At 63.8% G+C, this 57,191-nt stretch carries 55 protein-coding genes (2 of these 55 running past the window's edge); 22 read left to right on the top strand and 33 right to left on the bottom strand.

Annotated features, from left to right (window positions below):
• From ald to radC, 8 genes are all read right to left on the bottom strand, one after another.
• Window positions 1-135, bottom strand: partial view of an alanine dehydrogenase gene (gene ald, locus CCD76_RS00535; RefSeq protein ID WP_087717824.1) — the 5' portion only. The gene continues 984 nt to the left of window position 1, outside the view; the window shows 135 of its 1,119 coding nt (coding positions 1-135); the start codon lies at window positions 133-135; the stop codon falls past the left edge of the window.
• A gap of 161 nt (window positions 136-296) precedes the next feature.
• The gene (locus CCD76_RS00530) at window positions 297-731 is read right to left on the bottom strand and encodes an acyl-CoA thioesterase (RefSeq protein WP_087717618.1); all 435 of its coding nucleotides are present in this window, start codon (window positions 729-731) and stop codon (window positions 297-299) included.
• 95 nt (window positions 732-826) lie between these two features.
• Entirely contained in the window at window positions 827-1,162 is a 336-nt protein-coding gene (locus CCD76_RS00525; RefSeq protein ID WP_087717617.1) for a putative signal transducing protein, read from the bottom strand.
• A 27-nt stretch (window positions 1,163-1,189) separates the two neighbouring features.
• Entirely contained in the window at window positions 1,190-2,380 is a 1,191-nt protein-coding gene (locus CCD76_RS00520) for a class I SAM-dependent rRNA methyltransferase (RefSeq protein ID WP_087717823.1), read from the bottom strand.
• 191 nt (window positions 2,381-2,571) lie between these two features.
• Window positions 2,572-3,387 carry a bifunctional DNA-formamidopyrimidine glycosylase/DNA-(apurinic or apyrimidinic site) lyase gene (mutM, locus tag CCD76_RS00515; RefSeq protein WP_087717616.1) on the bottom strand — a complete coding sequence of 272 codons (816 nt, stop codon included), beginning with the start codon at window positions 3,385-3,387 and terminating at the stop codon, window positions 2,572-2,574.
• A 110-nt stretch (window positions 3,388-3,497) separates the two neighbouring features.
• Window positions 3,498-3,653, bottom strand: a complete 156-nt coding sequence (gene rpmG / locus CCD76_RS00510; protein WP_031384643.1) for a 50S ribosomal protein L33 — start codon at window positions 3,651-3,653, stop codon at window positions 3,498-3,500.
• 11 nt (window positions 3,654-3,664) lie between these two features.
• Window positions 3,665-3,901, bottom strand: a complete 237-nt coding sequence (rpmB, locus tag CCD76_RS00505; RefSeq protein ID WP_071231789.1) for a 50S ribosomal protein L28 — start codon at window positions 3,899-3,901, stop codon at window positions 3,665-3,667.
• Window positions 3,902-4,316: 415 nt separating this feature from the next.
• Entirely contained in the window at window positions 4,317-4,991 is a 675-nt protein-coding gene (gene radC / locus CCD76_RS00500) for a RadC family protein (protein ID WP_071231788.1), read from the bottom strand.
• Window positions 4,992-5,148: 157 nt separating this feature from the next.
• On the opposite strand from radC, the gene CCD76_RS20270 reads away from it, so the two are divergent.
• The 7 genes from CCD76_RS20270 to slmA all read left to right on the top strand — a co-directional run bounded on the left by CCD76_RS20270 (window position 5,149) and on the right by slmA (window position 11,074).
• Complete coding sequence (locus CCD76_RS20270; RefSeq protein WP_256960991.1) at window positions 5,149-5,271, top strand: hypothetical protein; 123 nt, start codon at window positions 5,149-5,151, stop codon at window positions 5,269-5,271.
• A gap of 59 nt (window positions 5,272-5,330) precedes the next feature.
• Window positions 5,331-6,590 carry a bifunctional phosphopantothenoylcysteine decarboxylase/phosphopantothenate--cysteine ligase CoaBC gene (coaBC, locus tag CCD76_RS00495; RefSeq protein ID WP_087717615.1) on the top strand — a complete coding sequence of 420 codons (1,260 nt, stop codon included), beginning with the start codon at window positions 5,331-5,333 and terminating at the stop codon, window positions 6,588-6,590.
• 90 nt (window positions 6,591-6,680) lie between these two features.
• Entirely contained in the window at window positions 6,681-7,181 is a 501-nt protein-coding gene (dut, locus tag CCD76_RS00490; RefSeq protein ID WP_087717614.1) for a dUTP diphosphatase, read from the top strand.
• Window positions 7,182-7,290: 109 nt separating this feature from the next.
• A complete protein-coding gene (locus tag CCD76_RS00485) occupies window positions 7,291-7,842 on the top strand; it encodes a YaeQ family protein (protein WP_087717613.1) in 552 nt (183 codons plus the stop codon).
• Between the two features lie 36 nt (window positions 7,843-7,878).
• Window positions 7,879-9,291 (top strand): phosphomannomutase/phosphoglucomutase, encoded by a 1,413-nt coding sequence (locus tag CCD76_RS00480; RefSeq protein ID WP_087717612.1) that lies wholly within the window; start codon window positions 7,879-7,881, stop codon window positions 9,289-9,291.
• 139 nt (window positions 9,292-9,430) lie between these two features.
• Window positions 9,431-10,333 (top strand): acetylglutamate kinase, encoded by a 903-nt coding sequence (gene argB / locus CCD76_RS00475; protein ID WP_087717611.1) that lies wholly within the window; start codon window positions 9,431-9,433, stop codon window positions 10,331-10,333.
• A 123-nt stretch (window positions 10,334-10,456) separates the two neighbouring features.
• Window positions 10,457-11,074, top strand: coding sequence for a nucleoid occlusion factor SlmA (gene slmA / locus CCD76_RS00470; RefSeq protein ID WP_071231782.1), 618 nt, complete (start codon window positions 10,457-10,459; stop codon window positions 11,072-11,074).
• Between the two features lie 139 nt (window positions 11,075-11,213).
• Here the strand turns inward: slmA and rpoH are convergent, their stop codons facing one another.
• From rpoH to ftsY, 4 genes are all read right to left on the bottom strand, one after another.
• The gene (gene rpoH, locus CCD76_RS00465; RefSeq protein WP_087717610.1) at window positions 11,214-12,080 is read right to left on the bottom strand and encodes an RNA polymerase sigma factor RpoH; all 867 of its coding nucleotides are present in this window, start codon (window positions 12,078-12,080) and stop codon (window positions 11,214-11,216) included.
• A gap of 270 nt (window positions 12,081-12,350) precedes the next feature.
• Complete coding sequence (gene ftsX / locus CCD76_RS00460; RefSeq protein WP_071231780.1) at window positions 12,351-13,343, bottom strand: permease-like cell division protein FtsX; 993 nt, start codon at window positions 13,341-13,343, stop codon at window positions 12,351-12,353.
• Window positions 13,340-14,008: a cell division ATP-binding protein FtsE gene (gene ftsE / locus CCD76_RS00455; RefSeq protein WP_071231779.1), complete on the bottom strand. Its 669-nt coding sequence runs from the start codon at window positions 14,006-14,008 to the stop codon at window positions 13,340-13,342. The genes ftsX and ftsE overlap by 4 nt, the downstream gene beginning before the upstream one ends.
• A complete protein-coding gene (ftsY, locus tag CCD76_RS00450) occupies window positions 14,005-15,513 on the bottom strand; it encodes a signal recognition particle-docking protein FtsY (RefSeq protein WP_087717609.1) in 1,509 nt (502 codons plus the stop codon). The genes ftsE and ftsY overlap by 4 nt, the downstream gene beginning before the upstream one ends.
• A 396-nt stretch (window positions 15,514-15,909) precedes the next feature.
• Between ftsY and rsmD the strand changes: the two genes are divergently transcribed.
• Window positions 15,910-16,584, top strand: coding sequence for a 16S rRNA (guanine(966)-N(2))-methyltransferase RsmD (rsmD, locus tag CCD76_RS00445; RefSeq protein WP_087717608.1), 675 nt, complete (start codon window positions 15,910-15,912; stop codon window positions 16,582-16,584).
• 144 nt (window positions 16,585-16,728) lie between these two features.
• Entirely contained in the window at window positions 16,729-16,944 is a 216-nt protein-coding gene (locus CCD76_RS00440; protein WP_087717607.1) for a cell division protein ZapB, read from the top strand.
• A gap of 144 nt (window positions 16,945-17,088) precedes the next feature.
• On the opposite strand, the gene CCD76_RS00435 is transcribed toward CCD76_RS00440, so the two are convergent.
• The 7 genes from CCD76_RS00435 to prfB form a co-directional block, all read right to left on the bottom strand.
• On the bottom strand, window positions 17,089-17,583 hold the full coding sequence (locus tag CCD76_RS00435) for a GNAT family N-acetyltransferase (protein WP_087717606.1): 495 nt from the start codon (window positions 17,581-17,583) through the stop codon (window positions 17,089-17,091).
• Window positions 17,584-17,643: 60 nt separating this feature from the next.
• Window positions 17,644-18,516 carry a hypothetical protein gene (locus tag CCD76_RS00430; protein WP_087717605.1) on the bottom strand — a complete coding sequence of 291 codons (873 nt, stop codon included), beginning with the start codon at window positions 18,514-18,516 and terminating at the stop codon, window positions 17,644-17,646.
• A complete protein-coding gene (locus tag CCD76_RS00425; protein WP_087717604.1) occupies window positions 18,513-18,824 on the bottom strand; it encodes a BolA family protein in 312 nt (103 codons plus the stop codon). Before CCD76_RS00425 ends, CCD76_RS00430 begins: the two co-directional genes overlap by 4 nt.
• A 93-nt stretch (window positions 18,825-18,917) precedes the next feature.
• On the bottom strand, window positions 18,918-20,306 hold the full coding sequence (locus CCD76_RS00420; RefSeq protein WP_087717603.1) for an MFS transporter: 1,389 nt from the start codon (window positions 20,304-20,306) through the stop codon (window positions 18,918-18,920).
• A 46-nt stretch (window positions 20,307-20,352) separates the two neighbouring features.
• The gene (locus CCD76_RS00415) at window positions 20,353-20,739 is read right to left on the bottom strand and encodes a hypothetical protein (RefSeq protein ID WP_087717602.1); all 387 of its coding nucleotides are present in this window, start codon (window positions 20,737-20,739) and stop codon (window positions 20,353-20,355) included.
• A gap of 247 nt (window positions 20,740-20,986) precedes the next feature.
• Window positions 20,987-22,531, bottom strand: coding sequence for a lysine--tRNA ligase (gene lysS, locus CCD76_RS00410; RefSeq protein WP_087717601.1), 1,545 nt, complete (start codon window positions 22,529-22,531; stop codon window positions 20,987-20,989).
• 138 nt (window positions 22,532-22,669) lie between these two features.
• Window positions 22,670-23,768, bottom strand: a protein-coding gene (prfB, locus tag CCD76_RS00405; RefSeq protein WP_143543238.1) for a peptide chain release factor 2 whose coding sequence is annotated in 2 segments (ribosomal slippage) — window positions 22,670-23,692 and window positions 23,694-23,768 — 1,098 coding nt in all. Because the reading frame shifts where the segments join, the coding sequence is not laid out codon by codon here.
• Between the two features lie 246 nt (window positions 23,769-24,014).
• Here prfB and CCD76_RS00400 point away from each other — a divergent pair.
• From CCD76_RS00400 to CCD76_RS00365, 8 genes are all read left to right on the top strand, one after another.
• Window positions 24,015-25,622, top strand: coding sequence for a peptide ABC transporter substrate-binding protein (locus tag CCD76_RS00400; protein ID WP_087717600.1), 1,608 nt, complete (start codon window positions 24,015-24,017; stop codon window positions 25,620-25,622).
• A 247-nt stretch (window positions 25,623-25,869) separates the two neighbouring features.
• Window positions 25,870-27,468 (top strand): peptide ABC transporter substrate-binding protein, encoded by a 1,599-nt coding sequence (locus tag CCD76_RS00395; protein ID WP_087717599.1) that lies wholly within the window; start codon window positions 25,870-25,872, stop codon window positions 27,466-27,468.
• Window positions 27,469-27,521: 53 nt separating this feature from the next.
• Window positions 27,522-28,463, top strand: coding sequence for a C40 family peptidase (locus CCD76_RS00390; protein WP_087717598.1), 942 nt, complete (start codon window positions 27,522-27,524; stop codon window positions 28,461-28,463).
• A gap of 175 nt (window positions 28,464-28,638) precedes the next feature.
• Entirely contained in the window at window positions 28,639-30,243 is a 1,605-nt protein-coding gene (locus CCD76_RS00385) for a peptide ABC transporter substrate-binding protein (RefSeq protein WP_087717597.1), read from the top strand.
• A gap of 75 nt (window positions 30,244-30,318) precedes the next feature.
• Window positions 30,319-31,923 carry a peptide ABC transporter substrate-binding protein gene (locus CCD76_RS00380; RefSeq protein ID WP_256960987.1) on the top strand — a complete coding sequence of 535 codons (1,605 nt, stop codon included), beginning with the start codon at window positions 30,319-30,321 and terminating at the stop codon, window positions 31,921-31,923.
• Window positions 31,924-31,966: 43 nt separating this feature from the next.
• Window positions 31,967-32,893 (top strand): oligopeptide ABC transporter permease OppB, encoded by a 927-nt coding sequence (oppB, locus tag CCD76_RS00375; RefSeq protein WP_087717596.1) that lies wholly within the window; start codon window positions 31,967-31,969, stop codon window positions 32,891-32,893.
• A 122-nt stretch (window positions 32,894-33,015) separates the two neighbouring features.
• Window positions 33,016-33,987, top strand: a complete 972-nt coding sequence (locus CCD76_RS00370; protein ID WP_087717595.1) for an ABC transporter permease — start codon at window positions 33,016-33,018, stop codon at window positions 33,985-33,987.
• A gap of 11 nt (window positions 33,988-33,998) precedes the next feature.
• Entirely contained in the window at window positions 33,999-35,597 is a 1,599-nt protein-coding gene (locus tag CCD76_RS00365; protein ID WP_087717594.1) for an ABC transporter ATP-binding protein, read from the top strand.
• A gap of 15 nt (window positions 35,598-35,612) precedes the next feature.
• Here the strand turns inward: CCD76_RS00365 and CCD76_RS00360 are convergent, their stop codons facing one another.
• Window positions 35,613-36,953: an OmpP1/FadL family transporter gene (locus CCD76_RS00360; protein ID WP_087717593.1), complete on the bottom strand. Its 1,341-nt coding sequence runs from the start codon at window positions 36,951-36,953 to the stop codon at window positions 35,613-35,615.
• Between the two features lie 309 nt (window positions 36,954-37,262).
• On the opposite strand from CCD76_RS00360, the gene CCD76_RS00355 reads away from it, so the two are divergent.
• The 3 genes from CCD76_RS00355 to CCD76_RS00345 all read left to right on the top strand — a co-directional run bounded on the left by CCD76_RS00355 (window position 37,263) and on the right by CCD76_RS00345 (window position 41,471).
• Window positions 37,263-37,706 (top strand): MerR family transcriptional regulator, encoded by a 444-nt coding sequence (locus CCD76_RS00355; protein WP_087717592.1) that lies wholly within the window; start codon window positions 37,263-37,265, stop codon window positions 37,704-37,706.
• The gene (locus CCD76_RS00350) at window positions 37,703-40,909 is read left to right on the top strand and encodes a heavy metal translocating P-type ATPase (RefSeq protein ID WP_373419387.1); all 3,207 of its coding nucleotides are present in this window, start codon (window positions 37,703-37,705) and stop codon (window positions 40,907-40,909) included. The genes CCD76_RS00355 and CCD76_RS00350 overlap by 4 nt, the downstream gene beginning before the upstream one ends.
• Window positions 40,910-41,036: 127 nt before the next feature.
• The gene (locus CCD76_RS00345) at window positions 41,037-41,471 is read left to right on the top strand and encodes a VOC family protein (RefSeq protein ID WP_087717591.1); all 435 of its coding nucleotides are present in this window, start codon (window positions 41,037-41,039) and stop codon (window positions 41,469-41,471) included.
• A 45-nt stretch (window positions 41,472-41,516) separates the two neighbouring features.
• Here CCD76_RS00345 and CCD76_RS00340 read toward each other — a convergent pair whose 3' ends face one another.
• The 12 genes from CCD76_RS00340 to ffh all read right to left on the bottom strand — a co-directional run bounded on the left by CCD76_RS00340 (window position 41,517) and on the right by ffh (window position 53,427).
• A complete protein-coding gene (locus CCD76_RS00340) occupies window positions 41,517-42,128 on the bottom strand; it encodes a YitT family protein (protein WP_087717590.1) in 612 nt (203 codons plus the stop codon).
• 250 nt (window positions 42,129-42,378) lie between these two features.
• Window positions 42,379-44,199: a single-stranded-DNA-specific exonuclease RecJ gene (locus CCD76_RS00335; protein ID WP_087717589.1), complete on the bottom strand. Its 1,821-nt coding sequence runs from the start codon at window positions 44,197-44,199 to the stop codon at window positions 42,379-42,381.
• Window positions 44,200-44,206: 7 nt separating this feature from the next.
• The gene (locus tag CCD76_RS00330; RefSeq protein WP_087717588.1) at window positions 44,207-44,827 is read right to left on the bottom strand and encodes a glutathione S-transferase family protein; all 621 of its coding nucleotides are present in this window, start codon (window positions 44,825-44,827) and stop codon (window positions 44,207-44,209) included.
• A gap of 39 nt (window positions 44,828-44,866) precedes the next feature.
• A complete protein-coding gene (gene thrC, locus CCD76_RS00325) occupies window positions 44,867-46,255 on the bottom strand; it encodes a threonine synthase (RefSeq protein WP_087717587.1) in 1,389 nt (462 codons plus the stop codon).
• A gap of 89 nt (window positions 46,256-46,344) precedes the next feature.
• Window positions 46,345-47,658 (bottom strand): homoserine dehydrogenase, encoded by a 1,314-nt coding sequence (locus CCD76_RS00320; RefSeq protein ID WP_071231757.1) that lies wholly within the window; start codon window positions 47,656-47,658, stop codon window positions 46,345-46,347.
• A 177-nt stretch (window positions 47,659-47,835) separates the two neighbouring features.
• Window positions 47,836-48,585: a DsbC family protein gene (locus CCD76_RS00315; protein ID WP_071231756.1), complete on the bottom strand. Its 750-nt coding sequence runs from the start codon at window positions 48,583-48,585 to the stop codon at window positions 47,836-47,838.
• Between the two features lie 2 nt (window positions 48,586-48,587).
• Window positions 48,588-49,475, bottom strand: coding sequence for a site-specific tyrosine recombinase XerD (gene xerD / locus CCD76_RS00310; RefSeq protein WP_087717586.1), 888 nt, complete (start codon window positions 49,473-49,475; stop codon window positions 48,588-48,590).
• A 152-nt stretch (window positions 49,476-49,627) separates the two neighbouring features.
• Window positions 49,628-49,984, bottom strand: coding sequence for a 50S ribosomal protein L19 (gene rplS, locus CCD76_RS00305; protein ID WP_071231754.1), 357 nt, complete (start codon window positions 49,982-49,984; stop codon window positions 49,628-49,630).
• Between the two features lie 162 nt (window positions 49,985-50,146).
• Window positions 50,147-50,926: a tRNA (guanosine(37)-N1)-methyltransferase TrmD gene (trmD, locus tag CCD76_RS00300; RefSeq protein ID WP_087717585.1), complete on the bottom strand. Its 780-nt coding sequence runs from the start codon at window positions 50,924-50,926 to the stop codon at window positions 50,147-50,149.
• Window positions 50,927-51,007: 81 nt separating this feature from the next.
• On the bottom strand, window positions 51,008-51,538 hold the full coding sequence (rimM, locus tag CCD76_RS00295; protein WP_087717820.1) for a ribosome maturation factor RimM: 531 nt from the start codon (window positions 51,536-51,538) through the stop codon (window positions 51,008-51,010).
• 77 nt (window positions 51,539-51,615) lie between these two features.
• Entirely contained in the window at window positions 51,616-51,867 is a 252-nt protein-coding gene (gene rpsP, locus CCD76_RS00290; protein WP_071231752.1) for a 30S ribosomal protein S16, read from the bottom strand.
• Between the two features lie 138 nt (window positions 51,868-52,005).
• Window positions 52,006-53,427, bottom strand: a complete 1,422-nt coding sequence (ffh, locus tag CCD76_RS00285; RefSeq protein WP_087717584.1) for a signal recognition particle protein — start codon at window positions 53,425-53,427, stop codon at window positions 52,006-52,008.
• A gap of 281 nt (window positions 53,428-53,708) precedes the next feature.
• On the opposite strand from ffh, the gene CCD76_RS00280 reads away from it, so the two are divergent.
• Both CCD76_RS00280 and CCD76_RS00275 read left to right on the top strand, forming a co-directional pair.
• A complete protein-coding gene (locus CCD76_RS00280) occupies window positions 53,709-54,512 on the top strand; it encodes a cytochrome C assembly family protein (RefSeq protein ID WP_087717583.1) in 804 nt (267 codons plus the stop codon).
• Between the two features lie 106 nt (window positions 54,513-54,618).
• Window positions 54,619-55,902, top strand: a complete 1,284-nt coding sequence (locus CCD76_RS00275) for an HlyC/CorC family transporter (protein WP_087717582.1) — start codon at window positions 54,619-54,621, stop codon at window positions 55,900-55,902.
• Window positions 55,903-55,996: 94 nt separating this feature from the next.
• Here CCD76_RS00275 and CCD76_RS00270 read toward each other — a convergent pair whose 3' ends face one another.
• Window positions 55,997-57,191 carry the 3' portion of an MFS transporter gene (locus tag CCD76_RS00270; RefSeq protein WP_256960985.1) on the bottom strand. It continues 692 nt past the right edge of the window, so only the last 1,195 of its 1,887 coding nucleotides appear in the window; its start codon lies beyond the right edge, outside the window — the gene reads right to left on this strand; its stop codon occupies window positions 55,997-55,999.

Raw genomic sequence — 57,191 nt, 5'->3', positions numbered from 1 at the left:
ATAACCGGCCCCGATGCCCGCCTCCTTCTGAACCGAGACACGGTGCCCTCGTGCCACCAGTTCGCGTACGCCGCCCGGAGTCAGGGCGACGCGATATTCATGGTTCTTGATTTCCTTGGGAACGCCGATGTGCATGGTCATCTCCTCGATCGCTGGTTGTCATTGAAGGGATCGAGCGAATTACAGCACAACAGCAATAAAGGCGGGATAGGGGCAGAAAAAAGACGAACAAGACCTGAATGACGAACTCGTTTTGAAAGAAAATCTGGATTCACACCGATAGGCAGGAATATTTTCTACTCCGGCGCCACAGCCCCGCCATAGACCTCGACGAATCGCGGCGGCATCCGCTTGGGCCGCCCGCTGGAGAGTTGAATGCAGGCGAAACGCGTCTGTGCGCGAAGCAGCGTCCGTGCGCTGGCGACATGACATAGCTGAAACCGTCGCGTCAGCGTCAAGCGGCCGTCGCAAGCGACGAGCCAGGTGGCGAGCTGGAGCGGGTCGCCTTCGAAGGCAGGCGCCAGATAATCCAGTTCGTGACGATGGACGACCATGCCGCGATCGAGCGCTCGATAGTCGTCGAGACTCAGCCCGAGCTGGCGGGAGTGGGTCCAGCTGGCGCGCTCGATCCAGCGCAGATATTCGGCGTTGTTGACGTGACCGTAATGATCGATGCTCGATGCCTCGACCTGGATGTCGATCACGAACGGGCCGGGCAGATCCCATGTCATATGGACCTCCGAATTGTCAGCGGTAATTTCGACAATGCCTGGCGAGACGGCCACGGCCGACCGGGAGTGACCCTGAACGTCTCATCCTCTGAACGTCATGCCTGGCCTTCGGCCGGGCGAGCCCGACCACACTGCCAGCAGCGATCGAAAACCCCTTCCAGCCGCTCACCGCAGCCAGGGCAATGCCACGGCGGCGCGACCACGGCCGGTCCGTCGAGTGCTTCCCTGACCAGTCGGCTCGCCTGCGCTTCGGCCTCGGCGGCCACCCAGACCTCCGCCTCGCACTGATCGGGCGGCAACTCTCCCGCCCCGCCAGCCAGGGTCATGTTGCGCAACGTGGCAGAGATACCGGCGCTCTCGATCACGTTACGAACATGACTGACCAACAAGACATTGGGATGACGGAATATACGGATCCAGTCGGCAGACATGTCAGCGGTATCGCTCCATTGCGATCCTCAATTGCGGAAGACCCGCACGCCTAGCGCTTTCAGGTAAGCCGTCTCGGGAATGGACGGGTGGATCGGGTGATCGCCCGCCTGACCGCCACGGTAGATGATCTGGCCGTGACGATCCTGATGACGCACCGCGCCACGCACGCACTCCACCAGGCGCTCCTCGTACAGATGCATGGAGCAGGACGCCGACATCAACAGTCCGTCACGCCCCAGCAGGCGCATAGCCTCGCGATTGAGGCGCGCGTAGGCGCGTTCGCCATTGGCCAGATCCTTGCGCTTCTTGATGAATGCCGGCGGATCGAGCACCACGACATCGAACTTCTCGCCCTCGGCACGCAGCGCGGTCATGGCTTCGAACACATCGCCGTGGCCGACCGCCACCTGTTCGTGCAGTCCGTTGAGCGCGGCGTTCTCGGCAACCCGGTCCAGCGCGACCTCGGAAGCGTCCACGCACAGTACCTCGCTGGCGCCATGCGCCGCGGCCTGCACGCCCCAACCGCCGATATAGCTGAACAGATCCAGCACTCGCTTGCCGGCGACCAGGCCGTTGAGCCAGGCGCGATTGGCGCGGTGATCGTAGAACCAGCCGGTCTTCTGGCCATCCAGCACCGGGGCGACGAAGCGCACGCCGTTCTCTTCCAGCAGCACCTCGTCGGGCAGTTCGCCGTGGACCACCGCGACTTCGGATTCGAGCTGCTCCAGACGCCGCCCGCTGGAATCGTTCTTGAACACGATGGCGCGGGGCGACAGCACCTTGTCCAGCGCCGCGATCACCTCGTCGCGTACCGTTTCCATGCCGAGCGTATTGAGCTGAACCACGAGCACGTCATCGAACCGATCGACGATCAGCCCCGGCAGCAGATCGCCCTCGCCATGGATCAGCCGGTAGAACGGCTTGGCGAACAGGCGATCGCGCAGCGCCAGCGCCTGATTGAAGCGGTGCACCAGCAGCGAACGGTCCAGCCGGACATCGGCATCGCGGGAGACGACGCGGGCACAGATCAGCGAATGCGGATTGACGTAGGCGACACCCAGCGCCTTGCCATTGGCGGCCTCGATGGTCACCTGCGCGCCTGGCTCGAGCCCCTTGAGCGGCGTCGCCTGGATATCGATCTCGTTGGAGTAGAGCCACAGATGGCCCGCCTTCAGACGTCGATCAGCGTTCTTCTTGAGGCGCAGGGTCTGGGTCACGGTTGACTCCATGTGCAAGGCTCCATCGGCAAGGGAAATCAGGAAAAGCGTATTGAAGAAACGTTTCGAACGAGCGTCGCCGAACAGCAATCTCGGCGCATTCTAACCCGCATGCAGCCATCCATTGACCCGTCGGGACAAAATCGTGCCTCGCCCCGGCCGGATCTCGCGTCCGATCGGGCAACGACCGTTCAGGTCTGGCAAAAGGTGCAGTAAACCGTGGCGCGCTGGCCGAGCACGATATGGCGCAACGCTATGCCGCAGTGACGACAGGGCTCGCCGGCTCGACCATAGACGTTGAGCCGCTGGGCAAAGTACCCCGGCTCGCCAGTGCCGCTGACGAAGTCCCGCAGTGTGGTGCCGCCCTGGGTAATCGCCGCCGCCAGCACCGTCTTGATCGCTTCGGCGAGACGCTCGAAACGCTCGAGCGAGACACGACCCGCCGCGCGACGCGGATCGATGCCGGCCATGAACAGCGCCTCCGTGGCGTAGATATTGCCCACCCCCACGACCACGGCATTGTCCATGATGAAGGTCTTCATCGCCGCACGGCGGCCGCGAGACAGCCGGTAGAGTCGCTGACCATCGAAATCCGGCGACAGCGGCTCCGGGCCCAGGCGGGAAAGCCGGGTGTCCGTCGCGGCATCCCCTTTCAGCCAATCGACGAACCCGAAGCGGCGCGGATCGTGATAGCGCAGGATCTGGCCGCTCTCGAAGACGAGATCGACATGATCGTGCTTCTTGGGCGGATCGCCGATACGCGCGATGCGCAGACTGCCGGACATCCCCAGATGCCACAGCAAGGTACGCTCGCCCAATGGCAGCAGCAGATACTTGGCGCGACGGGAGAGCTCACCGAACCTTGCACCGATCAACGTGGACTCCAGGTCGTCGGGCACCGGCACGCGCATGCGGCGCTGACGCACGATGACCTCGACGATCTCTCGGCCTTCGACGTGAGGCGCGATACCGCGGCGGGTCGTTTCGACTTCGGGAAGCTCGGGCATGCGTCGGACTCTCGCGATTCTTCCATCACAAACGAGAAAACCCGGTCGAGGACCGGGTTTTCCGTACTGTCATTCCAGCGCTGGCATTTCAGCACTATCAGAAAGCTAGATCACTTGATCTTGGCTTCTTTGTACATGACGTGCTTGCGAACGACCGGATCGTACTTCTTGAATTCGAGCTTGTCCGGAGTGTTACGCTTGTTCTTTGCCGTGGTGTAGAAGTGGCCGGTACCGGCGCTGGACACCAACTTGATCTTGTCACGCATCTCTCGACTCCTTAAAGGCTAACGCCGCGCTTGCGAATGTCGCTGAGCACCGCTTCGATGCCCTTCTTGTCAATGATGCGCATACCCTTGGAGGACAGGCGCAGCTTGACGAAACGCTTCTCGGACTCGACCCAGAAACGATGCGTATGCAGGTTCGGGACGAAACGACGACGTGTCTTGCGCTGTGAGTGCGAGACGTTATTACCAGTCACCGGACGCTTACCGGTAACCTGACAAACTTGGGACATGGAAGCCTCCGACCACTGGCGGGTTGGGTTGTTCGGTTTATCTCGGACACGCAGTTAGGGAAGAGCCCGTCCATTTCGATCCCATCATGGAAATGGCGGGTATTCATTCGCTCGACTGCCATGGTCCAACGCTTTGATTCACTGGATCAATGCGCCGACTCAAAGGTGCCCCGATTCAAAGGGCGTACTTTATACCAGACACCTCCGTTCTTCGCAACAATCGACGACAACTGCCGCCGTGCCAGCGAAGCGTTGGCCAATCGTTTCCGACAGGCCATCGAAGGGCGTCACCCCAGAACATGGCGCGGTATGTTACCCGAATCCGACACGCATTCCCATCCGAATCTCGAAACACTGTCCATTTACTACTGCCCATTCACTGCCCATTCCGCCAATCTGGCGCCGCGTCGCCTGCTCATAACCAGCCGCGCTCGGCGAACGAGATTACCTCCCCGTCGCCGATCACGAAATGATCCAGCACCCGAATATCGAACAGCCCCAGCGCCTCGCGCAGGCGTTCGGTGATCCGACGATCGGCATCGCTCGGCTCGGCCACGCCGGAAGGGTGATTGTGCGCAAAGATGACGGCACCGGCATTGTGCGCCAGCGCGCGCCGCGCGACTTCACGCGGGTAGACGGAGGCGCTATCCAGCGTGCCTTCGGACAGAATCTCGAAGCGGATCACGCGATGCTGCGTGTCCAGAAACAGGGCCGCGAACGCTTCATGATCGAGATGGCGCAGCTGTGCGCTCAGGAATCGACGCACCAGTGTCGGGGAAGTCAACGCCGCATCGCGCTCGAGCAGGCTGCCGAGATGACGACGCGACAGCTCCAGCGTCGCCTGAAGCTGCACGAACGTAGCCTCGCCCAGGCCATGCTCGGCACAGAATCGCTGGCGATCCGCTTCCAGCAGCTGACGCAGCCCGCCGAAGCTGCTCAACAGGTCACGCGCCAGATCCACCGCCGAGCGCCCCTTGACCCCGACCCGCAGGAAGATTGCCAGCAGCTCGGCATCGGAAAGTGCTGCGGACCCTAGCGTTAGAAGTTTCTCCCGTGGCCGCTCCCCTTCCGGCCAGTCGCGTATTGCCATGCCCCTTCCCGTCCATTCGCCGTGAATTATCAGAACCTCTGAATCAGGACATCGGCCAGCTCCGCCAAAACCTGACCGATTTTAACCAGCGATGAAACTCTACTCCCAAAGTCGAATCGTCAATTTCGGCAACTTGCTGCCCACATGAGTAGAACGTTTGACGCAGAACCCGGGCTATCCGCTGATCGGTCGGCTCAAGGGGCTGGCCGAGCTGCGCGGCGTGGAGCTCGCCGTCCAGCGTCTGTTGCCGCTGGATCCCGCCCACACCGGCAAGTCGTAAGCTACGCAATCTCTGGCGCCGGTGGTAAGGTGAGTACCTGCTTTTTCAGGACGTCGACCATGGCTTTACCACTCGGGCCGGGACTGGCCGGAACCCGCATTCTGCTCGGCATCAGCGCCGGTATCGCCGCCTACAAGAGCGCGCATCTCGCCCGTCTGTTGAAGAAAACGGGAGCCGAGGTGCGCGTGGTGATGACCGAAGGCGCCCAGGCCTTCATCACGCCGTTGACCCTGCAGGCGCTCACTGGTGAGCCGGTGCGGACCTCGCTGCTGGATCCGGAAGCGGAGGCCGGCATGGGCCACATCGAGCTGGCGAAATGGGCGGACATCATCCTGATCGCGCCGGCCACCGCCGACCTGATGGCGCGCCTGGCCCACGGTCACGCCGACGACCTGCTGACGACGCTGTGCCTCGCCACCGAAGCCCGCTGCCTGATGGCGCCCGCCATGAACCAGGCGATGTGGCGCCACCCGGCGACGCTGGCCAATGCCGATCGACTTGGCGAGCTGGGCTGGACGCTGCTGGGTCCGGATGCCGGCGATCAGGCCTGCGGCGATGTCGGCCTGGGTCGCATGCTGGAGCCGGAAGCCATTCTCGCCCAGTTGCTGAGCGAGTTCGAACCCACCCGCGACGAGTCGCCCGAGGCGATGCCCCTGCATCGGGATCTGGCCGGCAAGCGCGTTGTGATCACCGCCGGCCCCACTCGCGAGGCGCTGGACCCGGTGCGTTATCTCTCCAACCACAGCTCCGGCAAGATGGGCTATGCGCTGGCCGCGGCCTGCGCCGAGCGCGGCGCCAGCGTCAGCCTGGTCAGCGGCCCGGTGACGCTCACGACGCCTCCCGGCGTCGAGCGGATCGATGTGACCTCGGCCACGGAGATGCTCGCCGCCGTCGAGTCCCGGCTGCCTTGCGACCTGTTCATCGGCTGTGCTGCCGTGGCGGACTATCGCGCTGCGTCCATCAGCGAACACAAGTTGAAGAAAGCGAACGACGACAGTGGCCTGACCCTCGAACTGGTGCGCAACCCGGACATCGTCGCCACGGTCGCCGGCCGTGACGACCGCCCGTTCACGGTCGGTTTCGCCGCCGAGACGCAGACGCTGGAGACCCACGCCGGCAGCAAGCTCGAGCGCAAGCGGCTGGATCTGATCGTCGCTAACGATGTCTCCCAAGAGGGCATCGGCTTCGGCAGCGACGACAACGCCGTCACACTGCTCTGGAAGGCGCAGGACCAGACGCAGCGTCATTCGCTGCCGGTTCAGCCCAAGGCCGCGCTGGCAGGCGCGATCATCGACCATATCGTCTCCCGACTGCCCTGACGGGCGTCGGCATCCGGTTCGCGCTCGAGCAATGGTAAGCTAGGCCGCTCTCTGGCCTTTCATTTCATGCTCTTTCAGGAAGTCACTTTCATGTCATCCAGCACTCCGTCCGCGGCGCCCTCATCGACAACGACAATCAGGCCGAAGCTTTCGGTCAAGGTTCTCGATGAACGCGTGCACGACTATCCGCTGCCGCACTACGCCACCACCGGCAGTGCCGGCATGGATCTGCGCGCGCTGCTCGACGAAGCGCTGACCCTCGCGCCCGGCGACAGCGCGCTGGTACGCACCGGCCTGGCCATCCACATCGGCGATCCGGGGCTGGCCGGCGTAGTGCTGCCTCGCTCCGGGCTCGGTCACAAGCACGGCATCGTGCTGGGTAACCTGGTCGGACTGATCGATTCCGACTATCAGGGCGAACTGATGATCTCGGTGTGGAATCGTGGCCAGGATACCTTCGTGCTCGAGCCGGGCGAACGACTGGCGCAGTACGTGCTGGTGCCGGTGGTCCAGGCCGAGCTCGAGATCGTCGAAGATTTCGTCGCTACCGAACGGGCGGGCGGCGGATTCGGCCACTCTGGTCGAAAATGAAGGGCCGAAATGCAGGATCGAGAATAAAGAGTCGACAACAACGCGCCGGCAATGATCGCCGAACGCCCACTGGTCTCGGTCAATCGAGCTCTCTTCAAGGAAATGTCGCGTGGCGCTAAGCGCAACCATCTATAAAGCGAAACTCAACGTCAGCGATCTGGATCGCCATTACTATGGCGATCACGCGTTGACCGTGGCCTGCCACCCTTCCGAGACGGCGACGCGACTGATGGTGCGGCTGCTGGCGTTCATCGCCAATGCACATGCCACCAGCGCCGACAACGATCTCGCCATGACTCGCGGACTGAGTACCGACGACGAGCCGGATCTGTGGCTCAAGGCGCCGGACGGCCGCATCCTTTCGTGGATAGAATTGGGTGAACCGTCGCTGAAGCGCATCAAGCAGGGGCTCTCCCGAGCCGAACGCGTGCTGGTCTATCCCTACGCCCCACGCAGCGCGACACAGTGGTGGAAAAAGCTGGAGAGCGATATCCGGGCACAGCCGCGGGTCGAGGTCTGGAATCTGCCGGCAGAGCCGCTGGCGGCGCTGACCGCCCTCGTCGACCGCAACCTGAGCCTGGGCGCCACGCTGATGGAAGGCCAGTGGCTGATCACCGACGGACAGGCGTCGGTGGAACTCGAATTCGAACGGTGGGCGTGACGCCGACCGGATGTGAGCAATGACAAGGACATGCCGATGAACGACCAATCCGGTGCCAACGTACCCGCCTCGATCTTTCGGGCCTACGATATTCGCGGCGTCGTCGACGACACGCTGACCGAGGAAACGGTCGAGTGGATCGGCCGTGCGGTAGGCAGCGAAGCCGCTGCCCGCGGCCAGCAGTGCGTGATCGTTGCCCGTGACGGCCGCCATTCCGGCCCCCGCCTGCAAGCGGCGCTGATCCGCGGCCTGCGCGCGTCCGGTCGCGACGTGATCGATATCGGCCGCGTACCGACGCCGGTGCTCTACTTCGCCACCGCCACGCTCGATGAAAGCCGCAGCGGCGTGATGGTGACCGGCAGTCACAATCCGCCGGACTACAACGGTTTCAAGATCGTGCTGGACGGCGTCGCGATCTCCGGAGACGCGATTACCGGGCTGCTCGAGCGCATCCGCAGCGGCGACCTCAGCGAAGGCGAAGGTACGCTGACTCAGATCGATGTCGGCGAAGCCTATCTTCAGCGCATTCTGGGTGACGTGACCCTCGACCAGAGCCAGCGCGGGCGCCCGCTCAAGGTAGTGGTGGATTGCGGCAACGGCGTCGCCGGCGAACTGGGACCCAAGCTGATCGAAGCGCTGGGAGCGGAAACCATTCCTCTGTTTGCCGAGATCGACGGAGACTTCCCCAACCATCATCCCGATCCCGGCAAGCCGGAGAACCTGGTCGACCTGATCGCCAAGGTCAAGGAGACCGGCGCCGATATCGGGCTGGCCTTCGACGGCGACGGCGATCGCCTGGGCGTGGTCACGCCCTCGGGGGAGATGATCTACCCGGACCGGTTGCTGATGGCGTTCGCCACCGACCTGCTCGAGCGCGATCCTGGCGCCCGTGTCATCTTCGACATCAAGTGCACCGGCAATCTGGCCCAGATCATCGAACGGGCCGGCGGCGAGCCCGAGATGTGGCGCACCGGTCACTCGCTGATCAAGGCGCGGATGAAGGAAACCGGCGCACAGCTGGGCGGCGAGATGAGTGGCCATATCTTCTTCGCCGAGCGCTGGTACGGCTTCGACGACGGGCTCTACTCGGCCGCCCGGCTGCTGGAGATCCTGTCGCGCCAGTCGGTCGACGCCGATCGCTATTTCAGCACGTTCCCGCAGGATGTCAGCACGCCGGAACTGAACGCGGCAGTCACCGACGAGGAGAAGTTCGCGATCGTCGAGCGGCTGGCCGAGAGCGGCGACTTCGGTCAGGATGGCATCAAGACGATGCTGGACGGCATCCGGGTCGATTATCCCGATGGCTGGGGCCTGTGCCGCGCCTCCAACACCACGCCGATGCTGGTGCTGCGCTTCGAGGGCAAGAACCAGGCGGCGTTGACACGCATCCAGCAACGGTTCGGTGCCGCGCTGCACGCGGTGGCGCCGGAAGTGGAACTGCCGTTTTAACCCTGCGTCACGACGTCTTCGTGTCGCTGGCGGCACGTGTCATCGATAACGCAGCAGACAAGACCGTCCCGTGTACGGGCCATCGCCTCGGCGGGAAAGCGCCATCAGCGGCGCGCAGATAGTGGAGACATGACGCCTCATGAATGAAAGCCCACGCGACCCACGCCAGGTGGTCGAGATCCTGTCCGAGGCGCTGCCTTACATCCAGCGCTATTCCGGCAAGACCGTCGTGGTCAAGTATGGCGGCAACGCCATGACCGAAGACAAGCTGATCGACTCCTTCGCTCGCGACATGGTGCTGATGAAGGAAGTCGGCATCAATCCGGTCGTGGTCCACGGCGGCGGCCCGCAAATCGGTCAGCTACTGGCGCGGCTAAACATCGAGTCTCGCTTCGTCAACGGCATGCGCGTCACCGATGCGGAAACCATGGACGTGGTGGAAATGGTGCTGGGCGGGCTGGTCAACAAGAACATCGTGACCCAGATCAACCAGTGCGGCGGCAAGGCGATCGGCCTGACCGGCAAGGACAACGCGCAGATTCTGGCTCGTCAGCTCAAGGTGGAGCATCGCACGCCGGAGATGACGGCGTCCGAGATCATCGATATCGGTCACGTCGGCGAAGTGGAGCACATCTCCACCGACCTGATCGAGATGCTGGCCGAACGCGACTTCATCCCCGTCATCGCGCCGATCGGCGTCGATCGTGAAGGAAACAGCTACAACATCAATGCCGACCTGGTGGCAGGCAAGGTCGCCGAAGCGCTGAAAGCCGAGAAGCTGATGCTGTTGACCAACGTCGCCGGCCTGCAGGACGCCGAAGGCAAGGTGATGACCGGACTCTCCACCGAGCAGGTCGATGCGCTGATCGCCGACGGCACGATCTACGGCGGCATGTTGCCAAAGATTCGTTGCGCGCTGGACGCCGTCAAGGGCGGTGTCGGCAGCGCCGTCATCGTCGATGGCCGCGTGGTGCACTCCACGCTGCTGGAGATCTTTACCGATGCCGGGGTCGGCACCCAGATCACCGACCATCGTGACTGATTCGCGCTACTCTGATTTCAATCACTGCGGGCCTGGAAGGCCCGCCCCGACCGCCGAACGGAAGACAGGCCGTCCGGGCCGCTCCAGGAGGGAGCTTCGACAACACGACCGATAAGAACCGTCATGACGCAGGCAACCCCACAGCTTTCCCGCCGTGAACAGATCCTTCAGGCACTCGCGTTGATGCTCGAGGAGGACAGCGGCAAACGCATCACCACCGCCGCGCTGGCCCGCCAGGTCGGCGTCAGCGAAGCGGCGCTCTATCGCCATTTTCCCAGCAAGGCGCGCATGTTCGAAGGGCTGATCGAATTCATCGAAGCCAGCCTGTTCGAACGCATCCGGCGCATCCTGGACGACGAGCCCTCGGCGCTCGCTCGCTGCGAGACGATCGTCCAGCTCGTGCTGGCCTTCGCCGAGAAGAACCCCGGCCTCAGCCGGCTGATGGACGGCGATGTGCTCACGGGCGAGACAGCGCGTCTGCGCACTCGCATGTCCCAGCTGTTCGAGCGTCTGGAGACCCAGTTCAAGCAGGTTCTGCGCGAGGCGGAGCTGCGCGAGGGCTTGCGTCCCCAGTTGCCGGTGCCGGCGGCGGCCAACCTGTTGTCGGCCTTCGTGGAGGGCCGGATCAGTCAGTACGTGCGCAGCGACTTCCGCCACCGCCCCACGTCACACTGGAACGATCAGTGGCGACTGCTGGGCGACGGATTGCTGACCGTATCGCCACAGGCCGCCTCGATCTAACCCCTGCGGCAAGCCATTTCGCCCCAACGCAAAAAGCCCGGCTGATGCCGGGCTTTTCGTATCGTCCTTTCGTATCGTTCATCGGTCATCGGTCATCGCCGACCGCCTCGCGCCATGAGCGAGTATCTTCAGCCAGCCATCACGCGGCGATCGCGTCACCCAGCTGCTGCTTGATCTTCTTCATCGCGTTCTTCTCGAGCTGGCGAATGCGCTCGGCCGACACGCCGTAGACATCGGCCAGCTCATGGAGCGTGGACTTGTGCTCGGAAAGCCAGCGACGCTGCAGAATGTCGCGAGAACGCTCGTCCAGCTCGCCAAGCGCCTCTCGCAGACGTCGCGTGTAGTCGGCTTCCCAGTCATCCGCTTCGAGCTGCGCGGCAGGATCGAAGCTGTGATCCTCCAGGTACTGCGCCGGCGCCTGATAGCCCTGCTCTTCCTCTTCACCGGGGCTGGCATCGTAGCCCGCGTCGTAGGAAGACAGACGACCTTCCATCTCGCGCACGACCTTCGGCTTGACGTCGAGATCCTTGGCGATCGCATCGACCTCGTCGTTGCTCAACCACGCCAGCCGCTTCTTGGCACTGCGCAGGTTGAAGAACAGCTTACGCTGCGCCTTGGTCGTGGCGATCTTGACGATGCGCCAGTTGCGCAGCACATATTCGTGGATCTCGGCCTTGATCCAGTGAACTGCGAAAGAGACCAGACGAACGCCCTGGTACGGGTCGAAACGCTTGACCGCCTTCATCAGCCCGACGTTGCCTTCCTGGATCAGGTCGGCCTGGGGCAATCCATAACCGGAGTAGCTTCGCGCGATATGCACGACGAAACGCAGGTGCGACATGATCAGCCGGCGGGCCGATTCGAGGTCGTCCTCTTCGTAAAGACGCACGCCCAGGTCATGCTCTTCTTCCGCCGTCAGAACGGGGATGCCGTTGACGGCCTGAATGTAACCGTTGAGATCGTGACCCGGGGAAAGGTTCCCAATGGATTGAAGACTGGTGCTCATGTGCGTTGTCTCCATGCTAGGCGGCGTGTCGGAGCGAAGAGCCGGTATTGGCTCGATCCGCCTGGAACACGTCGCGACAGGTTGTTCTGCCTGTCTACGAGAGTGCCTGATGAGACTCTCAGTGTAGACAAAAGTTCAATAACCACGCCAACTTCAACGGGCCTGAAATCGGCCATTCGCTGGGCTGACCGATAATACGATGAATGGCGGCGAATGGCATCATGGCCGCATCTCGACACCGTTGACGACTTTTCGAAACCGCTGGTTAGCCTAGCGTGGCTTGATGTCCGATAGATGACGCCCCACGGCAAGCCATGCTCCCAACCAGCCCAACAGTGTACTAAAAAGCAGCAGAAAAACCGAATTCCTGCCACCCAGCGACGGCAGCGCGAAGTGGGCGCCGTAGCTTTCCGCCAGCGCCGCGACCGGCGACGCCAGCCAGTTCCCGCCAAGCATGAGAATCACCAGCGCCAGAACACCTCCGCCCAGCCCATACCAGGCGCCACTGTAGAGAAACGGGCGCCTCACGAAAGCATGCGTCGCACCGATCAGCGTCACGACCTCGATTTCCTGACGCCGACTCTCCACGGCCAGCCGTATCGTGTTGCCGACCACCAGCAGCACGCCCAGGCCAAACAGCAGCGCCAGCGCCAGCGCGACGCGCTGCCCCAAGTCCGCCAGCTGTTGCAGCCGGTCCAGCCAGGCCAGATCCAGCCGGACTTCATCGACTCCCTCGATCGTCTGCAGACGCTGGCTCAGCGACTGTACGGCAGCGGGCGCGGTATCGTCCGGTGTGACCACGACGCTGGCCGGCAGCGGGTTGGCGTCGAGCTGGGAGAGCGCATCGTCGACGCCCAGTGTCTGCTGGAACGCCGCCAGCCCCTCGGCCGCCGTCACCAAGCGCGCGCCGGCCACGCCGGGCTGCCCGCCGACCTCGGCGGCCAGATCCATCGCCTCGGACTCATCGATATCCGCCTGGAAGTAGACCGTCAGCGTGGCGCTTTCGTCGAGCTCGGCATCGAGCAGCCGGGCGCTGTCCAGCACCAGCCACAGACCGGCCGGCAGAATCAGTGCAATGGCGATCGCCAGCATGGTCAACAGCGTCGAGATCGGGCGCCTGATCAACCGTAACGCGCTGTCGCCCATCATCGCGCGGTGATGGCGCATCCAGGCGCGACCGCCGCCCCCAGCTCGGCGTTGCGGCTTCTGCGCTCCGCGCCGCCCTTCGACACGACGCTCGGCGGAGGGTCGACGCTCGCTCATGCCGCCTCCTCGTCGCCGATGAGCCTGCCATCCCGCAGCTTCAGCACCCGATGGCGCAGGCGAGCGATCAAGGCCAGATCGTGGCTCGCCACCAGGACCGTGGTGCCGATACGGTTGAAGTCTTCGAACAGCCGCATGATGTCGGCGGAGAGCTGGGGGTCGAGATTACCGGTCGGCTCGTCGGCCAGCAGCAGCGCCGGCTTGTTGACCACGGCTCGTGCGATGCCCACGCGCTGCTGCTCGCCGGTGGAAAGCTCGATCGGCAGGGCCCGCTCACGATGCAGAAGCCCGACCTTGTCGAGCGCGGCGCGCACGCGTCGCGCGGCATCGCCTGGCTCGACGCCCTGTATCGTCAACGGTAATGCCACGTTGGCGAAGATGTCCCGATCGAACAGCAGCTGGTGATCCTGGAAGACCACGCCGATCTGGCGGCGATAGTAGGGAACCTGACTGATATGCAGTTGATCGAGGTCGTGACCGGCGACCAGCACCCGGCCACGTGAAGGGCGTTCGAGACGCATGATCAAGCGCAGCAGCGAGCTCTTGCCGGCACCGGAGTGGCCGGTCAGGAACAGCATCTCGCCCCGCTCGACGCGAAAGTTGATATCGGCGAGTGCCTCGAAGCGTCCGCCGTAGCGCTTACCAACGTGCTCGAAGGCAATCATGAATCGGCATCGCCGTCCCGACCGAACAGCGCCTTGACGAAGGTCTGCGCATCGAACGGGCGCAAGTCCTCAAGCGACTCCCCGACCCCGATAAAGCGGATCGGTGTCCCCATCTTCTTGGCCAGAGCAAAGATGATGCCCCCCTTGGCGGTGCCATCGAGCTTGGTCAAGGTGATCCCGGTGATCGGAATGGCTTCATCGAAGGTGGTCGCCTGGGAGATCGCGTTCTGCCCCGTCCCCGCATCGAGTACCAGCATCACCTCATGCGGCGCGCTGGCGTCGAGCTTGGCCATGACGCGCTGCACCTTCTTGAGCTCTTCCATCAGATGGCTCTTGTTGTGCAGCCGGCCAGCAGTGTCGGCGATCAGCACGTCGACCTTGCGCGCCCGGGCCGCGGCGACGGCATCGTAGATGACCGAGGCGCTGTCGGCACCGGTGTGCTGGGCGATCACCGGAACCCGGTTGCGATCACCCCAGACCTTGAGCTGCTCGACTGCGGCAGCACGGAAGGTGTCGCCGGCCGCCAGCATCACGCTACGGCCTTCGTTCTGGAAACGCTGGGTGAGCTTGCCGATGGTCGTGGTCTTGCCGACCCCGTTGACGCCCACCATCAGGATCACGAACGGGCCTTCCCCCTTCGGCGGCAACTGCAACGGCTGGGAGACCGGTTCGAGCAGCGCTGCCAGCTCTTCCTGAAGCGCACGATAGAGCGCATCGGCGTCGGCCAGTTCCTTGCGCGAGACTCGCCCGGTCAGTCGCTCGATGATCTCGGTGGTCGCCTCGATCCCCACGTCGGCCAGCAGCAGTTGGGTCTCGAGGTCCTCCATCAGCTCGTCGTCGATCTGCTTCTTGCCCAGCAACAGATCGGCGATGCCGTCGGTCAGGTTCGCGCGAGTGCGCCCCAGGCCGGCACGAACGCGCGCCAGCCAGCCGCCCTTGGGCTTCTCTTTGGGGGCCGGTGCGGATGCCGATGATACGGCTGCAGGCGGCTCGGGTTCGGGTTCGGGCTCGGGCTCGGGCTCGGGCTCGGGCTCGGGCATCGAAGCGGGCTCCGGCGCCGGCGTCACGTCCCTCGCCAGATCGGTCGCGCGCGTTCCCTCGGCCTGGTCTTCCTGCAAGGCCGACTGCGGCGACTCCTGCGACAGCGGCTCGCTGAGCGCTTCCCTGGCGGCCGTTTCCTCGAGCGAAGAGGGCTCGTAATCCACGGTGGCCGGACGCTCGGGATCCTCGGCCTGGACGGAAGGCTCATCGGGCGTGACGGTGCCCGACACCGAGGCACGCTCGCCATCCTCGTCGACAGCCGTTTCATCCCGGTCGGCACTTACCTCGCCAGAGGCCTCGTCACCCTGCGTGGTCGCCGGGTTCGGCTCCTCCCGAGGCGTGTCGTCGCCCGGCTCGTCCTCGCCGCGCTCCGCTGCCGCCCTGGCCTCGGCTTCCTCGGCCTCACGCCGGCGGGCTTCCTCTTCCTGCTGCTGCTTTTTACGACTCTTGAATAGTCCGAACATGGATGGCTTCACTGATGAAAAAGCCGTGCTTGCGTCGCTGAATCAGCGCCGATCATCACGGCTTCGGAGAATATCGATAACCAGGGTCTGTCGCCGCTTCAGCGCGAACCGCGTTGCTGCGCCAAATGGTGTCAGGCCAGGCGCGGGATGCAGAGAAGGATGGTTCCCTTGTCCAGTCCCGCAACGCCGCATGACGCCATTTGCCGCGCAACCCGAAGGGCCGGGCCAGTTTTGCACGGTGCTGCGTTATTCGTCATTCATTTGGAATGACCAAACTACGCTCCTCACGCCTTGCCCCGCACAAAAACTGGCTCCGGCGCGGCCGTGCATGAAACGGCGACAGACCCTGCGCCTCATCCTATCACCGCGAGGGTTGCGGGGGTACAATTGCCCGCCATGAATCGACGTCGTTCCCGTCGGGCCGCCAACGGCGCTCGCAATCACGCTCACAGCCCTCGAGGCCACGCCAATGACGCCCGCGCTCCCCAGGGCGCCCGGCAGTCCACGCATCGTGGCAGCGGCCAGTTGCGTCTGATCGGTGGCGATTTCCGCCGCCGCAAGTTGCCGATCCCCGAGAGTCCGGGCCTGCGCCCGACACCGGACCGGGTTCGCGAAACCCTGTTCAACTGGCTGGCCTTCGACATCGCCGGCCGGCGCGTGCTGGATCTCTATGCCGGCACCGGTGCGCTGGGGCTGGAAGCGCTGTCGCGCGGCGCGGCGCAGGCCATGTTCGTCGAGTCGACCGCTCACGTGGCCGCTGCGCTGGAGGCAAACATCGCCATGCTGGGAGCCGCGGGCCAGGTGCATCGAACTGATGTGGAACGGTTTCTGGCGGGCACGCCTGCCGCGTTCGATATCGTCTTTCTCGACCCGCCGTTTCGCCAAGGGCTCGCGCAGCCTACGTGCCAAGCGCTCGATTCGGGGGGCTGGCTCGCGCCCGGGGCCACAATCTACGTCGAGACGGAGCACGAGCTTGACTGGCAAGCACCGGGGCACTGGCAACTGCACCGCGACATCGTCGCCGGAGACAGCCATGGCCGGCTGTTCAGACGTCAGCCAACGGCCAAATAACGTCGCCGCTTCGAGACGCTTGTCGTCGGCCCTGACGCCACGTACGCTGGCGCCCATCAGGTCACCAGTGTTTTTACGGTCATCGACGTTCGAGACCACAGCCACGAACTTTCAAGGCCCAAAACTTTCAAGGAGAGAGTGCAGATGAACGGGGAAATCTTCGCCAAGCTGGAACAGAAGATCCAGGATGCCGTCGACAGCATCGAAATGCTGAAAATGGAGAACGAAGAGCTCAAGGCAGAGAATGCTCGCTTCCAGCAGGAGCGCGAAGAGTGGGAACAGCGTCTCGGCGGCCTGCTGGACAAGCTGCAGCCACTGGATAGCGCTGGCGCCAGCGACAGCGCCAACCAGAACGGCTGAAGCGAATCGATGGGGCGGGGCATCACCGCCTGCCCCGTCGAGCCACCTGCCCCGCCGCACAGCCTGAGTTTCCCGCCTATCCAGCCTCCGATCCTGCTCTCGCCTCTGAAGCTGCCACAACGGTAACGCGCTACCGGCGAGACTTCACACGAGCTCCCGTGACATCAGCACTGCATCCTCACTGCCGCCGTCATCGCGACGATAGTAGCCACGCCGCTGGCCGTCGACCGCGAATCCGGCACTCTCGTAGAGCCGCCGGGCCGCGACATTGGACGCGCGAAGCTCCAGCAGCAGGCGTTCGACTCCCCGTTCGATGGCACACTGCGTGATCCACCCCAGCAGTTCACGCGCCAGCCCGTGGCGTCTGTCACTCGGCCGAACACAGATCGACTGCAGCTCGGCATCGAAAGGCAGATAAGCCAGGACGGCAGCCGCTCGCAGTTCGACACCTTCCACTGCCCAGATTCCCCAGACGTCGAAGTCGTCGTCGACCAGCGCCGCGCTCAGCAGCGCTTCCGACCAGGCATCATCGTTGGCCTGACGCTCGAATGCCATCAATGCCGGCAGGTTCTCGATCCCGAGCCGAACCGGGGCCGTGCCGACCGGTGAACTCCTGGTTTTGCAAACGTTGATCGACATGGAAAGCGCTACTCGAGGAAAGCATTTGACGTCGACGCGTCGGCCATCGGTAGACGCCGATCACTTCGGCGCGGCAGGGCCTTGCCGCCAGGCTTGCCCCATCGACTGCAACAGCGGCCAGCATTCTCGCTTGGCCTTGGCGGAGGTCAGCAAATCGTCGGGGTGAGGCAGCGCGTGGCAGACCCAGCCGACCTCGTTCGCCGGATCGCTCAGCAGCGGCGACCAGACCTCGTCGCCGACGACGATGGCGCCATCGATGTGCATACCATGGCGCCGCGCCTGCCCGGCGCAGAATACCTGAATGCCCTCGCGGGCCTCGTCGACCGGGTCACTGGCCGGCGCATCCATCAGCGGCCAGGTCAGGTTCGATAATGGCGCGCCGTTGGCGGGAATGCCGACGCTTTTCAACATCTGCCCGAGCAGCGTCTGCCCGGCGGCAGAAAGTGGCCGTTCGCCGGGCAGCAACAGCCACCAGCGTTCGTCAATGACGGACAACGACAGCGTGAAACGCAGCGGTTCGGTCGGCACCTGATCGGCGGACTGGACAGCATCGTCCGTCCGGGCCTCTTCCGCCGGCCGGGAGGCAGGCGCCTGGCGAGATGTGGACTCGGAGTTCGACGCTGGCGAGCGGGACTCCTTGACGCCTTCGCCCGTGGCGCCGTCGAGCAGGGCTCGGGCTCGCGACAGCGGCGCGACGGTCGGCTGTGCAGGCGCCGATTCTGCCGCGGGGCGATCACGCTCGACCTCGACCGGCCGAGCCGGCGTTTCCAGCAGTGCCTGCAGCCGTTGCCCCGGCGCGGGCTTCTCCGGTGAGGGAGCAGTTTCCCACTCGACCTGCTCGGTCGGCCTGGCATTGACGAAGCGGTACCGCGAGGTCCAGGTGGTGATACCCATGGCTTCGAGGTACTGAAGGCGTTGAGGATCGCCGATCACCGCCCGCCACCACCACGACAGTTGGGCGAGTCAGGACTCGCTTCACCGCGCGCCGACCACTGCTGCGGCGTGTAGAGATGCAGCGCCAGCGCGTGCACGGGCCCCGCGAGCTCGTCCGCCAGCAAGCTGTAGATCAGCTGATGCCGCTTGACGGGCATCAGCCCCGCGAACCGATCGGAGACCAGCGTCACCTTGAAGTGAGTTTCCGAATCCGGTGGCACATGGTGCATGTGGCTCTCGTTCTCGACCGCCATCTGGACCGGCTCGAGCGTCGCGAGTTTCTCTTCGATACGTGCCTGAACACTCATGACAGTTCCTCCTGTGCCAACCGAATCATTGTAACGTCTCACCGGCCCATCGAGCGACGACCGGGAAATGGGCTCGGCCACCAGAGGCGAAGCTCAGCGCCGTCGTCCCTTGGCGGCCATCGGCGTGCGATAGAGGCTCAGTGCCAGCGCAATCATGACAGATACGCTCCCCACCCACAGCGATAGCGTCAACGATCCGAACGAAAGGCCGAGAATCAGCCCGACCAGCGCCGTTCCCAGCGACTGCCCGAAGGTACGCACCGAGGCCAGCACGCCGGAGGCGTTGGCGCTCAGCTCCACCGATACGCTGCCGATCATCTCGCGATTGTTCGGCGCCTGGAACAGCCCGTACCCCACGCCGCACAGCGCGGTTCGCCAGATCACGTCGAGGTAGCTCGAGTCGGCGTCCAGCCCGGTCAGTGCCAGCATGCCCAGCAGGAAAAGGCCCAGCCCGGTCGAACTGATCAGTGCCGGGTTACCCTTGTCCGCCAGACGCCCCGCCAGCGGCCCGATGACCATGATCACCAGCGGCCAGGGCGTGAACAGTACCGCCGACATGATCGGCGACACGCCCATGACGGTCTGGTAGAGGAACGGCAGCCCCACGAAAGCCACGCCTTGGGCCAGAAACGCAAACATCGACACGACCGCGGCAAACGAGAAGCGCGGTTCGGCGAACAGTGCCAACGGCACCAGCGGCCTGACGGCGTGACGTTGGCGGTAGACGAACCCCAGCAGACAGGCCACGCTGAGCGCCAGCGTCGATAGCGCCAGCACGCCGCCATTGCCATGGCCGAACTGATCCAGAGCAAAAACGCTGCCACTGAGCATGACGATCGACATCAACGCGCCCCAGATATCGATCCGTCCGGGGATGGGCGCTTCCCTCGGCAGCGCGCGCACACCCAGCGTCAGCGCCAGCAGCCCGATCGGCACGTTGATGGCGAACAGCCACGGCCAGCTCGCCACGTGCAGGATCACACCACCCAGCGACGGCCCCGCGGCGATGCCGAACGCCACCGTCAGCGCGCTCAGGCCTATTGCCGACCCCAACAGCCGGGTGGGAAAGATGATGCGATAGAGCGACGGCCCGATGCTCAGCATCGCGGCGGCACCGACCGCCTGCAGGCCTCGCATCGCGAGCAGGAACTCGAACGAGCGCGCCAGCGCACAGCCCAGCGACGCCACGGTGAAGACCAGCAGGCCACCGATATAGAGCCGGTGGCGCCCCACCCGACGGCTCACCGCGGCAAAGGTCAGCAGCAAGGCGGCGGTCACCAGTTGGTAGACGTTGGCGATCCAGATCGACTCGGAACCGCTGATCGACAGTTCCTGGGCCAGGGTGGGAAGGGCGATATTGACGATGCCGTTGTCCAGCACCGCCATCTGGGTACCGGTAATCATCGCCAGTAGCGCCAGCTTGCGTTCGCGCCCGGGTAGGCCGTCGTCCCCCGGGCGCTCCTCGAACAGGCGCTTCAGCATGTCTTCGGGTAGCGGCAGGCACCGCCGTCAGGCAACATCCGACCCATCACTCCTCGTCGGTCTCCATCAGCAGTTCGTCGTCGACCTCGGACGTTTCCAGCGCGGCCTCGTCATCGAGATCCACCGCCAGATAGCTGTGTTCGAGGGTGAGGAACGCCTGGAACAGCGACCAGTCGAGATTCTCCGGCCACTGGCGCTCATCCTCTTCCCACGCCCGCAGCTCGGTTTCGAGAATGTCGTAATAGCGCTCCCCGACATAGGCATGCAACGCCTCCGGCGTATCCATCTCGGGGATCAGGTAAACGGTGTTTTCGCCAGCGATATCGTCGAGCGTCAGGTCGTCTTCACCGACGGTCGGCTCCAACGAGTTGACCCAGTCGACGAACGCCTGGGTCGGCTTGACGCTCAGCGCGGAACGATTGAGCAGCTTCATCGGTGTCACCTCTTCTTGGGAACCGCACGGGGTCGGCGGAATTCGAACCGCAGCCATTATGGGCGCTAGACACGCCCCTGACCAACAAACTCATGAACACAGAGCGAGAATAGCACCGAGACAATCTGCGAGCCTGTTCAAGCGCAAGGCGCACGGAACACAGGCGCCCGAGCCTATGGGGTATAGGTGAGGCGCGCCGAGTACCGCGCAACGCCGCGATTGGACGGCGCAGCTATTGTATTCGGGGTTATTCCGGGCGCATCGCCGGGAACAGCAGCACATCCCTGATCGATGGACTATCGGTCAACAGCATCACCAGCCGGTCGATACCGATGCCTTCGCCGGCGGTCGGCGGCATGCCGTATTCCAGCGCGCGCACGTAGTCGGCATCGTAGTACATCGCCTCCAGATCGCCGGCGTCCTTCTCCGCCACCTGGGCGGCAAAACGCTCGGCCTGGTCCTCGGCGTCGTTGAGCTCGGAGAAGCCGTTGGCGATCTCGCGCCCGCCGACGAAGAACTCGAAGCGGTCGGTAACGTGAGGGTTGGTATCGTTGCGTCGCGCCAGCGGGCTGACTTCGGCCGGATACTCGGTGATGAAGGTCGGCTGATCGAGCCGATGCTCGGCGACGGCTTCGAATATCTCGGTCTGCAGCTTGCCCAGGCCCCAGGTCGGCTTGACCGGAATGTTCAGGCGCTCGCAGGTCGCCTTGGCCGCCTCGAACGTATCGATGTCGGCTTCGCCGATGGCATCGCCCTCGATCTCGGCGCCGTATTCGATGATCGACTGGCGCAGGGTCAGACGACGGAACGGCTGGCCCAGGTCGTAGTCGGTGCCCTGATAGGTGACGGTCGTGGTGCCCAGTACCTGCTCGGCGGCGTCACGGACCATCGCTTCGGTCAGGTCTAGCAGATCCCGGTAATCGGCATAGGCCCAGTAGAACTCGAGCATGGTGAATTCCGGGTTGTGCCGCGTCGACAGACCTTCGTTACGGAAGTTGCGGTTGATTTCGAACACCCGCTCGAACCCGCCCACCACCAGGCGCTTGAGGTAGAGCTCCGGGGCGATGCGCAGATACATGTCGATATCCAGCGCGTTGTGGTGCGTGGTGAACGGCCGCGCGGTGGCGCCGCCGGGGATCGGCTGCAGCATCGGCGTCTCGACTTCCATGAAGCCGCGCTCGACCATGAACCGGCGGATCGCGGCGATGACGCCGGAACGCACCTCGAACACGCGCCGAGACTGCGGATTCATGATCAGGTCGACGTAGCGCTGACGATAACGTGCCTCGAGGTCGGTCAGGCCGTGGAACTTGTCCGGCAGCGGGCGCAGGCTCTTGGTCAAGAGCTTGGCCTCGACCAGCATGACGTAGAGATCGCCCTTGCCGGACTTGTGGACCGGGCCGCGGCCGGCGACGATGTCACCGATGTCCCAGCTCTGGATATCTTCCAGCAGCTCGGCGGGCAACCCTTTCTTGTCGACGTAAAACTGGATCTGGCCGGACACGTCCTGGATCACCACGAACGGGCCGCGCTTGCGCATGACGCGTCCGGCGACGGCCGCCTGACGATCGAGCGACTCGAGCTCGGGCTTGTCCTTGTCGCCCAGTTCCGCTTGCAGATCCGCCGCCAGACTGTCGCGGCGGAAGTCGTTAGGAAATGCGCTGCCACCCTGCTCCGCCGCCTGCTCGCGACGCGCCGCCAGCTTGGCACGGCGCTCCGCGATCAGCCGGTTTTCTTCATGCGCGTCATTCTGCGCATCGGAAGGAGATTGCGGGTTGTCCTGGTTCGCCATGTCGTCGCCTGTCGAAAAATAAAGTAAAGCCGCGAGCCGCGAGCCGCGAGCCGCGACTACCAGAATGCGGTCGTAATGAGATTCGCAAGCCCTTTTCTCGTAGCTCGTAGCTCGTAGCTCGTAGCTCGTAGCTCACGATTAAAGCCCTTGCTTGAGACTCGCCTCGATAAACTGATCCAGATCGCCGTCGAGCACCTTGTCGCAATTGCTGCTCTGCACGCCGGTTCGCAGATCCTTGATGCGCTGATCGTCGAGCACGTAGGAGCGAATCTGGCTGCCCCAGCCGATGTCGGCCTTGCTCTCTTCGGCCTGCTGCTTGGCAGCATTGCGCTTCTGCATCTCGTGCTCCCACAGCTTCGCCTTCAACTGCTTCATGGCGAAGTCGCGGTTGGCGTGCTGGCTGCGCTGGCTCTGGCAGGCCACCACGATCCCCGTCGGCTCGTGGGTGATACGCACCGCCGAATCGGTGGTGTTGACGTGCTGACCGCCAGCGCCGCTTGAGCGGTAGGTGTCGGTTCGCAGATCGGCCGGGTTGATCTCCACCTCGAAGCTGTCGTCCACCTCGGGGGAAAGGAACACGGACGCGAACGAGGTGTGGCGACGCCCGCCGGAATCGAACGGGCTCTTGCGCACCAGACGGTGAACGCCGGTCTCGGTACGCAGCCAGCCGAAGGCGTACTCGCCCTGGACATGGATCGTGGCGGACTTGATGCCGGCTACCTCGCCCGCGGAGACTTCGGTCAGTTCCGCCTTGAAGCCGTGATGCTCGGCCCAACGCAGATACATGCGCAGCAGCATGTTGGCCCAGTCCTGAGCCTCGGTGCCGCCTGAGCCGGCCTGGATATCGAGATAGGCGTTGTTCTCGTCCATTTCGCCGGAGAACATGCGCCGGAATTCCAGCTTGTCGAGCTGGCCTTCGAGATACGCAAGCTCCTTGCGAACCTCGTCGATGGTCGCATCGTCCTCTTCCATCACCGCCAGCTCGAGCAGCTCGCGATTGTCGGTGAGGCCACTATCGAGGGTATCGATGGTCTCGACCACGGCTTCCAGCGACGCCCGCTCCTTGCCCAGCTTCTGGGCATAGTCGGGATCGTTCCAGACGTCCGGGTTTTCCAGCTCGCGGGAGACTTCTTCTAGCCGGTCTTTCTTCTCGGCATAGTCAAAGATACCCCCTCAGGACGTCTGTCCTTTCGGACAGGTCCTTGATGAGGTTGTTGATCGGGTTGATCTCTTGCATGGGATTCCTGCCAACGTAGCCGCGGGCGCTCCCTCGGCTCGACGAATGCGTGAACCGGAAAAACGAATCGAGAGAACGCCCAAAAGGGCGCCTATTGTAGCCAACTGCCGGCATAGCGTCATCCCGCCAGGCGCGGACAAGCGCAAAGCGCTGTGCGGCCGGGCTCGATGCGCTAAGGTTGGAAAACCACGAGTCATCTACCAATAATCATCCGGTCACCGACCGTCATTCAGGGATAGCATTTCCATGTCACCGACCCGCCTTGCTGCCGCCATCGGTTTCGCTGCCACACTGACTGCCCTGCCGCTCCAGGCCGCGACGCTGCAGGTAGGTATTTCCGGCGATCCTGCCTCGCTCAGCCCGGCCAAGATCACCGGCGGCGTGTGGGAAGAGGACGTCCTGCGGGACATCTTCGAAGGCCCGATCGCCATCGACGCCGACGGCCAGATCATCCCCGGCGCCGCTGAAAGCTGGGAGATCTCCGACGATGGCAAGACCTACACTTTTCATCTGCGCGACGGCCTCGAATGGTCCGACGGCGAGCCGTTGACTGCCGACGACTTCGTCTACGCCTATCGCCACCAGGTCGATCCCGAGACCGCCTCCAACTACGCCCACCGCCTCTACCCGGTGGTCAACGCCCAGGCGATAAATGCCAGCGAAAAGCCGCTCGATGCGCTGGGCGTCGAATCCCTGGACGACGGCAAGACGCTCAAGATTACCTTGAACACGCCTACCGTCTATTTCCTCAAGACGCTGGTCCTGCCATTCGCCTATCCGATCCCCAGGCATGTCGTGGATGAATTCGGCGACGACTGGAGCGATCCGTCCCACATTGCGGTGAATGGCGCGTTCAAGCCGGTGAAATGGGTCTCCAACACCGAGCTGGAGACGGTCAAGAACGCGAACTTCCATGATGCCGACAATGTCAGCCTGGACGGTGTCGACTACTACCCGCTGGAGGACAAGAACGCCGGCATCCAGCGCTTCCGCGCCGGCGAGCTCGACATCCTGCGCGACTATCCGGCGGCGCAGTATCCGCGCCTGTCGGAGAACCTGCCGGACGCTACGCACCTGTTTCCGTCGCTGGGCACCTACTACTACGTGTTCAACCTGCGCGAAGGCTCGCCGGTGGCGGACAAGCGCGTGCGCGAAGCGCTGAGCCTGGCGATTCGTCGCGACGTGATCGCCAAGCAGCTGCTGAAGGGCGGCGTCGAACCGGCCACCTCGCTGGTACCGCCGGGAACCAGCGACTACGAGGCCCAGTCCCAGCCGGGGCTCGATGACGACATGGACACACGTCTGGCCGAGGCCAGGTCGCTGATGCAGGAAGCCGGCTACGGCCCGGACAATCCGCTCGAACTGACGCTGCGCTTCAACAGCGGCGACGAGCATCGCCAGATTGCCGTGGCGGTCGCCGCGATGTGGAAGCCGCTGGGGGTCGACGTCGAGCTGCGCAACACCGAAGCCAACGTCCACTACGCCGATCTGATGGAAGGCGATTTCCAGGTCGCCCGCGCCGCCTGGATCTCGAGCTACGACGATCCCCAGAACTTCCTGCAATTGCTGTCGGCGGAAACCAACAACTATGGCGGCTACCAGGACGAGGACTACAACGGCCTGATCAGCCAGTCGGACGCCGAGCAGGACCCGGCGAAGCGCGCGCAGCTGATGCAGCAGGCCGAAGCCCTGGCACTGGCCGACTATCCTCTGACCCCAATCTATACCTACAGCTCACGCAATCTGGTCAATGCCGAGATCGAAGGCTGGAACGACAATGCACTGGATATGCACGCCTCGCGCTGGGTGCAGCTTCCAGAGTCACGAGACGAACGTCCAGAGTCGTTCGATTAACGTCTAACCGGGGCTGAAATCACGACCAGGGCGGCGACGTCGCCGCCTCTGCGCGCCCATATGCGTGAAATGAAATGGTTCATCGAGCATTTGAATTAGACGAGCCATCAGGTTCGCGCGAAGGTACCGCATCGATTCTTCGGACGTGTCGTGCGCCGATCAACCTTTGAACGCATTTGGCGCGTGAGCCTCATCGCGAATGTTCCACGACCCATGCGCCACAACAACAAGTCGGAGTTTTCCATAGATGTCGAAGCTGTCTCTCCCCCGCGCGCTGTTCCCGCTTAGTGCCCTGGCTCTGGCCACCTCGCTGATAGCGACGCCGGCGCTGGCCGAAACCCTCAGTATCGGCGTTCAGGGCGAGCTCGCCTCGTTCGACACCTCGCAGGTTTCCGGCGGGGTATGGGAATCCCAGGTACTGATGGACGTCTACGAAGGCCTGCTCAAGCAATCTCCCGATGGTGAGCTACTGCCGGGCATGGCAACCGAGTGGGAAGTCTCCGACGATGGCAAGACCTATACCTTCCACATGAGGGAAGGGGCAAAATGGTCCGACGGCGAGCCGGTGACCGCCGAGGACTTCGTGTTCGGCTGGCAACACCTGCTGGCACCGGAGAACGCCTCCAAGTACGCCTACATGCTCTATCCGATCGTCAACGCCGAGGCAGTCAATACCGGCGACAAATCGGCCGACACTCTCGGTGCCGAGTCTCTGGATGGCGGCAAGACGCTCAAGGTCACGCTCAACCATCCCACGCCCTACTTCCTGCAGTTGCTGACCCACTACACCGCCTACCCGGTGCCCAAGCATCTGGTCGACGAATACGGCAAGGATTGGGTCAAGCTCGACCACATCGCCTCCAACGGCGCCTTCAAGCCGGTGGACTGGGTCTCTCAGTCGCGCATCAGCGTCGAGAAGAGCCCGACCTACTACGACGCCGACGATGTCTCGCTGGATGGCGTCAACTACTACACCGTCGAGGACCGCAATGCCGGCATCTCCCGTTTCCGTGCCGGCGAGCTCGACGTACTGACCGACTATCCTTCCAGCCGTTATCAGTGGCTGACCGACAACCTGCCTGATGCCACGCACATGAGCCCGATGCTCGGCTCCTACTACTACGTGCTCAACAATCGCGACGGCAACCCCACCGCCGACAAGCGCGTGCGTGAAGCGCTCAACCTGGCCATTCGTCGCAACGTGCTCTCCGAGCAGATCATGGCCGGCAGCTTCAAGGCTTCCACCGCCATGGTCCCGCCGGGCACCAGCCACTACGACGCCCAGCAGATGGACCTCGGCAGCGACGACATGAACGATCGCATGGCCCGTGCCAAGGACCTGTTGAAGGAAGCCGGTTACGGTCCGGATCATCCGCTCGAACTGCGCCTGCGCTACAACACCAGTGACGAGCACAAGAAGATCGCCATCGCCGTGGCCGCCATGTGGAAGCCGCTGGGCATCAACGTACAGATGATCAATTCCGAAGCGACCGTCCATTACCAGACCATCCAGCAAGGCGATTTCGATGTCGCGCGCGCCGGCTGGATCGCCGACTACAACGACGCCGAGAATTTCCTCACGCTGCTGCATACCGGTGTCGGCAACAATTACGGCACCTACTCCAATCCCGAGTACGACAAGCTGATGGACCAGGCCGCGCAGACACAGGATCTCGACGCCCGGGAAAAAATTCTCGAGAAAGCCGAGAACGTGGCCCTGGACGACTATGCGTTCATTCCCATGCTGACCTACGTCACGCGCAACCTGGTCAATCCGAAACTCGAAGGCTGGGAAGACAACGTCGAGGACGACCATCCGTCACGTTGGGTTCACTTCACCGAGTAACGACTTGAGCGGTCTTCCGGAAGCACTGGCATGAGTCATCAGGGGACATCGACATGAGCTGCGTCGCCGTCGCCGTGGCGGGATTGTGGGCCTCCCCCGACGCACCCCGGGCCATCGATGCCTCGGCGCTGGGCAACCCGGCTCTGCTGGAACACTGGCTGGCCGCGCTGGATGACGATACCCGGCTCGCGCTGTGCAAGGAGAAACGGCTCGCCACCCAGGTGCTGCTGGATACGCCGGTCGGGATCCTCGAACGCCGTCGGGACAGCCAGGGCAACGACTGGTGTCGCGTGGTGGTCCCGAACCAGCGCTCGTCGCTCGATCCTCGCGGCTATCCCGGCTGGATTCCGGCCACGCAGCTCGCCGAAGGGGAAGGCTGCCTCGCCGTCGGCACCGAAGCGGCAACGGTGGTCACGCCTGTCGCCTGGATGCAGGGCCTGCCCCAGGGTCGCTCGCTGAAACTGAGCTTTCTGACACGACTGTCTGTGGCCACGCCATCCAGCGATGAAGATCTCTCTCGCATCTGGGTGGAAACGTCGCTGGGGCGGGGCTGGCTGCCACGGGGCAGCGTCCATCTGCCGGATGAAAGCTTCCCAGCAGTCGCCGCCACGCTGGAAACGCTAGGGCGACGCTTCGACGGTCTGCGCTACCTGTGGGCCGGCAACTCAAGCTTCGGCTACGACTGCTCGGGGCTGGTGCACAGTCTGTTCGCCGCCATAGGCATCGCACTGCCCCGCGACGCCTCCGATCAGGTCGAGACGGGGCAGCCGGTCGAACTCGGCGAGCGCCGCCCCGGCGACCTATTGTTCTTCGAGAAGCCCGACGACACAGGCCGGTTAGTGGTCGATCACGTCGCGCTCTATCTCGGCGAGGACCGTATGCTGCACTCGCCGACGAACAATGCGCGCATCGAATGTCGCCGGCTCGGTGGCAGTCGCTATGCCGAACAGCTCTGCGCGGTGCGCCGCTACCTATCCACGCCGGAAGCGTCCTGAGTCGAGACGCTGGCGATAGCAAGACAGCGATGCAGAAAAGCGCCGTTACCGGCGCCGAATGGAATACGATCGAGATGGGTTCCCGTCCCCGGCACACAGCCCGGCGACAAGCCCGGCGACAAGCCCGGCAACTAGACCAGTAACAACAATTGTCTAATAACGGATGGACTCGATCATGCACCAACCGCGTAAACAACGACTTCATCGTCGGCCAGGCCGCTTTGGCCTGCTGCTGGGGCTGGGTCTACTGACCAGCAGCGTGCAGGCCGCCACGCTGAGCATCGGTATTCAAGGCGAGCCCGCCTCGCTGGATACCGCTCGGATCGGTGGCAGTACCTGGGAGAACGACGTCCTGGGCGATCTGTTCGAAGGCCTGGTCACGCTGGATCCTTCCGGTAAATACATCCCCGGCGCAGCCAGCGATTGGTCACTCAGCGACGACGGCAAGGTCTATACCTTCAAGCTGCGCGACGACGCCAACTGGTCGGATGGCGAACCCGTGGTCGCCGAGGATTTCGTGCTCGCCTTCCAGCGCCTGTTCGACCCGGCCAATGGCGCCGTCTATGCCAGCCTGTTCTATCCGATTCGCGGCGCCGAAGCGCATACCAAGGGCGAGAAGGACGCCCCCGAACTCGGCGTCGAAGCCGTCGACGCCAAGACCTTGAAGATCACGCTCGATCAGCCGACGCCCTACTTCCCGACGCTGCTGGCTCATATCGCCGCGTCTCCCGTGCCATCGCATCTGGTCGAGAAATTCGGCAACGACTGGACGCAGATGGATCACATCGCGACCAACGGTGCCTTCACGCCGACCGGCTGGATCTCCCACGATCATATCGCGGCGCGCAAGAACGCCGAGTTTCATGCAGCCGCAGACGTCGCGCTCGATGGCGTCGACTACTATCCGGTCGAGGACCGCAGCGCCGGCCTGCAGCGCTTCCGCGCCGGCGGCCTGGACATCGTCCGCGACTTCTCGCCGGATCGTTACCAGTGGCTGCAGCAGAACCTGCCCGACGCCGTCCACCTCGCGCCGCAGCTGGCCAACTACTACTTCGCGCTCAACCAGCGCGACGGCCACCCGACCGCCGACAAGCGGGTGCGGGAAGCACTTAACCTGGCGATCCGCCGCGACGTCATCGCCGATCAGATCATGGACGGCGTCGTCTCCCCGGCCAGCGGCTTCGTTCCGGAAGGGGTCAGCCACTACGACGCCCAAGCCATGCCCGGCCTCGATCAGGCAAGGGACGAGCGAGTCGCCGAGGCCCAGGCGCTGCTGAAAGACGCCGGCTACGGCCCCGATCACCCGCTCGAGCTGACGCTGCGCTACTCCACCACCGAGGCCAACAAGCGCATCGCCGTGGCGCTGGCCGCCATGTGGAAGCCGCTCGGCGTCGAGACGCAGCTGGTCAACGCCGAGGGCGCAGTTCACTACGCCGAGCTCGCCGCCGGCAACTTCGACGTCGGCCGCGGCAGTTGGGTCGCGGACTTCGACGACGCCAGCAACTTCCTCGGCATCCTGCAGAGCGACTCGCCCAAAAATTACGGCGGCTATCGCAGTCAGGCGTTCGACGAGCTGATGGCCAGGGCCAGCCGCGAAACCGACATGGCCGCCCGCCAGCAACTGCTACAGCAGGCCGAGCGGCAGGCGCTTTCCGACTATGCCGTGGCGCCGATCTACGTCGATGTCTCGCGCAACCTGGTCAACCCGAAGCTGGAAGGCTGGGAAGACAACGCGCTCAACCGGCATCTGTCGCGATGGTTCTCGCTAGACGCGGATTGACGACAAGACACTCGATCACCAATGCCGCCGAGTCGCGCGATCACTGCGACCGGTGGCCGAGGGACGCAGGACAAGATGATTTCGAAGCACCACAAGATGATGTCGCGTTACCTGCTTGCCGCGCTGGGCGGCATCGCGCTGGGCGCAATGGCCGTCCCGGCACAGGCTTTCACCGTCGATATCGCCAATGGCGCCGAGCCGGGCTCTCTCGATCCGCAGAAGACCAGCGGCGTCTGGGAAACCCGGATCACGCGGGCGCTGTTCGAGCGGCTGGTCACCTACGCCGCCGACGGCAGCCTGGTCCCCGGGCTCGCCGAGCACTGGGAGATCAGCGACGACGGCAAGCAGTACACCTTCCATCTGCGTGACGCCGAGTGGTCGGACGGCGAGCCGATCACCGCCGATGACGCCGTGTTCGCCCTGCGCCGCGTGCTGGAACCAGCGATCGCCAACCAGAACGCCAATCTCTATTACCCTATCGTCAACGCCCGGGCGATCAATGCTGGCGAGAAAAGCCCCGACACACTCGGGGTCGAGGCCGTCGACGCGCATACGCTGCGCATCCGGTTGACGCAGCCCACCGCCTGGTTTCTGCAGGCGCTGGCGATGACCGAAGCCTCGCCGCTGCCGGAACACGTGCTGGCCAACGCTGACGATGGCTGGATCAAACCCGGCGACACCGTCTCCAGCGGCGTCTTCACGCTCAGCCAGTGGCAGCCCCAGTCCCGGATCGTGGTGACCAGAAATCCGCACTACTACGATGCCGACCAGGTCTCGGTCGATGAGGCCGTGTTCTACCCGATCGATGATGCCAACGCCGCGCTGAATCGCTTTCGCACCGGCGAGATGGACATCGCCTACTCGAGCGTTCCCTCCTCGCGCTTCGCCTGGGCCAGGGAGAACCTCGGCGACGCGCTGAGAGTCGGTCCGCTGACGGCGGAATATTTCTACATGTTCAATCTTCACGACGGGCAGCCGCTGGCGGATCGCCGCGTGCGCGAAGCCCTCAACCTGGCCGTCCGACGCGATGTCATTACCGACCAGATTCTGGGCCAGGGCCAGACGCCCTCGTTCTGGTACGTGCCGCGCAATACCGCTAACGCCCCGCGTGGCGATCTCGATTTCGCCGACATGACGATGGACGAGCGCATGGCCCGCGCCAAAGCGCTGATGCAGGAAGCGGGCTATGGCCCCGACCATCCGCTACGCCTGCGGCTCAACTACAACACGCTGGAAGATCACAAGAAGATTGCGGTGGCCGTGGCCGCGATGTGGAAGCCGCTGGGCGTGGAAGTCGAACTGATCAATTCCGAAGCGGCCGTGCACTACGCCACCATCCGCGAAGGCAATTTCGAAGTGGCCCGTTACGGCATGGTGGCGACCATCAACGATCCGTTCGACTTTCTCAATGCCTACGCCGACAGCGGCTCGGCCAGCCGGAGTAGCGGTTATCACGATGCCGAATACGACGCGCTGGTGGCCAAGAGCACGCGGGAGCTCGATCCGCAGAAACGCCGCCAGTTGATGACCCGTGCCCAGCAACGGCTGCTGGACGACTACGCCCTGCTGCCACTCTACGACTATGTCTCCGTCCATCTCGTCTCGCCCGCCATTCAGGGCTGGGAAATCAATCCGATGGACGTCCACCCGCTGCGCTATCTCCAGGAGAGCGAGCAATGATTCTCTCGAAGACACCGCTATGTTCAGGCTCAGGTGATCCGGCATGCTGATCTATACCCTCAAGCGCCTGCTGCAGGCGATCCCCACGCTATTGATCGTGATCACGATCTCGTTCTTTTTGATGCGCGTGGCGCCGGGCGGGCCGTTCGACGGCGAACGCCAGCTGCCGCCGGAGATCGAAGCCAACCTGATGGCGGCCTATCATCTCGACGAGCCGCTGCCGATGCAGTATCTGCGCTACATGGGCAACCTGCTCCAGGGTGATTTCGGGCCGTCATTCAAGTACAAGGATTTCTCGGTCACCGAGCTGATCATGCAGGGCTTTCCGGTCAGCCTGGAAATCGGGGGGCTGGCGATACTGCTGGCACTGATTGTCGGGCTGCCGCTGGGCATCGCGGCGGCGCTGAAGCGCAACTCGACGGTCGACTATATGGTCATGGGCACGGCGCTGACCGGCATCGCGGTTCCCAACTTCGTGATCGCGCCGATCTTCGCGCTGGTGTTCGGCGTGCTGCTGGGCTGGCTGCCGGCGGGCGGCTGGAACGGCGGCGCACTGCCCAATCTGGTGCTGCCGGTGGTGGCGCTGTCGATCCAGCAGATCGCCTACATCGCGCGGATGATGCGCGCCAGCATGATCGAGGTGCTGGGCAGCCACTTCATCCGTACCGCCCGCGCCAAGGGGCTCAACGAGGGCGAAGTGATCTGGCGCCATGCCATTCGCCCCGCGCTGCTGCCGGTGATGTCCTATCTCGGCCCGGCCATCGCCGGGATCATCACGGGTTCCGTGGTCATCGAGCAGATCTTCGGTATTCCCGGCATCGGCCGCTACTTCGTCCAGGGCGCGCTCAACCGCGACTACACCCTGGTCATGGGCACCGTGGTCTTCTACGGCGTGCTGATCGTGTTGATGAACCTGATCGTCGACCTGCTCTATTCGGCACTCGACCCCCAGATCCGCTATGACGACTAATCCCCGACAACGACTCGACCGTGACGACGATCCGATCATGACAGCAATGACGATCATGACAATGACGATCATGACAATGACGATCATGACAATGACGATCACAAAGAACAGGGAGGCCGCTGATGACATCCGAATCCAAGCCCTATAGCGGCAAACAGCCGGATGGCACCCCGCTACCCGCTGGTGGCCCCAATCCGCCCCGCTCTCCTGACCCGGAAACCCCGGGCACGAAAGAGGGCGCGCCGGTGGGTGAAAGCCTGGCTCGCGACGCCTGGCGTCGTCTCAGCCAGAACCGCGCCGCCATGGCCAGCCTGGGCCTGCTGCTTGCGATCATCGTGGTGTGCATCGTCGGCCCGTGGCTGCTGCCGTGGGGGCTTGCCGAGGTCGACTGGAACGCTTTCGGCACCGGTCCGACGCTGGAAGGCGCGCACTATCTCGGCACCGACGCCAACGGCCGCGACCTGCTCACCCGCGTGCTCTATGGCGGGCGCGTGTCACTGTCGGTGGCGCTGGTCGCTTCTTTCGTCAGTCTGGTGATCGGCGTGCTCTACGGCGCCATCTCGGGGTATCTGGGCGGTCGCGTCGACAACTACATGATGCGTTTCGTCGACATCATGTATTCGCTGCCGTTCATGTTCCTGGTGATCCTGTTGATGGTGGTGTTCGGGCGCAACATCTTCCTGATCTACGCCGCCATCGGTGCGGTGGAGTGGCTCGACATGGCACGTATCGTGCGCGGCCAGACGCTGGCACTGAAGCGGCGGGAATTCATCGAGGCCGCCCATGCGCTGGGCGTGCGCGATACCAAGATCGTCACCCGCCATCTGATTCCCAACGCCATCGGCCCGGTGATCATCTACGTCACCCTGACCGTGCCCAAGGTGATCCTGCTGGAGAGCTTCCTGTCGTTCCTGGGCCTCGGCGTGCAGGAACCGCTGACCAGTTGGGGCGTACTGATCTCTGAAGGCGTCGACATGATGGAAAGCGCACCATGGATGCTGCTGGTGCCGTCGTTCTTCCTGGCAGCGACGCTGTTCTGTCTCAACTTCCTGGGCGATGGGCTACGCGATGCCCTCGATCCGCGCACGCGCTAAGGAGCCGTTTCATGAGTACTTTGCTCGAAATCGACAAGCTCAGCGTGACCTTCCAGTTGCCTACCGGCCCGGTGACCGCGGTCAAGGACGTGAGCTTCACCATCGCCGAGGGCGAGACGCTGGCCCTGGTGGGCGAATCCGGCTCCGGCAAATCGGTGACCTCCACCGCCGCCATGCGCCTGCTGCCCGAGCTCGCCGAGACCACCGGCGCCATCCGTTTCAATGGCGAAAACCTGCTCGAAGTGACGCCCAAGCGCATGCGCCGGGTACGCGGCAACGACATCTCGATGATCTTCCAGGAGCCGATGACCTCGCTCAATCCGCTCCACCGCATCGGCCGCCAGATTGGCGAGGTGCTGGTCAAGCACAAGCAGCTCACGGGCCAGGCCAATCGCCAGCGGGTGCTGGAGCTGCTGAACCAGGTCGGCATCCCCGAGCCGGAGCGGCGCATCGACAGCTATCCGTACGAGCTCTCCGGCGGTCAGCGTCAACGGGTGATGATCGCGATGGCACTGGCCTGCGAACCCAAGCTGCTGATCGCCGATGAACCGACCACGGCGCTCGACGTCACGGTCCAGGCGCAGATCCTCGAGTTGCTCAAGTCGCTGCAGGCCGAGTACGGCATGGCGATTCTGTTCATCACCCATGACCTGAGCATCGTTCGCCATTTCGCCGATCACGTCGCGGTAATGCGCTATGGCGAAGTGGTCGAGAGCGGCCGCACGCTCGAGGTGTTCGACAACCCGCGCCACGACTACACCCGCATGCTTCTGGACGCGATTCCGCGAGGCCGCAAGGAACCCGCACCGGCAGATTCGCCGGTACTGCTCAGCGGGCACGATATCAAGGTGCGTTTCCCGCTCAAGAAGCGCCTGTTCGGCAAGAGCGAGTACTTCGAGGCCGTGCGTGGCATCGACCTGTCGATTCGCCGCGGGCAGACCTTGGGCATCGTTGGCGAATCCGGTTCCGGCAAGTCGACCCTCGGCCGCGCCCTGCTGCGGCTGCTGAAGTCCGAAGGCGACATCCGCTTCGAAGACGCCGACATCTCCGGGCTCGACAAATCGGGAATGCGTCCGCTGCGCTCGCGTCTGCAGGTGGTGTTCCAGGACCCCTTCGGTTCGCTCTCCCCGCGCATGACGGTGGGCGACATCATCAGCGAAGGTCTCAAGGTACATCATCCGGAAATGAACCGACGCCAGCGCGAGGCGGAAGTCATCGCCGCGCTGGAAGAGGTCGCCCTCGATCCCGCCATGCGCAACCGCTATCCGCATGAATTTTCCGGCGGCCAGCGCCAGCGTATCGCCATCGCCCGTGCGCTGATTCTCAAGCCGGAACTGCTGCTGCTCGACGAACCGACCTCGGCGCTCGACCGCTCGGTCCAGGTTCGTGTCATCGACCTGCTCCGCGACCTGCAGAAGAAGCACGGCCTGACGTATCTCTTCATCAGCCACGACCTCTCAGTGGTGCGCGCGCTCTCCGACGACGTGATGGTGATGAAAGAGGGCCGCGTCATCGAACACGGCTCGGTGGATGCCATCTTCAACCACCCGCGCGAGGCGTATACCCAGGCACTGCTCAAGGCGGCCTTTATCGAATCCGGGGCCGCCTGACGAACCGGTCGAGAGTCAGAAGCGGTAGGTCAACTGTGCGCCGATGCCGTGTGCCTCGTTCTTGTAGTCAGCCTCGTAGGTAGCCCCCCCCGCACCATTGAGCAGATCGGCACGCTCCTGCGAAATCTCGGTTCGGCGCTCGGTCAAGTAGGAGTAGGCAACATCGACCGTCAGTTCCGGAATCGGAGTCCAGCCAGCTCCGAGAGAGAAGATGCGGCGATCATCGGAAGGGATGCGCACGCTACGGTAGGTATCGTTGGTCGGCGTCTCGTCCAGTGTCAGTCCCGCACGCAATACCCATTGTGGATTCACGGTATACTCGCCGCCGACCGCAAAGGCCCAAGCATTACGATAGCTTTGCTGCTCCTGAGTGATCGTGCTTCCTCCTGCGCCGGTCACTCGAATCTCGTTGAAGCGGTCCCAGCGTACCCAAGAAGCACCGAACATCAGCTTGAGATCCGGCGTCATCTGCTGGGTGATAGAAAAGTTGATAGTCTCGGGCGTCGTGAGATCCAGCCTTGCATCATTGTCGGCACGTACGACATTGCCAAGCGGGTCGGTTGCCTCGAAATCCCCTTCCAGGGTGTAATCGACTTTCGAACGATAGGTCAATCCCAGCGTCGTGGACTCAACAGGCCGATAGATTAAACCGATGTTATAACCCCACGCCTCGTCATCCCCTTCGACCCGAGAGTCGATATCCGTGCCTGAATTAAAACCGGCTTCCGAGGGCAACTGACGACGAAGCTCACCATCGACACGGTTATAGGTCACCCCAACGCCGAGCGAAAGCTGATCATTGAAACGATAAGCCAATGTCGGCTGCACCGTGGTTACCACTACCTCGGTATAGTCGCCGAAATAGCGCCCCTGGAAATCAGATTCATAGTCGGTCTTGGATCCGAAGGGAGCATAAACGCCGAGCCCAAAAGACCAACGATCATTGATCGGCTGCGCATAAAAGCCGAATGGTATGACCTTGCTGCCCACCATGTCTCCTTCATTACCGCCGGGCACATCGCCCAACGGCACCTGAACGCCCGATGGTGCACCGCCTGAGGCAACACCGGAGTCGATGGTGCGGGTCGCCGTCACGTTATCGATATCGTTTTGAACATCGAGATAGGTTGCACCGGCAGTGACCTGGGCGCGATCCAGAAACGACATGCCGGCGGGATTGCCGAAAACAATCGTGGCATCGTGAACATTGGAGCTACGCCCGGCATGACCGTAGCCTTGGCTGCTGACACTCTGTTCATTGAGTTGATAGCCACCGGCGAAAGCGGGCCCGGAGGCAGCCGTTCCCAATGCGGCGACGGCAATGGCGAACGACAGACGGTGGTAGCGATATGGCATGGTGGTATCCCCTGGCACGAGTCCGCTGTCGGTCGAGTCACCCTTTCGCCTACAGCGGCATGTCTCTGTTTTACGAGCCCCGTCACGCATGAATCATGGCCCGACTTTTCGCCTTCCGTTGTGACGGAACGGGGGATTAGCGTCAATTGGCAAACGGTCGTTTCAATCGCTTTTTGGGTCTCTCTTTGGTCGTAATACCAAACGCTATGCATCTTAGGTGGAACAACGTCATGCCGGCTTCCCGCGAGCTTGACCTAGGTGTTACACATAGGTTCTAGGCTAATCACACGATAGCGCGAGGAGGCATCCATGAAGGTGTCCGAACTGGCCAAGGCGGCCGGCGTCACGGCAGAAACCGTACGCCATTACACGCGGCAGGGGCTGCTGACGCCGCAGCGGGATCCGGATAACGGTTACCAGCTGTTCGGCGCGCGCGACCTGGAACGGCTGCGCTTCATTCAGCGCGCCAGGACTCTCGGTTTCAGCCTCAAGGAGATCGCCGACATTCTCGAGCAGGCCGATCAGGGCGACTCACCCTGCCCGCTGGTTCGCGACCTGCTGGCCGCTCGCCTGCCGCAGATCCATGCCCGGATCCGCGAACTCCAGGCGCTGGCGGATCGCATGGAGCGAGCGATGAACGACTGGTCACGACTGCCGGATGGCACGCCCGATGGCCACAGCATCTGCCGATTGATCGAGCAGACGCCCGATACTCCCGATGAGTGCTGCGCTCCGGCAAGGAGGAACGCATGAACCGCTACCAATATCGCGTCGATGCCATGCATTGCCAGGGCTGCGTGAAGCGCATGCGCGAGGCCATTCAGGCCGAGGACGCCCAGGCCGAAGTCAGCGGCGAACCAGCCGATCATCGACTTCAGGTCGATAGCACGCTGCCACGGGATCGGATCGCTCAGCTACTGACCGAGGCCGGCTATCCCCCGGACGCCGAGCATGAGTCCTGCGATTTCACCATCCCGGCGATGAGCTGCCAGGGCTGCGTCAAGCGCATGCGCGAGGCCATTCAGGCCGAGGACGCCCAGGCCGAAGTCAGCGGCGAACCGGCCGATCATCGACTTCAGGTCGATAGCGCGCTGCCACGGGATCGGATCGCTCAGCTACTGACCGAGGCCGGCTATCCCCCGGACGCCGAGCATGAGTCCTGCGATTTCACCATCCCGGCGATGAGCTGCCAGGGCTGCGTCAAGCGCATGCGCGAGGCCATTCAGGCCGAGGACGCCCAGGCCGAAGTCAGCGGCGAACCGGCCGATCATCGACTTCAGGTCGATAGCGCGCTGCCACGGGATCGGATCGCTCAGCTACTGACCGAGGCCGGCTATCCCCCGGCCGCCGAGCATGAGTCCTGCGATTTCACCATCCCGGCGATGAGCTGCCAGGGCTGCGTCAAGCGCATGCGCGAAGCCGTTCAGGCCGAGGACGCCCAGGCCGAAGTCAGCGGCGAACCGGCCGATCATCGACTTCAAGTCGACAGCACGCTGCCACGGGATCGGATCGCCCGACTGCTGACCGAGGCCGGCTATCCGCCCGAAGACGAGGCGGCTGCCGAGGCCGAATCGCGTGAGGCCGAGGTGCGTGAGACCGAGTCGCGTGAGAGCGAGCCCGACCGGGCCGACGATACCCGGCCATCCAACGACGCCGCTCCATCCGATAGCCGGGCGGAAGAGCCGACGGAGGCCGGCGAGCTGCAACGACTATCAATCAGCGGCATGACCTGCGCCGGTTGCGTCAACGCGGTGCAGAAAGCGCTCTCGAAAACCCCCGGCGTCCAGCATGCCCAGGTCAACTTCGCCAGCGAGACGGCCCAGGTCAGCGGCCAGGCCAGCATCGCCGATCTGATCGCGGCGGTCGAGAACGTCGGCTATGGCGCCTCGCCGATCGAGGATCTGCGCGAGGCATCCGCCAAGCGCCAGCAGAACGCCGCCCGGCAGGCCCGTCGCCATGCGATCGAATCGGCGGTCAGCCTGACGCTGGGCGTACCGATGATGCTGGCGATGTTCTTCCATATGCCGCAGCTCGAGGGCGGCGAGCGCTGGATCTGGCTGCTCCTGGGGCTGGCCACGCTGGGCGTGCTGGCCACCGCAGGTCGTCGCTTCTTCGACGGCGCCTGGAAAGCGTTCCGTCATCATCAGGCCAACATGGATACCCTGATCGCCCTGGGCAGTGCCGCCGCCTGGCTCTATTCGATGGCCGTGGTGCTGTTCCCGACGGTGATTCCCGAGGGATCCCGGCATCTCTATTTCGAGGCGTCGTTGATGATCATCGGTCTGATCGGCATCGGCCAGACGCTGGAACTCAAGGCTAGGGGACGTACCAGCCAGGCGCTGTCCCGTCTGCTCGACCTGCAAAGCAAGACGGCCCGAGTGATCCGTGACGGACAAGAGCGCGATATCGAGATCGAGCAGGTTCAGGTGAACGATCGAATCCGGGTGCGCCCGGGCGAACGCCTGCCGGTCGATGGCGACGTCGAGGAGGGAGAGAGCTTCATCGACGAGTCGATGCTCACCGGGGAACCGGAACCGGTACGCAAGGCGGCCGGAGATCGGGTCAGCGCCGGCACCGTCAACGGCAAGGGAACCCTCGTCTATCGCACGAGCCATGTCGGCGACGACACTCGGCTGGGACGCATCGTCGACCAGGTCTCCCGCGCCCAGGAATCACGGCCGCCCATCGGCGCGCTGGCAGACAAGGTCTCGGCGATCTTCGTGCCCAGCGTAATGATCGCCGCTGTCGTCACCGCACTGCTCTGGTTCGACTTCGGCCCGGCGCCGCAGCTGGTGCACATGCTGGTGGCGGCGACCACCGTTCTGATCATCGCCTGCCCCTGCGCCCTGGGCCTGGCGACCCCGATCTCGACCATGATCGGCATCGGCAAGGCAGCCGAGTACGGCATTCTGATTCGCGACGGCGAAGCGCTACAGACCGCAAGCCAGTTGACCACCCTGGTGGTCGACAAGACCGGCACCCTGACCGAGGGCAAGCCGCGGGTCACCGACAGCCGCTATTGGCTGGAGCAAACGCGCGTCGATGCCGTGGTGGCCGCCCTGGAGCGCGGCTCGGAGCACCCGCTGGCCGACGCCTTGCTGACGCACGTCGGCGATACGGCGGACGAGGTGGCGATCCGTGATTTCCAGAGCCTGACCGGCCGGGGCGTCAGCGCGGCTCTGGATGACGGCAGTCAGGTGTTCCTGGGCAACGCCGCGCTGATGCACGAGCACGGCATCGATGTGGCCACTGCCGCCTCCGATGCCGAGAAGTGGCAGGCACAGGCGACCAGCGTGATCTACCTCGCCATCGGCGGCGAACTGGCAGCCCTTTATGGTATTCGCGATGCGCTGAGGGCGGACAGCCGCGCCGCGATCTCGCGCCTGAAGGCCGAGGGTCTGACAGTGGTGATGCTGAGCGGAGACAATCGCGCCACGGCCGAGGCCATCGCCCGGGAAGCGGGCATCGACGAGGTTCGCGCCGAACTGATGCCCGGCGACAAGCAACAGGCCATTGTCGAGCTGCAGCAACGCGGTGAACGCGTCGGCATGGTCGGTGACGGCATCAACGATGCCCCGGCGCTGGCACAGGCCGAGGTCGGCTTCGCCATCGGCCAGGGCACCGATATCGCCATCGAGAGCGCCGGCATGACGCTGATGCGAAACTCGCTGCACGGCGTCGGTGACGCCATCGCCATCAGCCGCGCCACGCTCTCCAACATCAAGCAGAACCTGTGGGGCGCCTTCGGCTACAACGCGTTGGGCATCCCGATTGCCGCCGGTATACTCTACCCTTTCACCGGCATGCTGCTGTCGCCGATGATCGCGGCTCTGGCGATGTCGCTCTCCTCGGTCACGGTAGTCAGCAATGCCAACCGGCTACGGCTGTTCCGGCCCGATGGCGGCCAAGGTTCGACAACCCAGACCAACGCAAACGCAAAGGAAGCGACGGCATGACACTTCTGCTCAATACCCTGGGCATCGCCGTGATTCTGTTCATCGTCTGGTGGTTCTGGCTGCGAGGCTGATCGCAGCCAGCCAGGGACGCAGCTAGCAAAGGGACGAAGCCAGCAAGGAGAAAACGATGACTTCACCACACCACGCCCCACCGCTGGGCGGCGTCATCGAAAGCGTTCTCTACACGGCCGACATGCAGCAGGCTCGGGACTTCTTCACGCGCGTGCTCGGGCTCGAACCTCATCTCGAGGACGAGCGCTTCACCGCCTACCCCACCGGCAACACCATGCTGCTGGTGTTCCAGCAGGGCCAGACCGACGAGACGGTCCACCTGCCGGCTGACATGGGGACCATCCCGCCCCACGACGGCGAGGGTCGCCAGCACCTGGCGCTGGCGATTCCGGCCGAAAGTCTCGACGACTGGGAGGCGCATCTCGCCGATCAGGGCATCGAGATCGAAGGCCGGACCCGCTGGCCGAAAGGGAGCGAGAGCCTCTATTTTCGCGACCCGGACGACCACCTGCTCGAGCTGGTCACGCCGGGGCTGTGGCCCAACTATTGAACGGCAGCGCTGGGCCGATCCAGACTTAGCCTCAGCCTCAGCTCTTCAACTCTGGCTGATGCCGGCGTAGAGCCCCGGGCGGTGATTGATGGTGAGAATCGCGCCCAGTACCACGGTGCCGACGATTGAATAGAGCACGTTGGTCACCGGCAGCACGAAGAACGCAGCCAGCATGATCAGGCCATCCAGTCCCATCTGCACCTTGCCCGCCGGCCAACCGTAACGGTCCTGCAGATAGACCGCGAGAATGTTGAACCCGCCGAGGCTGCCACGGTGGCGTAGCAGAAACAGCACGCCCAGGCCGATCAGACTTCCCCCCGCCAGCGCCGCGAACAGCGGATCGACCTCGCCGATCTCCAGCCAGCTCGGCAGCATCCAGGAGATCCACGACAGCAGCGCTACCGCCCCGAAGGTCTTGAAGGTGAACTGATGGCCGATCCGCCGCCAGGCCAGCCAGTAGAACGGCAGGTTGATGACGAAGAAGACGAGTCCGAAACTCCAGCCGGTCACGTAGGTCACCAACAGCGCCAGGCCCGCTGTGCTGCCGATCAGGATCTCGGCATGGTGATAGAGCGCCAACCCTAGCGCCGCGCAGGAAGACCCCAGCAGAATGGCCAGCACGTCTTCATAGGAACGGTGACGGTACGTCGTTTCCATCGAGCAATCCTTGTTGTCTTGTCTCTGCCGGGTAGGCAGTGGGTCAATGAGTCGGCGCTTTTGGCGCCTGTCCGGTCACGCCCCGAGAACGGGGCCACCGGCGATCCGGCGATTATATCGTCAAGACGTCCGCTCGAGGCGACCCCGAACCCGCCCGATTCCGACAGTTCGGGACGACAGGCGTCGTGGCGGCAGGTGTCGTGGCAGCCAATGAAGCGTGTGAAAGGATGGGGAAATGAGGCGGGAAACGTCAGGCCGTCAGGCGCTCGGCGTGCTCGACCATCAACTGCAGGGACTCGCGCCCTTTCCAGCGATTGCGGGAAAGCTTGAAGGCGCATCGTATCCGGTCGCCAAGTGAAACCGGCGCGGCCTCGCCCGGATTGAGCGCGCGGAACCAGATCGCCCGGCTGACCACCGCGTCGCAGGAGAGCTCGAGCATCAGGTGATTGCCCTCGGCACCGACCGGGCGCAGTTGCTCGACGAAGAACTCGGCTTCGAACAGCGGCGCGTCGAATTCGCGGCCATAGGGCGCCAGCGCTTCGAGCTCGTCCAGCGTCGCCAGGGTCAATTGCGATGCACTCAGGCTGCCATCGGTCCATACGATCGGGAACAGCTCCCGTTCGCCGAGCTGTTCCCGCACGGCCTGCAGGAAAGCATGGCGGAACGACTCCAGCTCGGCGAGCGGCACGCCGACGCCGGCCGCCCCCCGGTGCCCCCCGAAACGCGGCAGGCTCGACGGCGACAGCTCGTGGGCCCGCTGCAGCGCATCGCGCAGATGCAATGCCTCGATGGAGCGCCCGGAGCCGGTCAACATGTCCGGCGCGGTAGCGGGCGTCAACACCAGTGCCGGGCGCCCGTAGGACTGGACCAGCCGGGAAGCGACGATGCCCTGCACCCCGGCGTGCCCCTCGGGCAGATGGATCACCAGCGCCGGCAGGTCGTCCGCCAGCTGCGGCTTGGCCAGCGCGCGGGCGCTTTCGACCATGTCGGCCTCGAGCGCCTTGCGGGCCTGATTGTCATCATCCAGCACCTGGAGATGCTGGCGGGCGACACCATCCTCCGCAGCCAGCATGTAGTGCAGCGCAGCGTAGGGGTCGTCCAGCCGCGAGCGGGCATTGATTCGCGGCCCCATCTGGAAGGCCAGCGTCTCGGCGTCGAACGGCATGCTGTCGGCACCCAGGCGCTCCGCCATGACCCGCCAGCAGGCGGCCTCCATCCGATTGATCAGCCGCAGGCCGTAGGTCACGACCGCGCGATTGGCGGCGCTCGCCCCCAGCGACACGCAGTCCGCCACCGTCCCCAAGGCCACGTAGGAGAGCCAGGGCGAAAGCTTGGGCGTCGACGACGACAGCACGCCCTGCTCGATCAGGACCGAGCGGGTCAGCGACATCATCAGCCACGCCACCATGCAACCGGCGATGGTCTTGTCCGGATACCCGCAGTCCGAGCGCGTGGGATTGATCGTGGCGTAGGCGGAAGCCGGAGGCCCTTCGATCGGCAACGCATGGTGATCGGTGACGACGACGTCGATCCCCGCTTCGCGCAGGCGCGCGATCCGCGGTTCGTCGGAGGAGCCGCAATCGGCGGTGATCACCAGGCTGGGGCGCGGCTTCAGCGCCAGCGTGCGCTCGACCAGCGGCAGGCTGATGCCGTAGCCGTCGTTGATACGGTGACCGATCAGGCTGTGCAGCTTCGCGGACGGCACGCCGAACAGCTCGGTCATCGAGCGCAGCATCACCACATGCGAGGTGATGCCGTCGACATCGTAGTCGGTCAGGATGCCGATATGCTCGCCCTCGCTCACCGCCCGCGCGATGCGCTCGGCGCCACGGCGGGCATCGCACAGCTGCTCGGGGTGGCTGAGATAGCGCAGTGCCGGCGCGGTCAACGCTTCCAGCGGGCCGTCGTGTCCCGGCAGCCGCCCGGCGAGAATCCGTGCCTGCAGCTCGCTCAGCCCGGCGGCCAGTCCGCGCCGATAGACGTTCTCGTCGCGCGGGCGTGGCTGGATGCGACAGCGGGCGTAATCGTGGGAAGTCTGGTCGGCCAAGGTCGTAGCGGGAACAGTAGACATCCAGAACTCAAGTGAGCGGGGTCATGACGTGCTGGCGGAATGCCGGACGCGTCTCGAGCCGTGCATGCCAGTCGGCCAGGTGTGGCAGCGTGGGGCGCTCGATGTCCATCGCGAACCAGGTATGGACGAAACATCCCATGGGGATGTCACCCATGCCGAAGGCGTCTCCCGACAACCATGCCTGGCTTGCAAGCGCCCTGTCGACGATTGCCAACCGTTCGGCCACGAGCAACTGGCCTCGTGCCATCGCGTCCGCGTCGAACTGCTCGGGGGTGGCACGCACGCGGTTGAAGAACAAGTCGCGGAAGGGCGCGGCCAGCATCGACAGCACCCAGTCCATCCATTGATCGCATATGGCTCGCTGGAGGGGAGAGCCGCTCTGCAGCGCACCATTGCCATAGGCAGCGACCAGGTAGCGAACGATGGCGTTGGACTCCCACACGCTTCTTTCCCCGTCGATCAGACACGGAATGAGGCCGTTGGGATTGAGCTTGCGATACTCGTCGCTATCCAGACCACCATGCACGCCGCCGTAATCGACACGTTCGAACTCGAGCTCCAGTTCGGCCGCGCACCAAAGCACTTTCTTGACGTTGTTCGAGTTGTCTCTTCCCAGTACTTTCAACATGGCGTCTCTCCCGTTAACGCAGCAATGCGCGATCCCGTCTCAGCGACGGTTATCGGCGACGAATGCCTGGACCGCTTTCAACTCGGCGGGCAGCACGCTGTAGCGCTCTTCGCGCTCGAGCAGATCGTCCATGTGGGGCGGCAGCGGCACGCCGGAGAAGCCGGCCCTGACCACGGCTTCGGCAAACTTGGCCGGATGCGCCGTCGCCAGCGTGATCATCGGCGTCACCGTATCGGCGCGCGCCTGCTCCGCCGCCCGGTAACCGGTGGCGGTATGCGGGTCGAGCAGCTCCTTGGTGCGATGATGCGCGTCGCGAATGGTCTCGAGGATGGCATCGTCGTCGACGCTGAAACTGGAGAACTTCTCGCGCAGCCTGGCGAGCGGCGCCTCGGCCAGCACGGCCGGCTCCTGCTGGAAGCGCTCGAGCAGCTCGCGAACTGCATCGCCGTCGCGGTCGTAGGCGTCGAACAGCAACCGCTCGAAGTTCGACGACACGACGATGTCCATCGAGGGGGCCAGCGTTGCCGCCAGGTCGCGCTTGGAGAAGTCGTTGTCGGCCAGCGTGCGGTGCAGGATGTCGTTGGCGTTGGTGGCGATGATGAACTGCTTGACCGGCAGGCCCATCTTGTAGGCCATGTAGCCCGCGAAGAGGTTACCGAAGTTGGCCGACGGCACGCAGAAGCTGACTTCGCGATGCGGCGCGCCCAGCGCCACGCCGGCAGCGACGTAGTAGACGATCTGGGCCATGATGCGCGCCCAGTTGATCGAGTTGACCGCCACCAGCCGTGCGCCCTCGAGGAACGCCTGGTCGGCGAAGCTCGCCTTGACCATCGCCTGGGCATCGTCGAAGTTGCCCTCGATGGCGATGTTGAAGACATTGTCCGCCAGCACTGTGGTCATCTGGCGCCGCTGCACTTCGGAAACCCGGTTGTGCGGATGGAGGATGAAGATATCCAGATGATCGCAGTGGCGGCAGCCTTCGATCGCCGCCGAGCCGGTGTCACCGGAGGTGGCGCCCATGATCACCGCTCGCTCGCCGCGCTTGGCGAGGAAATGATCGAGAATGCGCCCCAGCAGCTGTAGCGCGACATCCTTGAATGCCAGCGTCGGGCCGTGGAACAGCTCGAGCAGGAAGTGGTTGGCATCGAGCTGGTTGAGCGGGACGACGGCATCGTGGCTGAAGGTCGCGTAGGCATCATGCACCAGCCCACGGAACGTCTCGTCGTCGATCTCGCCGCCGACGAAGGGCTTCATCACCCGAAAAGCGATGTCGGCGTAGGAGAGCCCCGCCATCGAGGCGAGCTCCTCCCGCGACAGCTGCGGCATCGTCTCCGGCACGTAGAGGCCACCGTCGACCGCCATGCCGGTCAGTACCACTTCCTCGAAATTCAGCGCCGGCGCCTGGCCGCGCGTACTGATATAACGCATATTTCACTCCGTGAGTGACGAGCTTCGAGCTGCGGGCTTCGAGCACAACCCGCTCGCGGCTCGCGGCTTACGGCTCGGAACTGAAGTTATTACTGCTCGTCCAGCGACTCGACACGAATCCGCGTGACCGGCCCGGCGATATCGGCCAGCGATTCCAGCTGGCGAATCGCATCGTTCATGTGCTGCTCGCGGGTGCGATGCGTCAGCAGGATGATCGGCACCAGCTCGCCTTCGGTGGCTTCCTTCTGGATGATCGCCTCGATCGAGATGGTCTGCTCGGACAGGATCGTCGCGACTCGCGCCAGCACGCCAGGGCGGTCCACCGCCAGCAGGCGCAGGTAGTAGGCCGTGACGATCTCTTCCATCGGCAGGATCGGCAGCGCGTTGGCTTCGTCGTTGATGCCGCTGAAAGCAAGATAGGGCACACGGTAACGATGCGCGGTGGCAATGTTGCGCGCGACGTCCAGCAGGTCGGCGACCACTGCCGAGGCCGTGGGTTCAGCGCCGGCACCGGCACCATAGTAGAGCGTCGGGCCGACGGCGTCGCCCATCACGGCAATGGCATTCTTGACGCCATGCACGTTGGCCAGCAGCCGTTCCTTCGGAATCAGGGTCGGGTGGACGCGCAGCTCGACGCCGTTGTCGCCCCGCCGGGTAATGCCCAGATGCTTGATGGTGTAGCCCAGGTTATCGGCCTGCTCGACGTCCTCGGCAGTGATCCGCGCGATACCCTCGGTATAGGCGCGATCGAACTGCAGCGGGACGCCATAGGCGATGGAGGCCAGAATCGTCAGCTTGTGGGCGGCATCGATGCCCTCGACGTCGAAGGTCGGGTCGGCCTCGGCATAGCCCAGCGCCTGGGCTTCGGCGAGGACGTCCTCGAACGCCCGGCCCTCGTCGCGCATGTGGGTCAGGATGTAGTTGCCGGTGCCGTTGATGATGCCGGCCAGCCACTGGATGCGATTGGCGCCGAGGCCTTCGCGCAGCGACTTGATCACCGGGATGCCACCGGCCACGGCAGCCTCGAAGGCGACGATGACGCCCTTCTTGTGGGCTGCCTGGAAGATTTCGTTGCCGTGAACGGCGATCAGCGCCTTGTTGGCGGTCACGACGTGCTTGCCATGTTCGATCGCGGTCATGACCAGCTCGCGAGCGACGTCGTAGCCGCCGATCAGCTCGACCAGCACGTCGATGTCGGGATTGCGCGCGACTTCGAAAATGTCGCGTGTCACCTTGACCCCGGAAGTGTCGCAGTCAGGATTGTCGCGCCGCGCACCCACCTGCTCGATGACGATGGGGCGACCCGCCCGACGAGCGATCTCGTCGGCGTTGCGCGTCAGAACGTCGAAGGTGCCACCGCCCACGGTGCCCAGCCCGCAGATACCCACTCTCACCGGATCCAAGATGTCGCTCTCCCCTGCTGATATTGACTCGCCGCATCGCCCTCCGGAGCGGAAGCCGCTGTCACGGCTTTCCATTCTTTGCTGTACGGATTCCCGGCACAAAGCGCCCTGAAGGGCGGTCACGGTAGAAAGCCCAGCCCCCCTTGTCAAGCGGACTCGCGGGTATCCTGCCGGGTATCAGCTATCGCCGCTGGCATCGATGCCGAGCATGGCCGCCAACCGCTTCGCCGGCAGGTATCCCGGCACCATCTTGCCATCGGGGAAAATGATCGCGGGCGTGCCCTGAATTCCCGATTCGACGCCCAGTTGATACTGCGACGCGATGGGAGCCTGGCAACTTTTCGACGCTTCCACGCTGTCACCGCGGAATGCCGCGCTCATCGCTTCCGAGCGATTGTCGGCACACCACACCTCGGCGAGCTGTCGCGCCGCATCCGAATTGGGCCCCATCCGGGGGAAGGCCAGATAGTCGACCTGAATGCCCATGTCGTTGAGCTGGGACATCTCGGCGTGCAGCTTGTGGCAGTACGGGCAGGTGGGATCGGTGAACACGGTGAGCCTGGCCTTGACCTCGCCGGCCGGCTTGTAGATCACTCGCTGCTCCTCGGGCACGGCGTCGACCAGGGCCTTGCGTCGCTGGTTGGCCGCCTGTTCGGTCAGGTTGACCATGCCGTCCTCGGCATTCTGGTAAAGATCGCCGACGATCAGATACTGGCCTTCGGCATCCGAGTAGAGCGTGTTGCCGCCACGCAGGCGGACTTCATAGAGCCCGGGTACCGGAGAGTCGTCGATGGCTTCGATCGGCAGAGGCTGCCCCCCGTGCGCGTTGAGCTTGTCGGCAAGATCGGCCGGCGGCTCGGCCGATACGGCCGGTGCCAGAACGGCAGCCAGCAAGGCGACGGTGGACAACAGTAGACGACTTCTCATGTTCAACCTCTCGGGTGGTGTTGAGCGTGCAGCGCTTCCAGACGCGCCTGGGCCACGTGGGTGTAGATCTGCGTGGTCGACAGGTCGCTGTGACCCAGCAGCATCTGTACGACACGCAAATTGGCCCCATGATTCAATAGATGGGTCGCAAAGGCATGGCGAAGGGTATGCGGCGACAGCGGCTTGTCGATGGCCGCGAGCTGCGCATAGTGCTTGAGCCGGTGCCAGAAGGTCTGGCGAGTCATGAAGCCATCACGGCGCCCGGGAAACAGCGGCGGCTGGCGGATGTCGTTCATCAGCTCGTTGCGGCCCTGGCGCAGATAACGCTCGACCCAGGCCATGGCTTCTTCGCCCAGCGGCACGAGTCGTTCCTTGTCACCCTTGCCGCGGATCAGCACCACGCCCTGGCGCAGATTGACCGCCGATACGGTCAATCCCACCAGCTCGGAGACGCGCAGACCGCAGGCGTAGAGCACTTCCAGCATGGCGCGATCGCGCAGGCCCAGCGCGGTCTCCACGTCCGGCGCCATCAGCAGCCGATCCACGTCGTGCTCCTCGAGGGTCGAGGGCAACCCGGGCCGCACTCGCGGCGAGTGAACCTCCGCCAGCGGGTCGTGACTCATCAGCCCTTCGGCCAGCGCCCAGCGGTAGAAGCGTCGCAGGCAGGAGAGCTGCCGTGCGATGGAACGGGTGTGATAGCGCTCACGACAGGACTCGACGAAATCGGCCAGGGTAGTCTCGCCGGGCGCCAGCAGCCGCTCGTCCTGTGCCTCGAGATAGACGATCCACGCCGTCAGATCGCGGCGGTAGGCGCTCAGCGTATGCTCGCTGACGCCCCGCTCCAGCCATAGCGCATCGAGAAAGGCATCGCGTCGGTCGTGATCGTTCATGCAGCTCCGAGACGAAAACGGCTGTGGAAAGAAAGAGTTCCATCATAACGCGGAAACCCCGCGAGCCGAACGACTCGCGGGGTTTCCGTTGCTCCTGCCGGGCACGCTCCCGAGGATGACCGGGGGCGTGTAAGTCAGCGGCTTGCGCCGACTCAGCCCAGCTTTTCCTTGATGCGGGCAGACTTGCCGCTGCGCTCGCGGAGGTAGTAGAGCTTGGCCTGACGCACGTCACCGCGACGCTTGACTTCGATACCGGCCACCAGCGGGCTGTAGGTCTGGAAGGTACGCTCGACGCCGACACCGTGAGAGATCTTGCGCACGGTGAAAGCGGAGTTCAGACCGCGGTTACGCTTGCCGATGACGACGCCTTCGAAAGCCTGGAGACGCTCGCGGCTGCCTTCCACGACCTTGACCTGGACGACGATGGTGTCACCGGGCGCGAACGCCGGGACTTCCTTGCTCATCTGCTCGTCTTCGAGCGCCTGGATCACTTTACTCTTGCTGCTCATGTCTTGCTCCTCGTTGAAGAAACGTCTTCGAAAGACGTTTCGTGATCCCGACGCCCGTCCGACAAGCGGTCGGGGCGGAATCGGACTCGTGGATGACGCATGTCGACGACTATTGCATTCGAACATCACGCTATTCGCAGGTCTGTTCGAAGGTCTGTCGCCTCATGCACCGCCGTCGCCGGAAGATGTGCTTCCCGCGACGTGTTCGTCGATGAATTCGTCGAGCAGCTTGCGCTGTTCACGATCCAACGTTCGGCTCTCCAGCAGATCCGGGCGCCTGAGCCAGGTGCGCCCGAGGGATTGCTTCAGTCGCCAGCGGCGGATCAATTCGTGATTGCCGCTGAGCAGGACGTCCGGTACCCGGTGGCCGTCGATCACTTCGGGCCGCGTATAGTGCGGGCAGTCCAGCAGGCCATCGGCAAACGAATCCTCGCTGGCCGAATCACTGTGCCCCAGCACACCGGGCACTTCGCGCGCCAGCGCATCGATCATCACCATCGCGGGCAGCTCGCCACCGCTGAGGACGTAGTCGCCGATCGACCACTCTTCATCGATGTCGGCTTCGACCACGCGCTCGTCGATGCCTTCATAGCGGCCCGCCACGACGATCAGGCCATCACGCGAAGCCAACTCGCGAGCTCCGGCCTGATCCAGCCTGCGCCCCTGAGGCGACAGGTAGATCACGCTGGGACGATGGCCTGCAGCTTCCGCCCCGGCACGCGCATCCGTCAATGCGCCGCGCAAGGTATCGACCTTCATCAGCATGCCGGGGCCGCCCCCGTAAGGACGATCGTCGACCGTGCGATGTCTGTCCGTGGCGTAATCCCGGGGATTCCAGAAAGCCATTTCCAGCAAGCGACGCTCGACGGCGCGACCGGTAACGCCATGCCGGGTAATGGCCTCGAACATCTCCGGGAACAGGGAGACGACACCAATCCACACGGTACGCTTCTCCTTCCCGCCGCCGACTATCGGCCGTTCGCCGTTTCCCGAAATCGCCGCGTCATGTCGACGTGCAGCGTTTCAGAAAGCGGGGTCCCAGTCGACGATCATGAATCGTCCGGCCAGATCGACCTGAACGATCACGTCGTCAGGCAGAAACGGCAGCAATCGCTCGCGATCGTCGAGACTACCCTCGGAGGGCTTGACCACCAGCACATCGTTGGCACCCGTCTCGAAGAGATGGCCGACTCGACCCAGCTTGACGCCATCGCGAGTCTCGACCTCGAGCCCTTCCAGCTGATGCCAGTAATATTCGCCGCTATCCAGTTCGGGTAGCGCCGTTTTCTCGATCGACACCTCGGCACCGGCCCACTGCTCTGCCAGCTCCCGCGTGTCGATACCTTCCAGTCGTACCACCAGACTCTTGCCTTGCGGCCGCGCGTCGAGCAGACGTCGCGACTGGCGCTGCCCCTGCATCGACAACACCCAGACCGGGTAGTCGAAGATGCCCTGGGCCGGACTGGTGTACGAATAGACCTTGAGCCAACCCTTCACACCGTGCGGGCTGGTCAGACGCCCCAGCACCACGTGCTGCGTCTCGTCATTCTGCATGGGCTTGTCCTGCTCGGCTTTCGGCAAGGGGTCACCCGACAGCGTTTCGCGAGCCGCTTGCGGCATGATGATCGAACTCAGGCCTGAGCTTTGCGAGCTTCTTTGACCAGCTCGGCCACGCGATCGGAAACCTGCGCACCCTGGGACTGCCAGTGGGTGATGCGGTCCAGATCGACACGCAGGCGTTCTTCCTGGCCGCGAGCGACCGGGTTGAAGAAGCCGACGCGCTCGATGAAGCGGCCATCGCGGGAAACGCGAGAATCGCTAACGGTCAGGTGATAGAAGGGACGCTTCTTGGCGCCACCACGTGCCAGACGAATGGTTACCATTGCGTTGATAATCCTTCGGTTAAGTTAATCGTTACGCCACGGATTCGAGTCTTCTCGGACACTCGCCCGAGACGAAGACGCAGCATTCTACGGAAAACACCCTGTCTTGGGAACCTTTTGTTGCGACGCACGGGCGAATCAGCGCCGGGGAAAGCCGCCGCCCATTCCCCCCATACCACCCATGCCACCGGGACCACCAGGGCCGCCAGGGCCTCCGCCGCCCATCATGCCGGACATGCCGCGCATCATCTTCTGCATGCCGCCCTTCTGGCCGGCCTTTTTCATCATCTTCTGCATCTGCTTGTGCTGCTTGAGCAGACGATTGAGATCCGGCACCTGCAGACCGGCACCGGCGGCAATGCGGCGCTTGCGCGAGCCGTTGATGATTTCGGGCTTGCGTCGCTCCTGGGGCGTCATCGAGTTGATCAGCGACTCGAGCTTGCCGAATTCCTGCTCGGCTCCCTTGTTCTGGGCCATTTCCGCCATCTGCCCCATGCCCGGCAGCTTGGACATCAGCCCGCCCATACCGCCCATCTTCTTGAGCTGCTGGAGCTGGTCGCGAAAATCCTCGAGATCGAAGCCCTGCCCTTTCTTGACCTTCTTGGCGAGTCGCTCGGCCTTGCCCTTGTCGACATTGCGCTCCGCCTCCTCGATCAGCGACAGCACGTCGCCCATGCCGAGAATGCGCGACGCCACGCGATCGGGGTGGAACGGTTCCAGGGCATCGACCTTTTCGCCCATCCCCATGAACTTGATCGGCTTGCCGGTGATGTGACGCACAGAAAGCGCCGCACCGCCGCGCGCGTCACCATCGGCCTTGGTCAGGATGACGCCGGTCAGCGGCAGCGCGTCATGGAACGCCTTGGCGGTGTTGGCGGCATCCTGGCCGGTCATGGCATCGACGACGAACAGCGTCTCCTGCGGCTGAATCGCCTGGTTCAGAGCCTGGATCTCCGCCATCATCGCTTCGTCCACCGCCAGCCGGCCGGCGGTATCGACGATCACCACGTCATGGAACTGGATCTTGGCGTGCTTGATCGCTGCTTCGGCGATCGCCACCGGCTGCTGGGCGCTGGTCGACGGGAAGAAGTCGACCTCGACTTCCCGGGCCAGGGTCTCGAGCTGATCGATGGCCGCCGGGCGGTAGATGTCGGCGGAAACCACCAGCACCTTCTTGTTCTCGCGTTCGCGCAGGAACTTCGCCAGCTTGGCCACGGAGGTGGTCTTGCCCGCGCCCTGCAGGCCGGCCATTAGCACGACCGCGGGCGAGCCCTTGAGCGTCAGCGCTTCGTTGGCCTGCCCCATGATCGCCTCCAGCTCCTGCTGGACGATCTTGACGAACTGCTGCCCTGGCGAGAGGCTCTTGGAGACCTCCTGGCCCACGGCACGCTCGCGTACGCGATCGACGAAGTCCTTGACCACGGGCAAGGCAACGTCGGCTTCGAGCAAGGCCCGGCGCACTTCACGCAGGGTATCCTTGATGTTGTCTTCGGTCAGACGCGCCTGGCCGGTAATCGACTTGAGCGTCTGCGACAGGCGATTGGAGAGGCTTTCGAACATGAAACGCTCCGGGCAACGATGCCTGGCGCCACCGATGCTCGAACTCAAGCTCGCGGCGCCGCTAGAAGGAATGTGGCCAGCATTATACGCATGGATAGGGCTTGGCTCCATGCGGCCTGATTCACACAGTTCGGCTGCATGCGGCTATGGCTGGGCGAGTTGGCAGTGATTGGGTATAGTAACCGCGAAACGCGATTGCCTATCATCTAGCACATCCGCATCCCGTACTCTTTTCATCGTCATGGCGGTCGTCAGTCACCGCTCACGAGGCCAAAACACCGATGCCGGCGCTTCCTTTCGCCCTTGTCGCTATTGTCTGCTATCTTGCCGCCGGGCTGTGGCAAAGCCTGAGCCTCGCCCGACGCGTCGGCGAACGTCCGAACTGGGTCCGTGGTGCCGGGCTGATCGCCCTGGCATGCCACACCCTCATCGTCGCACTGGCGATCGTCGGCCCCCACGGACTGCACCTGGGGCTGACCCAGAGCGCGGCGCTGGTGGGCTGGCTGGTCGTGGCACTACTGCTGATTGCCAGTCTGTTCAAGCCCGTGCTCAACGCGGGCGTCTGCGTCTTTCCGCTGGCCGCCATCACCGTTGTCGGTGTCGTTGGCATGCCCAGCCGGATGATCGAGTCCGGAGTATCGCCGGGGCTCTACTTCCACATTCTGAGTTCGGTCGCCGCCTTCTCCTTCCTGGCCATTGCCGCCGTTCAAGCAGCGCTGCTGGGCTTCCAGCATCACGCTCTCAAACGCCGCCAGACGGGTGGCATCGTTCAGGTGCTGCCACCGCTGACCCGCATGGAACAGCTGCTGTTCGAACTGATCTGGTGCGGCATGCTGCTGCTGACGCTCGCCATCATCAGCGGCTTCCTGTTCGTGGACAACCTGTTCGCCCAGCACCTGGCCCACAAGACCATCCTGTCGCTGCTGGCATGGCTGATCTTCGCCGGCCTGCTGGCCGGGCACCACTATCTGGGCTGGCGTGGCCAGAAGGCGGTACGCTGGACGCTGACCGGCGTCGGCGTGCTGATACTGGCCTTCTTCGGCACCAAGTTCGTGCTGGAATACGTCTTCCACTACAACGCCTGAGACGTGCCCCGAGTCGACAGCCGTGCCGGGTGCGGCTGTCGGCGGCGTTGACAGGGTTCGGCTAACGCCCTACAACAACCTGACAACTCCTGAGGAATTCCCCGCCTTGAGCGATGACATACCCTTGGGCCTCATGCTGGGCCTGCTGTTCATTCTGGTTTGCCTGTCAGCCTTCTTCTCCAGTTCCGAAACCGGCATGATGTCGATCAACCGCTACCGGTTGAATCATCAGGCCAATGCCGGATCCCGCTCGGCCAAGCGTGTCGTCGAGCTGCTCAAGCGCCCCGATCGCCTGCTGGGCGTGATACTGATCGGCAACAATCTGGTCAACAATCTCGCCGCCTCGATCGCCACTATCGTCGCCATCCATTTCTTCGGCGATGTGTCGGGGCCCGCCATCGCCACGCTGGCATTGACGATCGTGGTGCTGATTTTCGGCGAAGTGACCCCCAAGACCTATGCCGCCATCAAGCCCGACCGCATCGCCCTACCCGCCTCGCTGATCCTTGCGCCATTGCTGAGACTTTTCTATCCCGTGGTCTGGCTGGTCAACGTCATCTCCAACGGGCTTCTGCGCCTCATCGGCGTTCGTCACCTGGACGCCGGTGCCGACAGCCTCACCCGTGACGAGCTTCGCAGCGTGGTTCACGAGGCGGGGCCGATGATCCCCAGCCGTCACCAGGCGATGCTGCTGTCGATCCTCGATCTGGAAAACGTCACCGTCAACGACATCATGGTCCCGCGTCACGAGATCGTCGGTCTCAATCTCGACGACGATCTGGAAACGCTGCTGGCCCAGATTCGCCAGAGTCAGCACACCCGCCTGCCGATCTTCAAGGGCGACATCAACAACATCATCGGCATTCTGCACCTGCGCAACGCTTCGCGGTTTCTCTCCAAACCGGATCTTCAGAAAGCCGCGATCGTACAGGAAGCCCGTGAACCCTATTTCATTCCGGAGTCGACCCCGCTGCATACGCAACTGCTCAATTTCCAGCAGCAGAAGCGTCGGATCGGGGTGGTGGTTGACGAGTACGGAGACGTGCAAGGATTGGCGACGCTGGAGGACATTCTGGAAGAGATCGTGGGCGAGTTCACCACCGATGTCGCCGGCACTTATCGGGACATCCACCCGCAGCCCGACGGCAGCTACGTGATCGAAGGTACGGCCAATATCCGCGAAGTCAACAAGGCACTGGGCTGGCAGCTGCCGACGGATGGCCCCAAGACCTTGAACGGCCTGATCCTCGAGGAGCTGGAATCCTTTCCCGACGCTCAGGTCTGCCTGCAGATCGGCACGAGCCGCCTGGAGATTCTGGAGATCGGCGACAACCTGATCACCTCGGCACGCTGCTGGCAGCAAGGCGTCCGGCGCCGTGCTACCGAATAGCCCCGAATAGACCCGAATAGACCGGGGCTCAAGGCGCGCCGACTTCCCTCGTGGAGCTGGCGGCCGATGACCCGCCAGGGAGTGATTCGCTACGCTAGATCGGGCCGCCCAGCCTCCTGGCCAGGCTTTGATCGGCAGCGCGCTTGAGACCTCGGACCCGTCGCTCCAGGGTTCTGCGCGGCGAATAGCCTGCCGGTATCGGCTCGCCGAAGACCAGCAGGACCCGCGCCCGCAAACGGCGCGGCCATTTGGTCAGCGCCTTGCCATCCTTGTTGGAAGTCCAGGATCCCCACAGACCCGACAGCGCCGCCGGCACCACCGGCACCGGATCTCGCGCCAGCACCAGGTCCAGCCCTCGCCGGAAGGCCTGTACCTCGCCATCCGGCGTCAGTCGCCCTTCCGGAAAGATCATCACCACCTCGCCGTTGCGCAATGCCCGGCTGACCTCTTCCAGCGCGCGCCGCACGCCGCCCGGATCGCGTCGGTCGGAGTCCACGGGAATCGCCCCGGCAATCCGGAAGAACCAGTTGATCCAGGGGTTCTCGTAGATCGGCCGATCCATCATGAAGCGTAATGGACGCGGGCAGGCGCCGCCGAGTACCAGCGCATCCATGAAGCTGACGTGATTGCAGACCACCAGCGCCGGGCCAGTGGCCGGCACATGATGACGACCGCAACAGCGAAGCCGGTAGAGCACCTGAGTCAGGGCGAAGATCAACAACCGCAGCGCCGGTCTCGGGTTACGCATCAGCAGCGCGACGCCGACCAGCAGAGCGGCCCAGCCGAGACAGGCGAACAGCACGAAAAGCGACAGCTTCATCACGCTGAGCACCAGGATCCCGAACACGGCGGAGAGGATCATGAACAGGGCGTTGAGGATATTGTTGGCAGCGATCATGCGCGCCCTTCGCTCTTCGCGACTGGCCAGCTGCATCAGGGTGTAGAGCGGCACGCTATAAAGACCGCCGCCCAGCCCCACCAGCGCCAGCAGCGTGCTCATCTGCCAGAAGTCGGTCATCGTCAGCAGTTCACCCAGCGCCAGCTGTTCACCGGCAAAGCCCGACTGTGATGCCAGCTCGATGCCCGATACCCCGATGACCAGCGCCCCGAGCGGAACCAGCCCCAGTTCCAGGCGGCCTGCCGACAACCGCGAGCAGAGCAGCGCGCCGAGCCCGACGCCGACCGCGAAAGCCCCCAGCAGAAAGCTGACCGCCCCTTCGCTGCCGTGGACCACGTCACGCACCCAGGCGGGCAGTTGGGTGAGATAACAGGCCCCGAGAAACCAGAAG

The organism is Salinicola salarius (assembly GCF_002179555.1).
Lineage (GTDB): Bacteria > Pseudomonadota > Gammaproteobacteria > Pseudomonadales > Halomonadaceae > Salinicola > Salinicola salarius_A.
Note: the sequence above shows the minus strand (reverse complement) of the source record. Positions and strands in the feature narration are given on the sequence as shown.

Coding starts and splice junctions, on each gene's coding strand:
- CCD76_RS00530 (WP_087717618.1), bottom strand. CDS start 731: ATGACATGGGATCTGCCCGGCCCGTTCGTGATCGACATCCAGGTCGAG.
- CCD76_RS00525 (WP_087717617.1), bottom strand. CDS start 1,162: ATGTCTGCCGACTGGATCCGTATATTCCGTCATCCCAATGTCTTGTTG.
- mutM (WP_087717616.1), bottom strand. CDS start 3,387: ATGCCCGAGCTTCCCGAAGTCGAAACGACCCGCCGCGGTATCGCGCCT.
- rpmG (WP_031384643.1), bottom strand. CDS start 3,653: ATGCGTGACAAGATCAAGTTGGTGTCCAGCGCCGGTACCGGCCACTTC.
- rpmB (WP_071231789.1), bottom strand. CDS start 3,901: ATGTCCCAAGTTTGTCAGGTTACCGGTAAGCGTCCGGTGACTGGTAAT.
- radC (WP_071231788.1), bottom strand. CDS start 4,991: ATGGCAATACGCGACTGGCCGGAAGGGGAGCGGCCACGGGAGAAACTT.
- coaBC (WP_087717615.1), top strand. CDS start 5,331: ATGGCTTTACCACTCGGGCCGGGACTGGCCGGAACCCGCATTCTGCTC.
- dut (WP_087717614.1), top strand. CDS start 6,681: ATGTCATCCAGCACTCCGTCCGCGGCGCCCTCATCGACAACGACAATC.
- CCD76_RS00480 (WP_087717612.1), top strand. CDS start 7,879: ATGAACGACCAATCCGGTGCCAACGTACCCGCCTCGATCTTTCGGGCC.
- argB (WP_087717611.1), top strand. CDS start 9,431: ATGAATGAAAGCCCACGCGACCCACGCCAGGTGGTCGAGATCCTGTCC.
- slmA (WP_071231782.1), top strand. CDS start 10,457: ATGACGCAGGCAACCCCACAGCTTTCCCGCCGTGAACAGATCCTTCAG.
- rpoH (WP_087717610.1), bottom strand. CDS start 12,080: ATGAGCACCAGTCTTCAATCCATTGGGAACCTTTCCCCGGGTCACGAT.
- ftsX (WP_071231780.1), bottom strand. CDS start 13,343: ATGAGCGAGCGTCGACCCTCCGCCGAGCGTCGTGTCGAAGGGCGGCGC.
- ftsE (WP_071231779.1), bottom strand. CDS start 14,008: ATGATTGCCTTCGAGCACGTTGGTAAGCGCTACGGCGGACGCTTCGAG.
- ftsY (WP_087717609.1), bottom strand. CDS start 15,513: ATGTTCGGACTATTCAAGAGTCGTAAAAAGCAGCAGCAGGAAGAGGAA.
- rsmD (WP_087717608.1), top strand. CDS start 15,910: ATGAATCGACGTCGTTCCCGTCGGGCCGCCAACGGCGCTCGCAATCAC.
- CCD76_RS00440 (WP_087717607.1), top strand. CDS start 16,729: ATGAACGGGGAAATCTTCGCCAAGCTGGAACAGAAGATCCAGGATGCC.
- CCD76_RS00435 (WP_087717606.1), bottom strand. CDS start 17,583: ATGTCGATCAACGTTTGCAAAACCAGGAGTTCACCGGTCGGCACGGCC.
- CCD76_RS00425 (WP_087717604.1), bottom strand. CDS start 18,824: ATGAGTGTTCAGGCACGTATCGAAGAGAAACTCGCGACGCTCGAGCCG.
- CCD76_RS00420 (WP_087717603.1), bottom strand. CDS start 20,306: ATGCTGAAGCGCCTGTTCGAGGAGCGCCCGGGGGACGACGGCCTACCC.
- CCD76_RS00415 (WP_087717602.1), bottom strand. CDS start 20,739: ATGAAGCTGCTCAATCGTTCCGCGCTGAGCGTCAAGCCGACCCAGGCG.
- lysS (WP_087717601.1), bottom strand. CDS start 22,531: ATGGCGAACCAGGACAACCCGCAATCTCCTTCCGATGCGCAGAATGAC.
- CCD76_RS00400 (WP_087717600.1), top strand. CDS start 24,015: ATGTCACCGACCCGCCTTGCTGCCGCCATCGGTTTCGCTGCCACACTG.
- CCD76_RS00395 (WP_087717599.1), top strand. CDS start 25,870: ATGTCGAAGCTGTCTCTCCCCCGCGCGCTGTTCCCGCTTAGTGCCCTG.
- CCD76_RS00390 (WP_087717598.1), top strand. CDS start 27,522: ATGAGCTGCGTCGCCGTCGCCGTGGCGGGATTGTGGGCCTCCCCCGAC.
- CCD76_RS00385 (WP_087717597.1), top strand. CDS start 28,639: ATGCACCAACCGCGTAAACAACGACTTCATCGTCGGCCAGGCCGCTTT.
- CCD76_RS00380 (WP_256960987.1), top strand. CDS start 30,319: ATGATTTCGAAGCACCACAAGATGATGTCGCGTTACCTGCTTGCCGCG.
- oppB (WP_087717596.1), top strand. CDS start 31,967: ATGCTGATCTATACCCTCAAGCGCCTGCTGCAGGCGATCCCCACGCTA.
- CCD76_RS00370 (WP_087717595.1), top strand. CDS start 33,016: ATGACATCCGAATCCAAGCCCTATAGCGGCAAACAGCCGGATGGCACC.
- CCD76_RS00365 (WP_087717594.1), top strand. CDS start 33,999: ATGAGTACTTTGCTCGAAATCGACAAGCTCAGCGTGACCTTCCAGTTG.
- CCD76_RS00360 (WP_087717593.1), bottom strand. CDS start 36,953: ATGCCATATCGCTACCACCGTCTGTCGTTCGCCATTGCCGTCGCCGCA.
- CCD76_RS00355 (WP_087717592.1), top strand. CDS start 37,263: ATGAAGGTGTCCGAACTGGCCAAGGCGGCCGGCGTCACGGCAGAAACC.
- CCD76_RS00350 (WP_373419387.1), top strand. CDS start 37,703: ATGAACCGCTACCAATATCGCGTCGATGCCATGCATTGCCAGGGCTGC.
- CCD76_RS00345 (WP_087717591.1), top strand. CDS start 41,037: ATGACTTCACCACACCACGCCCCACCGCTGGGCGGCGTCATCGAAAGC.
- CCD76_RS00340 (WP_087717590.1), bottom strand. CDS start 42,128: ATGGAAACGACGTACCGTCACCGTTCCTATGAAGACGTGCTGGCCATT.
- CCD76_RS00335 (WP_087717589.1), bottom strand. CDS start 44,199: ATGTCTACTGTTCCCGCTACGACCTTGGCCGACCAGACTTCCCACGAT.
- CCD76_RS00330 (WP_087717588.1), bottom strand. CDS start 44,827: ATGTTGAAAGTACTGGGAAGAGACAACTCGAACAACGTCAAGAAAGTG.
- thrC (WP_087717587.1), bottom strand. CDS start 46,255: ATGCGTTATATCAGTACGCGCGGCCAGGCGCCGGCGCTGAATTTCGAG.
- CCD76_RS00315 (WP_071231756.1), bottom strand. CDS start 48,585: ATGAGAAGTCGTCTACTGTTGTCCACCGTCGCCTTGCTGGCTGCCGTT.
- xerD (WP_087717586.1), bottom strand. CDS start 49,475: ATGAACGATCACGACCGACGCGATGCCTTTCTCGATGCGCTATGGCTG.
- rplS (WP_071231754.1), bottom strand. CDS start 49,984: ATGAGCAGCAAGAGTAAAGTGATCCAGGCGCTCGAAGACGAGCAGATG.
- rimM (WP_087717820.1), bottom strand. CDS start 51,538: ATGCAGAATGACGAGACGCAGCACGTGGTGCTGGGGCGTCTGACCAGC.
- rpsP (WP_071231752.1), bottom strand. CDS start 51,867: ATGGTAACCATTCGTCTGGCACGTGGTGGCGCCAAGAAGCGTCCCTTC.
- ffh (WP_087717584.1), bottom strand. CDS start 53,427: ATGTTCGAAAGCCTCTCCAATCGCCTGTCGCAGACGCTCAAGTCGATT.
- CCD76_RS00280 (WP_087717583.1), top strand. CDS start 53,709: ATGCCGGCGCTTCCTTTCGCCCTTGTCGCTATTGTCTGCTATCTTGCC.